Here is a 47,896-nt window from a genome sequence, read left to right on the forward strand (position 1 = left end):
CACGCGTACCCCGCCGCACTGGCCATGCTGAGCCAACTGTGCTCCGCCCCCGAGGTATGCGCCAACGGACTGCTGACGCGAAACGTACTGGCGCTGCTGCAATTGGGCATGTCTGAGACCGGTACGTCCGACGCTGGCCAATATCTGACCGGCACGGAGAGCGAGCAGCGCGCGGCAACCGATCGGGCAGCCCAACTTCGAGCAGCGTTGCACTGGCCGTCTTGACGGCGAAGCGCCGGATGGGCGGTGGGCGTCCGACCGGGTCAGGCGCTTGTCTACCGAAGCCCCGATTGCCTTTCCGGCTTTCGGGGCTTCCTCTTTATTGAGGCGTCGACCTGAGTGTCCTGCGCTGCGCCGCCATTACCCTCAAGAACTGCCGCGCGTTGCCGATATTGCGTGAAGAGCGCGTTCGGATTGAATGTCCCGCTGTCCCGGCCGGGCAGGGGTAGGGCTGGCCAGTCCGTAAAAGATGGCATCTTGTCAGCCGCATTCAAAGTGTCCAGATGGCGGGATGCGCCATCCTTGTCATGGCTGGGAAGACTGGTTGTGATATTCAAGTCACCTTCGTACGACGGGGGGTACCGTGATTCGACATGGCCTTGCGGGGTTGCTGCTAATCCTATGCTGTATTGGCGGTGCTATGGCCGCTGGTCCCGAATGTTCGCGTTCGTTTACCCTGGCTTTGCACGATCACGGTCTGCTCTATTCCGTCGACACGGACACCGGGATCGACAAAGACTTCGCTGACGAGTTGATCCGCCGCAGCGGTTGTCAGGTCAGAGTCAGCCTTATGTCGCGGGCCCGGATCTGGAAGCTGATCGAATCCGGCGGACTCGATTTCAGCCTGTCGGGCATTGCTAACAGTGAGCGTAACCAGTACGCGGATTTCGCCTGGTACTTCAGCGACAAATACTATTTGCTGGTGCGCAAGGATGCCGGAATCCATCGCCTGGCCGATTTCGAGCACAACGACCAGTTTCAGCTCGGCGTCATCCGCAGCTTTCGCTACAGCGAGTCCGCCAACCGGCTGGTCGACTCGCTCGCCGCCGACAACCGGGTTACCCAGGCCGGCGGTCTGGATCCGCTGTATCAGGCGCTGCTTGTCGGGCGCATTCAGGGCATGATCATCGAGCCATTCGATTACCCGGCAATCGATGAAAAGAAAATCCGCGACGTGACTAACATCGTGGAGTTCGACGACCCTGCCGTACCTCACGGCCTCATCATGTCAAAGAAGGCGCTGCCGCCATCCGAGCGGGAAAAGTGGCGCGCCTTGGTGAATGAGATGCGCGCGGATGGCACCGTGCGGCGAATCTTCGAGAAGTATTTCAAACCCGACCTCGCCGATTCGATGGTCGATTTCCAGACGCAGCCGTGAACTGGTCGCGTCTTGTTCTGATCCCGCTGCTGGTTTTGTCCGCTTCGCTCAGCGTGACCTGGATCCTCTGGGACCATGAGCGGCAAGCCGCCCGTCATGAACTCCTGTCCCAGTTCGACTTTTCGCTGGGAGACGCTGTCAGCCGGATCGAGCAGCGCATGGGTACGTACGAACTGCTGCTGCGCGGCGTGCAGAGCCTGTTCGCCGCTGACGGTGCGATTGACCGCGGCCGGTTCCGCGACTACGTCGACACGCTCAATCTCGACGCCAACTTCTCCGGTATCCAGGCTATCGGCATCGTCGCGTGGGTACCGGGGACACAAATGGCCGGGCATATCGCCACCATGCGCCGGCAGGGGCTGCCCGACTACACGATCCAGCCCGAAGGCGCGCGCGAAAACTACGCGCCCATCATCCAGCGCGAGCCGTATATCGGCATCAATCGTGCGCCGCCCGGTTTCGATGTATGGAGTGACCCTGTGCGGCGGCGCGCCATGGAACGGGCGCGTGACTCCGGCATGGCGACCATTTCCGGAAAGGTCCACCTGGCGGTGGACGCCCGGGGCAATGCTCGCCCTGGGTTCGTCATGTACCTGCCGATCTACGCACGAGGCCAGTCGCAAGACAGCGTCGCCGAGCGCCGCGCGCACCTGGTCGGTTGGGTTTACGCCTCGTTCCATATGCACGATGTCATTGCCAGCTTGTACGGCGCGCAACCGCCCGGCCTTACCATCGCCATTTACGATGGCGTCGAACAGTCGTCCGCTGCACTTTTGCACAAGACGCCTGAGGCGCCTGGTCATCATCTGGCTGCGGACATGTCGGGCAACGAATATCTGGTCGTCGGCGGACATGACTGGACCCTGTCGATGAGTGCGCAGGACGACTTCAAGGCTCGCTTCGGCCGTAACGCGGCGCTGCCGATCGCCAGCACCGGCACGGGCCTGAGCCTGCTCCTCGCGCTGCTCACCTGGCTCATGATGACCGGTCGCGGCCGCGCCATGCGGCTTGCCTCGGCAATGACAAGAGAATTGCGCGAGAACGAAGAGAAATTCCGCGCGATTGCAGACTGTACGGTCAACTGGGAGATCTGGTGGGGACCCGACGGCAAGCCACGCTGGATCAACTCAGCCGTGGAGAAATACATCGGATATACGGTCGAGGAGTGCATGGCCCTGACCGACTTTGCGCGGACGGTGATTTATCCGGAGGACATCCCCCGCGTTGCCCCTGAGTTTCAGAAGGCGCGACAGGGCCTGCGGGGAGACGACCTCGAATTTCGCTGCATTCGCAAGGACGGCTCGCTCATGTGGCTTTCCGCGTCCTGGGTGCCGATTAGCGATTCGAGGGGAGCGTTCATCGGTTTTCGCACGAGCAGTCACGACATTACCGAACGCAAGATCGCGGAAGAGCGGATCAAGGAATTGGCCTTCTTCGATGCACTGACCCGGTTGCCCAACCGCACCCTGTTGCTGGATCGCCTGAAGCAGGCGATCACGGCCAGCGCTCAGAGCGAGGCCTGTGGCGCGTTGCTGTTCATCGATCTGGACCGCTTCAAGACCTTGAACGATACGTTGGGCCACGACAAAGGCGATCTGCTGCTGCAGCAAGTCGCGCAGCGCCTGGCAGAGAGCGTATTCGAGGGCGACACAGTGGCCAGGGTGGGAGGCGACGAGTTCGTGGTGGTACTGGGGAATTTGCACAAAAGCTGGCAGGAGGCGGCTAACCAGACGAAGGCCGTGGGTGAAAAAATCCTCGCCGTTCTTGGCAGTCCGTACCAGCTTGGCCAGATCGAATACCGCAGCAGCGCGAGCATCGGCGCCACCGTGTTCAAAGGGCATCAGGCATCGATGGATGAGCTCCTGAAGCAGGCCGATCTCGCGATGTACAAATCCAAGGAAAGAGGCCGCAATGCCGTGCGCTTCTTCGATCCGGACATGCAGACAGTCGTGGTGCAGCGCGCTGCGCTGGAGGCGGGGTTGCGCGATGCAATCGCCGGCAGGCAGTTCTTGCTGCACTACCAGGCGCAGGTCGACGGCGCCCGCATAACAGGCGCTGAAGCGCTGGTGCGCTGGCAGCATCCCAGGCGCGGTATCGTGCCTCCCGCAGAGTTCATTCCGCTGGCTGAAGAGACCGGACTCATCCTTGCGCTAGGAAGCTGGGTCCTGGAGGCTGCCTGCGCACAACTGGCGCAATGGGCAAAGCGGCCCGACATGGCGCATCTGACGATTGCGGTCAATGTCAGCGTCCAGCAGTTCCGCGAAGCTGATTTCGTGGACCGGGTATTGAGCGTCATCGGTCGAACCGGCGCGCGCCCCGACAGGTTAAAGCTCGAGCTGACGGAAAGTGTGCTGGTAGACAATGTGCAGGACATCATCCAGAAGATGGGGGCACTGAAAGCCAAAGGTATCGTCTTTGCGCTCGACGATTTTGGTATCGGATATTCGTCGCTCTCCTATTTGAAGCGCCTGCCGTTGGACCAGTTGAAAATCGACCGCTCATTCGTGCGGGATGTCCTCGTAGATCCCAACGACGCCGTGATTGCCAAAACCATCGTGGCACTCGCGCAGAGCCTCGGCTTGGGCGTGATCGCCGAAGGGGTGGAAACCGAGGCTCAGCGTGATTTCCTCGCTGCAGTGGGATGCTACGCGTATCAGGGCTACTATTTCTGCCGCCCGCTTGCCGTCGAGGATTTTGAAGCGGTGTTGAGCGAACACGAAGCACGCCAGTGTGTAGACGAGTGACCATCCGGAAAACGATATGGCGCCGAGGAGCGCTAAATGAAAACCTACGCCGGTCGCGAGGCGTAGGCTTTAGCGTAAGCTCAGAAACGAAGTCTTTCGTATAGCGATTCAAACTCCGCCGATGCACAGGTACTTGATGACGACATAGTCGTCGATACCGTAGTGCGAGCCTTCGCGACCAAGCCCGGACTGCTTGACGCCGCCGAACGGCGCGACTTCATTGGAGATCAGCCCGGTGTTGATCCCCACCATGCCGTATTCGAGTGCTTCGGCAACGCGCCAAACGCGGCTGATATCGCGGCTATAAAAATATGACGCGAGTCCGAACTCGGTATCGTTGGCGAGGCTGACCACTTCCTCATCCGAGGAAAAGCGGAACAATGGTGCGAGCGGACCGAACGTTTCGTCGCGCGCGACTTTCATGGCCGGGGTGACGTCGGCGAGCACGGTCGGTTCGAAGAAGCCGTGACCGAGCGCGTGACGCTTGCCGCCCGTAACGATGCGAGCGCCCTTGGCGAGCGCGTCTTCGATATGCGACTCGACCTTGAGCACGGCCGCCTCATTGATGAGCGGGCCTTGCGTGACGCCGTCATCGGTGCCACGACCGACCTTTAGTTGTTCGACTGCCTCGCGCAGCTTGGCGGCAAACGCGTCATAGACCTTGTCATGCACATAGAAGCGGTTGGTGCAGACGCAGGTTTGACCGCTGTTGCGGTATTTGGAGGCGATGGCGCCGGCGACGGCCGCATCGAGATCGGCGTCTTCGAAGACGATGAAGGGCGCGTTGCCACCGAGTTCGAGCGAGACCTTCTTGACGGTGGGAGCGCATTGCGCCATCAACAGACGGCCGATGGCGGTGGAGCCCGTGAAGGACAGCTTGCGCACGATCGGATTGCCGGTCATTTCGGCGCCGATGGCCTTGGGGTCGCCGGTGACGACGCTGAAGATACCGGGCGGCACGCCGGCACGTTCGGCGAGCACGGCGAGTGCGAGCGCGGAGAACGGCGTCGCCTCGGCGGGCTTGACGATGATGGGGCAGCCGGCGGCGAGCGCGGGACCGACCTTGCGGGTGATCATGGCCGCGGGAAAATTCCACGGGGTGATGGCGGCGCAGACGCCGATGGGTTCTTTGGTGACGACGATGCGTTTATCCGTTGCCGGAGTGGGGATGGTGTCGCCGTACACGCGTTTGGCTTCTTCCGCGAACCATTCGAGGAAGGAGGCGGCGTAGAGGATTTCGCCTTTGGACTCGGCTAGGGGTTTGCCTTGTTCGGTGGTGAGGATTAGGGCTAGGTCGTCGGCGTTCGCCAGCATCAGGTCGTGCCAGGCACGGAGGATTGTTGAGCGTTGCTTGGCTGTTTTGTTTCGCCATGCTGGCCAGGCTTTGTTAGCCGCCTCTATCGCGCGGCGGGTTTCGGAGTGGCCCATTCGGGGGATTTTGCCGATTAGCTCGCCTGTGGCTGGGTTTTTTACGTCCAGCGTGGTGTCGTCGTCTGCTTGTGTCCATTCGCCGGCTATGTAGGACTTTGTTCTCAACAGAGTTGGGTCTTTTAGGGTTATCTGCGATGTGTTGGTGGGCATTTTTTTGCTCCGGTGAGTTAAAGGGTTTTGCTGCGCAGGCTTTTGTTGTCGCTGTTCTTGCGGTGTTGGACTTGCCTTGCATTCTTCGTAGTCTGTTTGCCTGCGGCGCCTTGCTCTTGGCTGTTGTTCTTGTGGTGTTGGCCTTTCCTTGTATTCTTATCGGTCTATTAGCTTCGCCCCTGTGCGGGGCGGCACCTACTTTCTTTGCCGCCGCAAAGAAAGTAGGCAAAGAAAGCGGGCTTCCAACCGCTAGCGGGTAGTGAGCCATCTACGTCTGCTACGGGGAACGGCCCAAGACGAGACCTGTTCTCGCACCACAGACGTTCGTGACAAGGCAGTCATCCGTTCCAGCGTCGCGCTGCGCGCCCCGCCGTCGGGTATAACCCACTCTGAAAAGTCTGTAGGTATTCTAACTATGTGGATTGGCTTCATCTGCAATATATGATCGCCTGCGTGGCCGGTCGCACTCGTAGTGCTAGACTCCGTTGCCGTTGCTAGTGCCTTTGGTTTCCCTTGCAAGCCGATCCGCGACGCACGCGGTGCGGAGTGGGGTGGATGAGCCCTTTGTCACTAATGTTAGTGGCGCGAGGGAAGGTCTTGTCTTGGGCCGTTCCCGGTGGTGTGCCGAGATGGCTCACTACGAGCTAGCGGTGTGAAGCCCGCTTTCTTTGCCTACTTTCTTTGCGGCGGCAAAGAAAGTAGGTGCCGCCCCGCACAGGGGCGAAGCTAATAGACCAATAAGAATACAAGGAAAGGCCAACACCACAAGAACAACAACCAAGGGCAAGGCGCCGCAGGCAACAGAGGCCAACGCCATAGGACCACCGCCAAGCGCCGCGCAGGCAAACCCAAAAAACCAAACCCAAAAAACCAAACCCAAAAAACCAAACCCAAAAAACCAAACCCAAAAAACCAAACCCCAAACCAGCGACCCCAAACAACCCGACCAAGAGCCGCCAGCAGGGCAAAAAAAACCTAAGCGCTCACACCAACAGTCTCCCTCAACACATCTTCGAGCACACCGAGAGCCTCCTCAAAGACACTCTCCTGCACAGTAAGCGGAAACAAGAACCGAACGACGTTCGAGTAGACGCCACATACGAGCAACAACAACCCGCGCTCCAGCGCCCGAGCCTGCACCCGCTTAGTAAACTCAGCATCCGGCTCATGCGTCCCAGCCTTGCAAAACTCAACCGCCACCATTGCCCCAGGCCCACGCACATCGGCAATCTGCGCAACCTCACCCTGCAACGAAACCAGCTTGGCCTTGAGCCGATCCCCAAGCACAACAGCCCGCTCGCAGAGCTTCTCCTCATCGATGATGTCCAAAACGGCATGCGCGGAAGCGACAGCGAGCGGATTCCCCGCATACGTCCCGCCTAATCCTCCAGGCGCCGCCGCATCCATAATCTCCGCACGTCCCACCACCCCCGACAACGGCATGCCGCCCGCCAGGCTCTTGGCAATCGTCATCAAATCCGGCACCACATCGTAGTGATGCATTGCGAACAACTTGCCGGTCCGTGCAAACCCAGTCTGCACTTCATCCGCAATCAGCAAAATGCCATGCTCGTTGCACAACTTGCGCAGCGCCCGCACGAACTCCACCGGCGCCGGGTAGAAGCCGCCTTCGCCCTGCACCGGTTCGAAGATGATCGCGGCAACCCGCTTCGGATCGATGTCGGCCTTGAACAAATACTCGATCGCCTTCAACGAATCCGCCGTCGTCACGCCGTGCAGCGGATTCGGGAACGGCGCGTGGAAGACGTCCGATGGGAACGGTCCAAAGCCAATCTTGTACGGCGCCACTTTGCCCGTCAGCGCCATGCCCATCATCGTGCGACCGTGGAAGCCGCCCGTGAAGGCAATCACGCCCGGCCGGCCCGTCGCGGCGCGGGCAATCTTGATCGCGTTCTCAACCGCTTCCGCCCCCGTCGTGAAGAAAGCCGTCTTCTTCGGGTGGTCGCCCGGCGCGCGTTCGTTGATCTTCTCTGCTAGTGAAACGTACGACTCGTAAGGCACGATCTGATAAGCCGTGTGCGTGAACTGATCGAGTTGCGCGCGGATTGCCTCGACAATCTTCGGATGACGGTGGCCCGTGTTGCACACCGCAATCCCCGCCGCAAAGTCAATGAAGCGCCGGCCTTCGACGTCCCACAACTCCGCGTTCTCGGCACGCGCCGCGTAGAAATCGCACATCACGCCCACGCCGCGCGGCGTAGCGGCATCCTTGCGGCTCTTCAGATCAGCATTCTTCACAGTCATCTCCTTCACTCCCGTCTTGGCAGAAGCCGCCCACCCGGCACGGCACATGCAGCGACTATAATGAGATTTGGCTCTGGTGTTCAGAGCCATTTTGATAAAAATGTAGGAGCCACTTATGCGTGCAAGCGTTTTATCAGACTGGCTGGCGCAGCGCCTCGACCGCGGCAACGGCCAGCCGGTCTACCGCCAGCTACATCGCTTGCTGCAGCAGGCCATCCTGTCGCGCGAACTGCCGGCTGGCAGCAAGGTGCCGTCCTCGCGGCTGCTCGCCAATGAACTCGGGATCGCCCGCAATACCGTGACCCAGGTCTACGAGCAGCTCGCGCTCGAGGGCTACGTCACGTCCACCACCGGACGCGGCACCTTCGTGGCCGATAGCGCACCTGATGAAATCGTCGGCGCGCCCGACGCGGTTGCACCCGCCGCGGCGCCGCAGCCGCTGTCCGCGCGGCGGGCGTTGTCCACCCGCGGCGCGCGTCTGATTGCTGGGGCGGGGGTGTCGAAGCGGCAGTGGGGCGCTTTCATGCCGGGCGTGCCGGACGTCTCGAAGTTTCCGGCCCGAGTCTGGAGCCGCTTGCAGGCCAAGTACTGGCGCAGACTGCGCCCGGACCTGCTGACCTATGCGCCGGGCGGCGGCCTCGCATTGCTGCGGCATGCGCTTGCCGACTATCTGCGCACCTCACGTTCGGTACGCTGTACGCCTGAGCAGATCATCATCACGACCGGCATTCACCAATCGGTCGATCTGGCCGTGCGCCTGCTATCCGATCCGGGCGACGTGATCTGGACTGAAGACCCGTGCTACTGGGGCGTGCGCAGCGTGCTGCATGTCTCGGGGCTGCAATCGCGGCCGATCGCCGTCGACACCGAAGGGATCAACCCCTCGGCGGACGACCTCGCCCAGCCGCCGAAGCTGATGCTGGTCACGCCGTCGCATCAGTATCCGCTCGGCATGGTGATGAGCCTGGCGCGGCGGCGCATGTTGCTGGAATACGCGCGGCAGCATCAGTGCTGGATCATCGAAGACGATTACGACAGCGAGTTCCGCTACGGTAGCCGCCCGCTGGCATCGTTGCAGGGGCTGGATACGGCTGGGCAGGTGATCTATGTCGGCAGTTTCGGCAAGACGCTCTTTCCAGGGTTGCGGATCGGCTACCTGGTGGTGCCGGAAGCGCTGGCAGAGAGTTTCGCCACCGCCAGCGCCGAGTTGTATCGTGAGGGACAACTGTTGCAACAGGCCGTGCTCGCAGAGTTCATCGCGGAAGGGCATTTCACCTCGCACATTCGCAAGATGCGTACGCTCTACGGCCAACGACGTCAGACGGTACTCGACGCGGCCGCACGCCGCTATGGTGACGCGATGCCGGCTGTGGGCGGCGATGCGGGGTTGCATCTGGTGATGCAACTGCCCGAAGGCGCGGACGACCGCGCAGTCGCGGCGGCGGCGCTGGAGCGCAATATCGTGGTGCGGGCGCTGTCGGGCTACTACGCGCAACCGGAGCAATCGCCGTCGGGTTTGTTGATCGGCTATGCCTGCGTGCCCGACGAGGAGATTGCGCCAGCGTTCAATACGCTTGCTGATGCGATAGATGCGACGTTGGTGCAGTTTGCATGAGGAAGTGGCAAAGCGCTTATCCAAACCACTACGTACGTCGCAGACGGGTTTGCTAGCGAGGCGCTGCGTGGCGAATTGAAGACGAAATTCGGCATGCAGCCAACGTCGCCATCGCCAACGCCGTCATCGCATGAGCCGCCGGCGCGATGACACCGGCGGCTTCAGCTCAATATCAGATCACCTTCTCGCGCAGCCACGCAGAGACAAGATCAATCGCTGTGACCACGACAATCACCATGATCAGCACCGCCGCGGTCGACGCATAATCGAACGAACGGATCGCCTCGTACAGCACCACGCCGATACCGCCTGCGCCGACCATGCCCACCACCATCGCCGAGCGCACGTTCGATTCGAAGCGATACAGCGCATACCAGATCCACAACGGCAACACTTGCGGCAACACGGCGTAGATGATCTCGTCGAGACTGGTGGCGCCGGTCGCTCGAACGCCTTCCGCAGGACGCGGGTCGATCGCTTCGACCGCTTCGGCGAACAGCTTGGCGAGCACGCCGGTGGTATGCACCCATAACGCCAGCACGCCGGCGAATGGGCCAAGGCCGACCGCGACGATGAACAGCATCGCGAAGACCATTTCATTGATCGCGCGGCACGCGTCCATCAAGCGGCGCACCGGTTGCACGACCCATTGCGGCGCCATGTTCCTTGCGCACATCAGCCCGCACGGCACGGCGCACACCAGCGACAGGGCCGTGCCCCACACCGCGACCGACAAGGTCACATACATTTCATGCAGGTACGTGCGCCATTCGGTGAAGTCCGGCGGGAAAAAATCCCTGGCGAACTGACCCATGTTGCCGGCGTCCGACCACAGGTCGAACGGCCGCATATCCGCGCCGTGCCAGCCGACGCCGAGCACGGCAAAGACGGCGACCCAGCCGAGTAGCGACAGCCAGCTCCGTTTGGCGACGCCGCTATCCGCCAACGCGCTGGGTGCGAGCGTCGTGCTTTGCGGGCTCAGGTCGGCGGCGTTCATGGCTTGGCGGTGGCGGTGTTCAAGGCGCTCAGCTTCGCGTCGAGTGCGGCGAGCTGGGTCTTGCGATCGTCGTCGGACAGATGCGTATCCGCCGCGATCTTCTGCTTTTGCTGGAACAGCGCGATCTGTCGGATCGGCAACAACTGTGCGTCCGATGATGCGGTGAAGCCGTTGTACTCGGTGATCGCCGCCATTACGGCCTTTTCGTGCGGGTCGCTCTTGCCGTAGTTGAGGAAGAACGTGCGTACCTTGTCCTTGGTTGCCTGCGGCAGATCCTTGCGCCACACGAGCGGGTCCGACGCGATCAGCGGCGAGGTCCACAACACGCGCACCTGGGCGAACTTGTCCGGATGGTCCTTCTTCAGCGTGTCGAGCATCTCGGTGTTGTTGGTGGCGATGTCGATCTTGTTGTTCACCACCGCCAGCAGGTTCGCTTCATGGCTCGACGGCAGCACCGCCTTGAACGAGGTGTTCACCGGCGCATTGTGCTTCGCGAACAGGTAATAGCCGGGAATCAGCGTGCCCGAGGTGGAGTTCGGGTCGCCGAAGCCGAGCGTGACATCCTTAGTATTCTTGAAGACGTCGTCGAGCGTCTTGAAGCGGCTGTTCACGTTGGTGATCAGCACCGACTTGTAGCCGGAGTCGCCGTTCGCATAGGTGATCTTGGCGAACACTTCGCCGTTGGCGCGGTCCACCGCTTCCATCGCCGAGGCATTGCCGAAGTAGCCTACCTGGACCTTGTTGAAGCGCATGGCTTCGATAATGCCCGCGTAGTCGGTCGCAAAGAAGGCTTTCACATGCAGGCCGGTTTGCTTGCTCATGTCGTCAATCAGCGGTTGCCAGCGTTGCGAGAGCACTGCGGACGAATCGGTCGAAATGATGCCGAGATTGAGGTCTTCGGCATGGGCGGCGACGCACACAAGTGCAGCCGCGCCGGCGATCAGTGAGCGCAGGAGTTTCATCGAACTAATCCAGTTTACTAAAGAGAGAGCGGAAGGGGAACGGCAAGTGATCGGGTGTCAGGCGGCGAGTGCGGCTTCAACTTCGACGCCGTCCGCGAGCAGTTCGCGGACATCGTCGCCATAGAGCTGTTTCAACAGCGGCGCGGTGAGCGCAGCGGACGGGCCGTCGTAGACGATCCTGCCGCGGCGCAGCGCGATGGTGCGCGGGCAGTACTGCATTGCCATCTCCACCTGATGCAGCGAGACCAGCACGGTCAGGCCATGGTCGCGGTTGAGCGCGCGCAGCATCTCCATCACGCGGCGCGACGATTCCGGGTCGAGCGAGGCGATCGGTTCATCGGCGAGGACGATGCGGGCGCGCTGCACCAGTGCGCGGGCCAGTGCCGCGCGTTGCTGCTGTCCGCCGGAGAGCGTCGCAGCGCGCTCGCGCGCGTGTTCGGCAATGCCGACTTCGCCCAGCGCCGCTAGTGAGAGCGCGCGTTCGCTGCGCGGAAAGCGGCCGGTCAGGCGCCGCCACAACGGTAGCCGCGCCAGCGCGCCGATCAGCACGTTGGCCTCCACCGAGAGCCGGTTGACCAGATTGAACTGCTGGAACACGAAGCCGATATCGCGGCGAATCCGCCGTACTTCCCGCGCGAGCCGCCCATTCTGCTGGATCGGCCGGCCGAGAATCGCGATCTGCGACGGCTGTGGGTCGGAGACCGCGAAGCCTGCGATGTGGCGCAGCAGCGTCGATTTACCCGAGCCGGAAGCGCCGATCAGGGCGACCATCTCGCCTTGCCCGACGCGCAGATCGATTTCGTCGAGTGCCTTGCGGCCGTTAGCGAAGGTCTTGCTCAGGCGTTCGATGCGGATTGCTTCCATACGTATCCCGTCCATGCCTCCGGCACGCGCCGGAATGTGGGAGCCATTCTAGGAACGCTCTGTGACGGTTGAGTGAAGATATCTAAACGTCTATACGACTATATCTGTGCGGCAAATCGTCCCGGAACGAAAGGCCTTGTTCGAGCAGCGATATGTCAGCCATGTGACACTAGCTGCAGGGCGCGCACGGTGTCATCTAATATTGGCCGCGAACAGGCTATATTGCTGAAAACAGCGCGTGTGCCGTCCCCAATAACCTTGCAATTCACATTCGGCGTCGCCATGCAGGCTCTCAGCTTTCTACCCGACAGCTTCGCGGAATACGAGGATCTCAAAACGATCCTCGACGCCGGCAGTGCAAGCTTCGAAGTCAACACGCTCTGCGAGGCGCACGTCCATGGCCGAACCTTTCCTGTCCTGACGGCGAGCATCGGGTCGAGCGATCCGCAGGCGCCGGCCATCGGGTTTTTCGGCGGCATTCACGGCCTCGAGCGCATCGGCACTCAACTCGTGCTCGACTACATGCGCTCGCTGCTGTCGCGCCTCGAATGGGACGAACTGCTGGTGCGGCAGTTGCAATCGATTCGTCTGATCTTTATGCCCATCTGCAATCCGGGGGGGATGTGGGCCGCCACACGTGCCAATCCGAACGGCGTGGACCTGATGCGCAACGCGCCGCAGGACGCCGACGAACGGGTGCCTTTGCTGGCGGGCGGCCAGCGCCTCGGCGCCTGGCTGCCGTGGTATCGCGGACGGCGCGGCGCACCGATGGAGGTCGAAGCCGCCGCGCTTCTGAAGCTGGTGGAAACCGAACTGGCCTCGCGGCCGCTCAGCTTCGCGCTCGATTGTCACTCTGGTTACGGCTGGCGCGACAGCATCTGGTTTCCCTATGCCCGCACGCGCAAGCTGATGCCGCATCTGCCGGAGATGTTCGTGCTGAAGTCGATGTTCGAGCGCGCCCATCCGCATCACGGCTACGCCTTCGAACCGCAGAGCCATCAATATCTGCTACACGGCGATCTATGGGACTGCGCGTACGACCGCGCGCCGTCTGAGCATGTGTTTCTGCCGATGACGCTCGAACTCGGCTCGTGGTTATGGATCAAGAAGAACCCGCGGCAACTGTTCTCGCGCCAGGGCATGTTCAATCCGGTCAAGGCGCACCGCACGGCGCGGGTGCTGCGGCGCCACGCGAACCTGCTCGATTTCCTGACCCGCGCAGCGTTCGCCTCGCAGCGATGGTTGCCGCAGGGCAGCCGGCGCCAGCAATTGCTGCATAGCGCGATTCAACACTGGTATCGGACGGCTGGCGCATGAGTACGTGGATCCTGTTGCGTGGACTCACGCGCGAAACGCGTCACTGGGGCCGCTTCCCGGCCATCCTGCATGACGCTGTCAAGACCGACAGCCTGCTGCAGCTCGACCTGCCGGGCAACGGCGCGCTGATCGAGCAGCGTGCGCCGGGCGAGGTGGCCGCGATGGTCGGCTTCGTGCGGCTGGCGGTGGCGCAAAGCAGCGTGCCGGGGCCGTACCGGGTGCTGGCGATGTCGCTCGGTGGGATGGTGGCGACCGCGTGGGCGCAACAGTATCCCGACGAGATCGAACGGCTCGTGCTGATCAATACGAGCATGCGGCCGTTTAGCCGCATGACGGAGCGCCTGCGTCCCCAGGCGTGGCCGGGGCTGCTGCAGGTGGCGGCTGACTGGCGTAACGGCCGCGAAGCCGAGACGATCATCCACCGGCTGACCTGCAACAATCGCGAGGCGCTGGCGGACGATCTCGCGGTATGGAGTGCGATTCGCGAGAGTGCGCCGGTGAGCCGCGCCAATGCGCTGCGTCAGTTGTGGGCGGCGGCGCGTTTCAGTGCCGGCGCGGTGGTGCCGCGCTGCGCCACCTTGATTCTGTCGTCGGCGCATGACCGGTTGGTGAACCCGGTGTGTTCGGCGAAACTGGCGGCGGCGTGGGGCGCGGCGCATATGCAGCATCCCTGGGCCGGCCATGACTTGCCGCACGACGATCCGGTCTGGACCAGCGAGGCAGTCGGGGCATGGTTGCCGGAGGCTGCGGATGCGACGGGGAAGACGTTTTAATATCAGGAGATCATCGCATGTCGTTACGTTTTGCTTTGCACCTTACGCCGCGACGTCGGCTGGCCCGCGCTTTCACCAGCGTCTCACTCGTGCTTGCTTGCAGCGCCGTTTGCAGGAGTGCCGCGCTTGCACAAGCCGAGGTTCCCGCCGCACTCACACCAGGCGAAGCGACCCACGTGATCGCCGCGCTCAAGGCGAGCGGCACGCAGATCTACGTCTGCAAACGCGATTCGAACAATCAGTTGGCGTGGGTCTTCAAGGCGCCGAGCGCCGAACTGTATGACGCGTCGGGTCAACTGGTGGTCAGGCACGGTGCCGGACCTTCATGGGAGGCCAGCGACGGCAGCAAGATCACCGGCAAGGTGTTGCAGCAAGCGCCGAATACCGATCAGCCTGGCAGCATCCCGCTTCTGTTGCTGCAGGCAAGCAATGCCGGCGGCCCCGGCTTGCTCTCAGCGGTGCGCTACGTACAGCGGCTCGATACGCGCGGCGGCGTAGCGCCGAGCGGACCCTGTACTCAGGAAGGCCAGGAAGGGCGCAGCCCCTATCTGGCCGAGTATGTGTTTCTGGGCTGAGGCACGGCGTCCGGCTCAACACTTAGGCGTAAACCTCATCTGAAATTCGATGTGCGCACGCACATTGAATTTGAGCTATCAGGTGCATAATTCGTTCTCACGATGCAGTCGATTGCCGCCCTTTGTGGAGGACATCATGCAAGCGAAGAACGAAGAATCCGTTGCGCATCTGCTGAACGACGTCGTCGAATTCGCGCGTGGGCGATTGCCGGAACCGACATTCGCCATCGTCGAACCTTTCCTGCGCCACTACTACGATTTCGTCGATTCCGACGATCTGCAAAGCCGCGCAATTGCCGACCTGTATGGCGCCGCGCTGGCGCACTGGCAAACGGCACAGCGTTTCGTGCCCGGCAGCGAACGGTTGCGCGTCTATAACCCCATTCTCGAACAGCACGGCTGGCATTCCGATCATACGGTGATCGAGATCGTCAACGACGACATGCCGTTCCTGGTCGATTCGGTTTCGATGGCCGTCAACCGGCTCGGGCTTGCGCTCCATTCGGTCGTGCATCCGGTGTTTCGCATCTGGCGCGGCGCAGACGGCGGTATCGTGCGGGTCGGCCAGGGCGCTGAAGATGCGTCGGATACCCAGTCGCAACTAGCCTCCTTCATTCACTTCGAAGTGGACCGCTGCGGCGACGCCGCAAAGCTCGATGCGTTGAGGGACGATATCGCCAGAGTGTTAGGCGACGTGCGCGCCGCTGTGGAAGACTGGCCGAAGATCGTCGAGATTGCGCGCAGCACCATCAAGGATATGAAGCTGCGCGAGACCAGCGTCGAAGGCACTGAGGCGCGTGCGTTCCTCGAATGGATGGTGGACAACCACTTCACCTTTCTCGGCCAACGCGACTATGAACTCATCTCGCATGACGTCGGCTTCGGTTTGCGGGCGTTGCCGGATTCAGGCCTCGGCATTTTGCGCGAGACGCTGCGGCCAGTGGGCGCTGCCGATGTCACGCCGTTGCCGGCCGCTGCTGCGCAGATCATCCACGGCGCCTCGCCGATCTTCCTGACCAAGGCGAACTCGCGCGCCACGGTGCACCGCCCCGGTTATCTCGACTATGTGGGCATCAAGCTGACTAGTGCCGACGGCAAGACCATCGGCGAGCGGCGGTTTATCGGCCTGTATACGTCGACCGCGTATTTCGTCTCGGCAGCGGAGATTCCGATTGTGCGGCGTAAATGCGCCAACATCGTGCGACGGGCCGGTTTTCTGCCGAAGGGGCATCTGGCGAAATCGCTGGTGACGGTGCTCGAAACCTATCCGCGCGACGAACTGTTTCAGGCTGAAGAAGACCAGCTCTACGATATCGCGCTCGGCGTGCTGCGACTGCAGGAGCATCAGCGCACGCGCCTGTTCGTGCGGCGCGACCGCTTCGACCGCTTTGTCTCGTGCCTCGTATTCGTGCCGCGCGACAAGTACAACACCGATCTGCGGCGCCGCATTGCCAACCTGCTGACCGACGTGTTCAACGGCGCGAGCGTCGAGTTTACGCCCTTGTTGTCGGAGTCGACCCTCGCGCGGATTCATTTCGTCGTGCACGCCGAGCCGGGCGCGATGCCCGATGTGGACACCCGCGAACTCGAAGCGCGCCTCGTGCAGGTAACGCGCCGCTGGCAGGACGATCTGGCCGATGCGCTGATCGACGCGTTCGGCGAGGAGCAGGGCAATCGCCTGCTCCAGCATTACGCCGATTCGTTTCCGGCCGGCTACCGTGACGATTATCCGGCCCGCACGGCGGTGCGTGACATTGAGTTGATTGAGCGCTTGCAAGGTGGCGAGCGGATCGCGATGAACCTGTATCGCCCGATCGAATCCGGCCCGCGTGCGTTTCGCTTCAAGGTATACCGCGCTGGGCAGCCGATCGCCTTGTCGCGCAGCCTGCCGATGCTCGAACATCTCGGCGTGCGCGTCGACGAAGAGCGGCCCTATCTGATCGAGGCGCTCGACGCGAGTGCTGCGTGGGTCCACGACTTCGGACTCGAACTCGCTGACGACACCGAGTTCGATATCGAGCGCGTCAAGAACCTCTTCGAAGATGCGTTCGAGCAGGTCTGGACTGGCGAGATCGAAAGCGACGACTTCAATCGCCTGGTGCTGCGCGCCCAGCTTGCAGCGCGCGAGGTGACGATCTTGCGGGCCTACGCGAAGTATCTGCGGCAAGTCGGCTCGACCTTCAGCGACGCGTATATCGAGCGCGCGCTGACCGGCAATCCCACGATTGCCCGCAAGCTCGTCGAACTGTTCGTGGCGCGCTTCGATCCGCTACTGGGCGACACGCGCGAGCCGCGCGTGGAATTGCTGCTCAAATGGATCGACACCGCCCTCGATCAAGTGCCGAACCTCGATGAGGACCGCATCCTGCGGCAGTTCCTCGGCGTCATCAAGGCGACCGAGCGCACCAATTATTACCGGCTCGATCACGAGGGCCGTCCCAAGCCCTACCTGTCGTTCAAGTTCAATCCGGCGCGCGTGCCGGGCTTGCCCGAGCCCAAGCCGATGTTCGAGATCTGGGTGTACTCGCCGCGCGTCGAAGGCGTGCACCTGCGGGGCGGGCGCGTGGCGCGCGGCGGCCTGCGCTGGTCGGACCGGCGCGAGGACTTCCGCACGGAAGTGCTTGGCCTGATGAAAGCGCAGATGGTCAAGAACGTGGTGATCGTGCCGGTCGGCTCGAAGGGCGGCTTCGTCGTGAAGAACCCGCCGCCCCCCGGCGACCGCGAAACGTGGATGCGCGAGGGCATTGCCTGCTATCAGACCTTCCTGCGCGGCCTGCTCGATCTGACCGACAATCTTGCCGGCAGCGAGATCGTGCCGCCGCCCGACGTGGTGCGGCACGACCCTGACGACCCGTATCTGGTGGTGGCAGCGGACAAGGGTACGGCGACGTTTTCCGACTACGCAAATGCGATTTCGCAGGAGTACGGTTTCTGGCTTGACGATGCGTTCGCATCGGGCGGTTCGGTCGGCTACGACCACAAGAAGATGGCGATCACGGCGCGCGGCGCCTGGGAATCGGTGAAGCGGCATTTCCGCGAGATGGGTGTCGACACCCAGGCGACGGATTTCACGGTGGTGGGCATCGGCGATATGTCGGGTGACGTGTTCGGCAATGGCATGCTGCTCTCGCCGCATATCAAGCTGGTGGCCGCGTTCGATCACCGGCATATCTTCCTCGACCCGAATCCCGATCCGGCCGCGAGCCTGGCGGAGCGCGGACGCATCTTTATCCTCGAACGCTCCAGTTGGGCCGACTACGATCCGGCCTTGATCTCGGCGGGCGGCGGTGTGTTTCCGCGTACTGCCAAGACGATCCCCGTATCGTCCGCCATGCAGACGGTGCTCGGTATCAACGCAGCCGCGCTGCCGCCGAACGAATTGATCCACGCCATCCTGCAGGCGCCGGTGGATCTGCTCTACAACGGCGGTATCGGAACCTACGTGAAGGCGGCGCATGAGACGCACGCGCAGGTCGGCGATCGCGCCAACGATGCGGTGCGCGTGAACGGCGCGGACTTGCGCTGCAAGGTGGTGGCGGAGGGCGGCAATCTCGGACTCACGCAGCTTGGACGCATTGAGTTCGCGTTGCGCGGCGGCCGCATCAATACCGATGCGATCGACAATTCCGCAGGGGTGGATTGTTCGGACCACGAAGTCAACATCAAGATTCTGCTTGGTCTGGTGGTGGCGGACGGCGAGATGACCGAGAAGCAGCGTAATGCGTTGCTGGCCGATATGACCAATGAGGTCGGTCTGCTGGTGCTGCAGGACAACTATTACCAGACCCAGGCGCTATCGATTGCAGGCCGTTACAGCCTCGAATTGTTTGACGCGGAGACCCGCTTCATGCGCTGGCTCGAGCGGGCAGGGCGCCTGAACCGGGTGATCGAATTCCTGCCGACCGATGAGGAAATTGCCGAACGGCAGGCCGCGAAGCAAGGGCTGACCTCGCCGGAGCGTGCGGTGTTGCTCGCCTACAGCAAGATGTGGCTGTACGACGCGCTGCTCGAATCGGATATGCCGGAAGACCCATTGGTCAGCGGCATGCTGATCGACTATTTCCCGAAGCCGTTGCGGCATCGCTTCAGCGACCCGATGCATCACCATCCGCTGCGGCGCGAGATTCTCGCTACGTATCTGACTAACGCGCTGGTCAACCGGGTGGGCTGCGAGTTCGTGCACCGGTTGATGGAGGAGACCGACGCAAAGCCGGGCGAGATCGTGCGGGCCTGCATCATGGCGCGCGACGTGTTCGATCTGGACGAGGTGTGGCACAACATCGACGCGCTCGATAACCGTGTGGCCGATGATGTGCAGGCACGCATGTTCGTCGAAGTGGCGCGGCTGGTGGAACGAGCGGCGTTGTGGTTCTTGCGGCAATTGCAGTCCGGCGCGGTCAGCGACGTGCCGGCTCTGCTGGCACGGTGCCGCGACGCCGCGCAGCGGCTAGCTTCGCAATGGCCGGCGCTGTTGCCGGCTGCGGATCTGGACGCCTTGTCGGAACGGCAGCGGATTCTGGTGGACGCGGGCGTCGATAGCGAACTGGCGGTGCGAGTGGCGAGCGGCGAGATCTCCGCGGCGCTGCTCGATATTGCCGAGGTCGCGGCCACCTGCAACCAGCGTCTGGAACTGGTCGCGGGGGTCTATTTCGCGCTTGGCACGCAACTCAACTACGGCTGGATCGGCGAGCGCGCCAATTCGCTGCCCACGCCAACGCATTGGGATATGCTTGCGCGGGCCGCTGCGCTCGCCGAACTGGCGCGCCTCAAGCGCGCCTTGACGACCAGCGCGCTGACCGGGGCGACGGAAGCGTCGACGCCGGAGGAGCGGGTCGAAAAATGGCAGGAGCAGCGCGCGGCGCCGCTCGATCGCTATGCGCGCCTGCTTGCCGATCTGCGGGCTTCGGGTGGATCGAGCCTCTCGGTGCTGCTGGTCATCGTGCGTGAAATGGCGGTGCTGGAACGGGCCTGACAGCGAAGCGCCATTAAGCGGCACCGGCTCCCGTGACGGGGTGGCAGGGAGCGAGTTGGACGCAGGCCCCCCGGATTGCCCATAATAGGCACTCTTGCCATTCCCTCTTTGGCGCCTTCAACTCGCGCCTCGAACCCGCCATGACCGATCCCGTTGCAACGAACCCTGCTGTACCGCGCCTCACCAGCCTCTCGCACGGCGGCGGCTGTGGCTGCAAGATCGCGCCCGGCGTGCTGGCCGATCTGCTCAAGCGCAGCGTGCCGCTGCCGGCCTTTCCCGACCTGCTGGTCGGCACCGAGACCGCCGACGATGCGGCCGTGTACCGTCTGAACGACGAGCAGGCGATCATCGCCACCACCGATTTCTTCATGCCGATCGTCGACGATCCGTACGACTTCGGCCGCATTGCGGCAACCAATGCGCTCTCCGACGTCTACGCAATGGGCGGCAAACCGATCCTCGCGCTGGCGCTGGTCGGCATGCCGATCAACGTGCTGCCGCACGACGTGATCGCGGCGGTGCTGCGTGGCGGTGAAGATATCTGTACCCAGGCAGGCATTCCCGTGGCGGGCGGTCATTCGATCGACTCCGTCGAACCGATCTACGGTCTCGCCGCGCTTGGCGTGATTCATCCGCAACGCATCAAACGCAATGCGTCGGCACGCGCCGGCGATGTGCTGGTGCTCGGCAAGCCGCTAGGCGTAGGCGTGCTATCCGCGGCTCTGAAAAAGAACCAGCTCGATGACGCGGGCTACGCCGCGATGATCGCGAACACTACCAAGCTCAATCGCCCGGGGACCGAACTGGCCGCCTTGCCCGGCGTGCATGCGCTAACCGATGTGACGGGCTTTGGCCTGCTAGGGCATACGCTGGAACTGGCGCGCGGCGCGGGTCTCGCCGCCCATCTGCGTTATGCGGACCTGCCGTGGCTCGCCGGTGTCGAGGCGTTTGCCGATGCCGGGGTGGTGACCGGTGCGTCTGGGCGCAACTGGGCGTCGTACGGCGAGAGTATCGGCCTTGGCGCGGGGCTGCCCGAGCGGGCCCGTGCGCTGCTGACCGACCCGCAGACCTCAGGCGGCCTGTTGGTCTCCTGCGCGCCCGATAGCGTGGATGACGTATTGGCAATCTTCCGTGCGGATGGTTTCGATCGTGCCACGGTGATCGGCGAGATGCGCGACGGCGCCCCGCGTGTAGAGGTGGCGTAATCAAACGATGAAAGAAGAATCGCCGAAGGCCATCTTTTACGCGCTTGCTGCCAACATCGGAATTGCCGTATTCAAGTTTGCCGCTGCTATCTTCACGCAGTCCGGTTCGATGTTTGCCGAAGCCATTCACTCAACCGCCGACTGCGGCAATCAACTGCTGCTGTTATTCGGCCTGCGCGAGGCGCGCCGGCCGCCGAGCCCGCTTCATCCGATGGGCGCTGGGCGCGAAATCAACTTCTATTCGCTGCTGGTGGCGTTGTTGCTGTTCTTCGTCGGCGGGGCGTTTTCTGTCTACGAGGGCGTGCATCGGCTGTTTGAGCACGAGCCCTTGTCGCATGCCTATGTGGCGCTGGTCGTGCTGGGCGTCTCGGTGGTCCTCGAAACGCTGTCGCTGATGGGCGCAGTCAGGGAAATTCGCAAGACCCATCCCGACAAGTCGATGTGGCGCTGGTTTCGCGAAACGCGCGAATCGGATCTGCTGGTGGTGGCCGGCGAGGACATCGCGGCGTTGGCGGGCCTTGCCATCGCGTTTGTCGCGGTGCTGCTGACGATGATCACCGGCAATCCGATGTTCGACGCGCTCGGCTCGATCGGTGTTGGGCTCTTGTTGATGGTGATTGCCTGGCTGGTGGCGCGCGAAGTGAAATCGATGATCGTCGGCGAATCGGCTAGTCCCGAGGTGCGCAGCGCCATTGAAGCGCATCTGCGCTCGCGTGCCGAGATACGCGGCATCATCAATATGATTACCCTGCAGTGGGGCCGCGATGTGGTGGTCGCCGTGCAGGCGGAGATGATCGACTATCCGAGCGGCCGCGCGATGGTCGACGCGATCAATGTGGTCGAGGCCGACTTGCAGGCCGCTTTTCCGCAGGTGCGCTGGGTTTTCTTCGAGCCTGATGTGCCGCGTTCGCAGCGGGGCTGAGCGCCGTGCCGCGCCGCGCGGTTAGCGGCGATCATGTTCGTGTCTGGGCTAGATCGGCGCCGCGAGGCGCCATGTCGTACCGTGCGGCGCTTACTTGAACCCCGTTACCGCGTGCAGTACATACAGTTCTTCACGCTGCTGCACTTCCTCTGCGCTCAGCTTTAGCGAAAGCGCCGCAACCGCATCGTCGAGATGATGCGCTTTGGTGGCGCCGACAATCGGTGCAGCAATCACGCTTTTTTGCAGCACCCACGCCAGCGCAACCTGGGCACGCGGCACGCCGCGGGTTGCCGCAATCTGGCCGACCCGTTCGACGATGCGGCGGTCTGCATCTTCGGTCTGCGCGTAGAGCGAGCGGTGGATCTGATACAGGTCGACATAGTCGGTGGAGAGACGCTGCAGGCTCGCGTCGATCTGCGCCATGATCGCCTTGCGCGACAGGCCCATGTCATTGGGACCGGGATGCATGCGGCCGTGAACCTTGGTAGCGATTGCGCAAAACGGACCTTCGAGTAGACGAGGCGATGCAAGGGCATCGCTTATCCATTCCGCATGTCATGTTGAAGCCCATTTGATAATCGCGCAGACTTCACGGTCCGAGTGGCCGAAGCAGATTCACCCAGCTATGATCTGAGCCTGGCCCGCAGTATTAAAACCCTCCCAATCCGCATAACAGAATAAAGGAAGGACACCGATGTTGACTCGTATTATCGCGGCAAGCGCTGCGCTCACCTTTGCGGCGTGTGCGGCTGTCTCGACCGCGCCCGCGTACGCCGACGACAATACCGTGGCGCAAAGCAGCGATGCTTCGCACGGACGCCCCGTCAAGGTGATGATCATTTCCATGTTCGGCCCGGAAGGCCAGGTGTGGCTCGATCACCTCGGACCTTGGCAAGACATCGCGGTTGACGGCCTGTCGCCCGATTATCCAACCGTTCACTGCAACAAGCAGGACGTCTGCGTGATGACCACCGGCATGGGCCACGCCAATGCGGCCGCCTCAATCATGGCGCTCACGTTCTCACCGCGTTTCGATCTGCGGCATACGTACTTCATGGTGGCTGGTATTGCGGGTATCGATCCGCAGCGTGGTACGGTTGGCTCGGCGGCATGGGCCAAATATCTGGTCGACTTCGGCATCCAGTGGGAACTCGATGCGCGCGAAATTCCGTCCAACTGGAACACGGGCTATCTTGGCATCAACACCAAGAGCCCGTCCGACAAGCCACCGCTCGACTACCGCACCGAAGTGTTCCAGCTCAACCCGCAGCTTGCCGATGCTGCGTTTGCGCTGTCGCGCAACGTCACGCTTGCCGACAACGCCCAGGCACAAGCAGCGCGTGCGCACTTCAACTACGCACCCGCCAATTTGCCGCCGTCAGTGATCCAGTGCGATACGCTCGGTGGCGACACGTGGTGGTCGGGCACGCTCATCGGCGAGCGCGCACGCGATTGGACCAAGCTGCTGACCGACGGCAACGGTACCTACTGCACGACGCAGCAGGAAGACAACGCTACGTATGAAGCGCTCAAGCGCGCCGCCAGCACGCATCGGGTCGACCTGAATCGCGTCGCCGTGCTGCGCACCGGTTCGGATTTCGACCGGCCGTATGCGGGCCAGACGAGCGTCGACAATCTGCTCAACTACGCCGCGCAGGGCGGCTTCACGATTGCCGTCGACAACCTGTTTATCGCCGGCAATCCACTGGTCCAGCAGATCGCGACCCACTGGAGCCAGTGGCGCGACGGCGTGCCACAGCGTTAAGAAGCCGTCTCGCTTACGCGTGCTGCGGCTGCGAACGGAACGGTGTCCACACGGGAGTATCGGTATCCCAGTGGTCGAGTTCTGATGGGCTCATGATTGACTCCTTTATTCGCCGCGTGCCACACGCGTGATGCTGTCGTCGCCTTGACCTTGTGCTGCCAGACGAGCTGCCTGGGTTTGACCTTCGAGGCTCAGATTCGGGTAGCTGGTCTTGTTCAGCGACGGCAGCGAGCCGTCGCGATAGGCCGTCACGATCTGCGCTTTTACGTCGGCGCGGCTGACCGTGCTCGCACCTACCGGCGTGTTGCCGTAGCTGCCGGCATGGCCGATTCCACCGCCACCGGCTGCAAATGCCGGGGCGCTGATAGCGAGAGAAACAACCAGTGCTGCGAAGAGATTGCGCTTCATGATTCACTCCTGTCGATTCATTTGCAGCACGCTGCGGCGCTGCGACAGGGTGAAATGTAGGCTTCGGCGAGGGGCGGATAAACCGCCAATTGGCGAAATGAATTGTCGTGAATTCAGAACAATCGCGGCACAGGGGCCGCGATTGCCGTCATGCGTAATGCGGGGCGGATCAGGCGACCCACTCCGTCAGCACCGGTGTATCGAGCGCCGGCGCGGATTCGCGCTCCTCCAGGGTGCGCTTCGTGCAAGGCGTGTCGAGACTGCAACGGCCGCTCAGCAGCGGGCAGCGGTCGAATAACTCCGCAATCCAGTCGACGAATACGCGCACTTTTGGCGACAGATGCCGGCTGTGCGGATAAACCGCCGAAATCGGCATCGGCAGCGGCTTGATGTCGGGCAGCACCTCGACCAACTGGCCCGATTGCAGGTGCGGCAGCACCATGAAAAGCGCCGGCTGGATCAGCCCGAAACCCTCGAGACCGCAGGTGACATAGGCATCCGCGTCGTTCACCGACACCGTGCCCTTCATTTTCACCTCGAGTTCCTTGCCGTCTACCTTGAAGGCCCAGTCGAGCACGCGCCCGGTGCGGCTCGAAAAATAATTCACCGCGCTGTGCGACTCCAGATCCTCGAGCGTGTGCGGCATGCCGTGCTTCTGCAGATAATCTGGCGAGGCACACGTCACCCCTTCGAAGATCCCGATACGGCGTGCCACCAGCGACGAATCCTGCAGCGCGCCGACCCGTACCACGCAATCGACGCCCTCTTGCAGCAGATCGACGGGGCGGTCGGTCAGGCCGAGCTGCAGGTCGATATCCGGGTAGCGAGTGTGGAATTCACACAGAGAAGGGATCACCAGCAGCCGGCCGATCGAGCCCGGCATGTCGATGCGCAGCTTGCCGTGCGGCTTCTTGTTGCCGCTCTGGAAACTGGCTTCGGTCTCTTCGACGTCCGCAAGAATGCGCACGCAGCGTTCGTAGTACGCGGCGCCGTCCGGCGTAAGCGAGAGACGGCGCGTCGTGCGATGCATGAGGCGCGTGCCGAGAAACGATTCCAGATTCTGGATGATGGTCGTGACCGACGCGCGCGGCAGATCGAGCGTTTCCGCCGCTCGGGTGAAGCTATTGGTGTCGACGACACGGGTGAACACTTGCATGGCCTGAAGACGGTCCATGGCTAACCTCCAAAGGGGCTGGGCGGCCCGCACTGCCAATCGACGAGGTACGGATTAGTCCGGTTTTGCCGGGCCGTGAATTCGATTGTTTGGGCATGCCGAATTGTGTTGCCGGATTATAGGCATTTATTTAGGAGTCTGCTGAACCCACAATTCGCCTCATTCCAGTTCAGAGCGTATTGCGCCGTTCGATATGAATGCATTCAAACCGCCGTACTCCTTTGTGCCGCCTGACCTTGCTCGGGTGGCAGATGTACCGTCGGCACGCAAGGCACTCGACGTGACCAACGTGACGATCGAGGGGCACGCGCAGGACATCACGTTGCGTCTGTATCGCCCGGCCGGCAAAAGTGCACTACCTGTACTCCTTTATTTTCATGGTGGCGGCTTCGTGCGCGGTTCGCTGGACCACGCCGAGTTCGCAGCACGCTATTTCGCAGAACACTTACCGGCGCTGGTCGTTTCGGTGGGTTATTCGCTGGCGCCGCAGTTTCCGTTTCCCGCCGCGCCCGAAGACGCGCACCGTGCGGCCCTGTGGGTGCAGACCCGCGCCCGGGCGTTCGGCGGCAACACGAAATACATCGGCGTGAGCGGCCACGACGCCGGCGGCCAACTGGCCAATTGCCTCGCGTTCATCGCCCGCGATCGCGGCGACGTGCGGATTGCCGCTCAGGCGCTGTTCGGCCCGATGCTGGATCCGAGTCTCACGCGCCTTGGCGACGAACAGCGCCTCGGCTCCGACATCACCGCGAAGGAATGCGCCGCCTGCTACCGCGCGTATCTGCCGCAAGCCTCGCAGCGCATGCACCCGTATGCGGCGCCGCTCGAATCGTCGCGCCTCGCGGGCTTGCCGGCCACGCTGATTGCGACGGCGCAGAACGACGTGCTGCATGTCGAGGCCGAAAAGTATGCGAGCAACCTGATCGATGCCGGCGTGCCGACTCAGGTCGTGCGTTATCCGAGCGTCTCCCATGCCGCGCTGGCCGACCATCCGGCCGCGCTGCAGGAGGCCGTGCGCTTTTTCCAGTGCCGCTTCGATGTGCGCACCCCCCGATAACCCCATTTCAATCCAACTAACTAAAGCCGGGAGCCATTCATGTCTATCTTTTCTACCAAGCGCCATCGTCTGGCGCTAGCCGTTCTGACTGTTGTCGTGATCGCCGGGCTCGGCACGTTCGGCGCGATTCGCGTCGACGCGAGCGCGCCCGCCCAGTCCGCGCCGGCCATCGTGCCGGAAGTGGACGTGGCGGCGGTGATCGAGAAGACCATCACCGACTGGCAAACCTATTCGGGGCGCCTCCAGGCCGTCGAGAAGGTCGAGGTGCGTCCGCAGGTGTCGGGCACGATCGTGTCGGTGAATTTCAAGGACGGTGCGCTCGTGAAGAAGGGCGACACGCTGTTCGTGATCGATCCGCGCCCGTATCAGGCGGAAGTCGACCGTGCGGCCGCGCAACTGGCTGCTGCGCAAGCGCAAGCGGGCTATACGCAAAGCGACTGGGAGCGCGCGCAACGCCTGATCGGCGATAACGCGATCGCCAGGCGCGACTACGACGAGAAGCAGAACGCCGCGCGCGGCGCGAGCGCCAACGTCAAGGCCGCCCAGGCTGCGCTCGAAACGGCGCAGATTAACCTTGGCTATACCAAGGTTATTGCGCCGGTCTCGGGCCGCGTCTCGCGCGCCGAAATCACCGTGGGCAACGTCGTTAGCGCTGGCGCAAGCTCGCCGCCGCTGACGACGCTGGTGTCGGTCTCACCGATCTACGCCTCGTTCGATGCCGATGAGCAGACCTACCTGCAATACATCGGCCGCGAAAAGGACGGCACCAAGGTGCCGGTGCAACTGGGGCTCGCCGATGAGTCGGGCTACTCGCGCACCGGGGTGATCGATTCGGTCGACAACCAGCTCGATACCTCGTCCGGCACGATCCGCGTGCGGGCACGCTTCGACAACCAGGACGGCACGCTGATTCCGGGCCTGTACGCCCGCATCAAGGTGAGCGGCAGCGCGCCGCATCCGGCGCTGCTGATCGACGACGCCGCAGTGGGTACCGATCAGGACAAGAAGTTCGTCTTCGTTGTCGACAAGAGCGATCACGTCGCTTACCGCGAAGTGTCGCTTGGCGCGATGCAAGGCAACCTGCGCGTGGTCAAGTCGGGCCTGCAAAGCGGCGACCGGATCGTCGTCAACGGTACGCAGCGAGTGCGTCCGGGCGAGACGGTGCGCGCTCATGCGGTGCCGATGAACGGCGACGACGCTGCGGACAACGCGTCGGTAGCACAGACGCAGGGGCGTGCGAAAACGCAGAACAACTCGTGAGCCCAGTGCTTAACGGTTGCTTCTTGCGCGCCGCGACCCAGCGCTTCAATTTCAAGAGCCTCTCATGAACATATCCAAATTCTTCATCGACCGGCCGATCTTCGCGGGCGTGCTATCGGTCCTGATCCTGCTGGCGGGCATTATTTCGCTCTTCAAGCTGCCGATCTCCGAGTACCCGGAAGTGGTGCCGCCCTCGGTGGTGGTGCACGCGCAGTATCCGGGCGCCAACCCGAAGGTGATCGCCGAAGCGGTGGCTTCGCCGCTCGAAGAGCAGATCAACGGCGTCGAAAACATGCTGTATATGCAGTCGCAAGCCAATAGCGACGGCAACCTGACGCTGACGGTGACCTTCAAGCTCGGCACCAATCCGGATCTCGCGACGCAACTGGTGCAGAACCGCGTCAACCAGGCGTTGCCGCGCCTGCCGGAAGACGTGCAGCGTCTCGGCGTGACGACCATCAAGAGCTCACCGACGCTGACGATGGTGGTCCACCTGATCTCGCCGAACAACCAGTACGACATGACGTATCTGCGCAACTATGCGCTGTTGAACGTCAAGGACCGGCTGGAACGCATCCAGGGCGTGGGTGAAGTGCAATTGTGGGGCGCGGGCGACTACGCCATGCGCGTGTGGCTCGATCCGCAGAAGGTGGCGCAACGTGGCCTCACCGCTACCGACGTGGTCAATGCGATTCGCGAGCAGAACATCCAGGTGGCAGCCGGTGTAATCGGCGCTTCGCCTTCGGTGCCGGGCACGCAGTTGCAGCTGTCCGTGAATGCGCGCGGCCGTCTGCAGACCACCGGCGAGTTTGGCGATATCGTCGTCAAGACCGCACCGGATGGCGCCGTGACGTATCTGCGCGATATCGCGCGCATCGAACTGGCAGCCTCGGAGTATGGCCTGCGTTCGCTGCTGGACAACAAGCCGGCGGTGGCGCTCGCTATCAACCAGGCGCCGGGTGCGAATTCGCTCGCGATCTCGGACCAGGTACGCGAGCAGATGAAGGAACTGAAGGAAGACATGCCGGCGGGTGTCGACTACAAGATCGTCTATGACCCGACGCAGTTCGTGCGCTCCAGTATCGAGGCCGTGATCCACACGCTGCTCGAAGCGATTGCGCTGGTGGTGATCGTCGTGATCGTGTTCCTGCAGACGTGGCGTGCGTCGATCATTCCGTTGATCGCCGTGCCGGTGTCGATCGTCGGGACCTTCTCGCTGCTGCTCGCCTTCGGCTTCTCGATCAATGCGTTGTCGCTGTTCGGCATGGTGCTGGCGATCGGGATTGTGGTCGACGATGCGATCGTGGTGGTGGAAAACGTCGAACGGAATATCGAAAGCGGGCTCAGTGCGCGTGATGCGACGTATAAGGCCATGCAGGAAGTGAGCGGGCCGATTATCGCCATTGCGCTGACGCTGGTTGCCGTGTTCGTGCCGCTCGCCTTCATGACGGGCCTGACCGGTCAGTTCTACAAGCAGTTCGCGATGACCATCGCGATCTCGACGGTGATCTCGGCGTTCAATTCGCTGACCTTGTCGCCGGCCCTGTCGGCCATGCTGTTGCGCGGCCACGGCGCGAAGGAAGACTTGCTGACGCGTGTAATGAACCGTGTGCTGGGCCGCTTTTTCAAGGGCTTCAACAAGGTGTTCCGCAGCGGTTCGACTGCCTATGGCCGTGGTGTGACTGGCGTCTTGCGGCGCAAGGGCGGCATGCTGGCGGTGTACGCCATCCTGCTCGGCGCGACGGCGTTTATCACCCATATCGTGCCGGGCGGCTTTGTGCCGGCGCAGGACAAGGAATACCTGATAGCGTTTGCGCAGTTGCCGAACGGCGCCTCGCTCGACCGCACCGAAAGCGTGATCCGCGATATGAGCGCGATTGCGCTGAAGCAGCCGGGTGTCGAAAGCGCAGTGGCCTTCCCGGGTCTGTCGGTGAACGGCTTCACCAATAGCTCGAGCGCGGGCATCGTGTTCGTCACGCTCAAGCCGTTCAAGGAGCGTGGCAACAAGGCGCTCTCCGCCGGGGCGATTGCCGGTGCGCTGAACCAGCAGTACGGCGCCATCAAGGATTCGTTCGTCGCCGTGTTCCCGCCGCCGCCGGTGTTGGGTCTCGGTACGCTGGGCGGGTTCAAGATGCAGTTGGAGGACCACGGCGCCCTTGGTTACGCCGCGCTGAATGACGCAGCGCAAGCGTTCATCAAGAAGGCTGCCACCACGCCTGAATTGGGACCGACGTTCTCCAGCTATCAGATCAACGTGCCGCAACTGAATGTCGATCTGGACCGCGTCAAGGCCAAGCAGCTCGGTGTGCCGGTGACGGACGTGTTCGACACGATGCAGATCTATCTGGGCTCGCTGTACGTGAACGACTTCAACCGCTTTGGCCGTGTGTATCAGGTGCGGGTGCAGGCCGACGCGCCGTACCGTCAGCATGCCGACGATATCGGGCAACTGAAGACGCGTAATGCCGCAGGTGACATGGTGCCGCTGTCGTCGCTGGTGACGGTGACGCCGACCTTCGGTCCGGAAATGGTGGTGCGCTACAACGGCTACACGGCTGCCGACATCAACGGCGGACCCGCGCCGGGTTACTCGTCGGGCCAGGCGCAGGCCGCGGCTGAACGCGTTGCTGCGGAAACGCTGCCGCGTGGCGTGAAGCTCGAATGGACCGACCTGACGTATCAGCAGATCATCGCTGGCAATGCGGGCATGTGGGTGTTCCCGATCAGCGTGCTGCTGGTGTTCCTCGTGCTGGCCGCGCTGTACGAAAGCCTGACGCTGCCGCTTGCGGTGATCCTGATCGTGCCGATGAGCCTGTTGTCCGCGTTGACCGGCGTTTGGCTGACGCACGGCGACAACAACATCTTCACGCAGATCGGCTTGATGGTGCTGGTGGGGCTGGCCTCGAAGAATGCGATTCTGATCGTCGAGTTCGCTCGCGAACTCGAACACGATGGTCATACGCCGCTGTCGGCGGCGATCGAAGCGAGCCGCATGCGGCTGCGCCCGATCCTGATGACCTCGATCGCTTTCATCATGGGTGTAGTGCCGCTGGTGCTGTCGAGCGGGGCCGGTTCGGAGATGCGTCATGCGATGGGCATTGCGGTGTTCTTCGGCATGCTCGGCGTCACGCTGTTCGGCCTGATGCTGACCCCCGTGTTCTATGTGGTGCTGCGTACACTTGCTGGCGGCAAGATTCACGTCGCGCAAAAGGACTCGCCGCACTACGCGTTGCCGGTAACGGACGCCTGAAGAGGAAAACAATAATGAAGCACTATCAATCTCTGAGCGGTTGGGGCCGCGCCGCAGTGAGCGGTCTGCTGCTGGCGCTGCTCGCGGCCTGCTCGGTCGAGCCGACCTACAAGCGTCCCGACGTCGACACATCGGCGGCGTTCAAGGAAGCGCCCGTGATCGCGCCGCAAGACGCGGGCACGTGGAAACCGGCCCAGCCGGCGGACGATGCGCATCGCGGCGAATGGTGGCGGGTTTTTGGCGACCCGACGCTCAACGACCTGGAACAGCAGGCTGCGGCGGCTAACCAGGACCTGAAGGCGGCGGCGGCGCGGGTCCAGCAGTCGCGGGCGTCGTTGCAGGCAGCGCGCTCCGACTGGTTCCCGAAGCTCGATGCGGGCTTCGGCCCGACGCGCGAGACCTTGTCGCCGGCTTCGCAGTTCCTGCCGCAGAGCAATGGTCCTGAAACCACCACGCTATGGCGCGCGCAAGGCACGGTGTCGTACGAGACGGATCTGTTCGGCCGGGTGGGTTCCAACGTGAATGCGACGCAAGCTGATGCGCAGCAGAGCGAAGCGCTGTTCCGTTCGGTGCAGCTCGCGCTGCAGGCCGATGTGGCGCAAAACTACTTCCAGTTGCGCGAGCTCGATACGGACCAGAACCTGTACCGCCAGACGGTGGCGTTGCGCGAGGATACGCTCAAGCTGATCCAGCGCCGCTTCAACGAAGGCGATATCAGCGAACTGGATCTGGCGCAGGCTCGCAATGAACTGGCGAGCGCCCGCGCGGATGCAGTTGGCGTGGCGCGGCAACGTGCTGCATCCGAGCATAGCCTCGCAATCCTGCTCGGCAAGGCGCCGGCGAACTTCTCGTTCCCGGAAACGCCGCTCGTACCGGTGACGGCACGCGTGCCGCCGGGGCTGCCTTCGGCGCTGCTCGAACGCCGCCCGGACGTGGCGGCCGCCGAACGTGCGATGGCTGCGGCAAATGCCCGGGTTGGTCTGGCGAAGTCGGCGTTCTTCCCGAAGCTCGATATCACGGGTGCGGCCGGGTTTGAATCGGCTACGCTCGGCGACCTGTTCATGTGGTCGAGCCGTACCTTCCTGCTGGGGCCGTTCGCCGGCACGGCGTTGACGCTGCCGCTGTTCGACGGCGGCCGACGCAAGGCGAACCTCGCCCAGGCGCGCGGCAAGTATGACGAAGACGTGGCGCAGTATCGTCAGCAGGTGCTGGTGGCGTTCAAGGAAGTCGAAGACAACCTCTCCGATCTGCGCTTGCTCGACGATCAGATTCAGGCGCAGAACGATGCGGTGAACGCCTCGCAACGCGCTGAGCATCTGTCGAAGACGCAGTATCAGGAAGGGCAGGTGAGCTACCTGGATGTGATCGACAGCCAGCGCCAGGTGCTGCAGTCGCAGTTGCAGGCGAGCCATCTGGAAGGCACGCAGGCGGTCTCGACGGTCAATCTGATTCGCGCGTTGGGTGGCGGGTGGGGGAATATGCCTGCTTCGGATGCGCCTGTCGCGGCTGTGCCGGCTTCGGGTAGCGCTGCTGTGCAGCAGGTGGCGAAGCAGTAACTTTCCAGGTGGTTCGTATGGCAAGGTGCGCAGCGAGTGGGATGCTGAGCACCTTGTCTACAAGCCAAGGATAACTAATCTATTCACTCACGCACTCCACCATCGGAGTGCAGGCCGTGCCTTCTCGCGTCTCGATGGCCCAGGTCTTTATCTCCCGCCTTTGCGTTGTGCGATCTGCCAACGGCACCACATTCCCCTCACAATCCTGTCTAGACAAGAAATAGAGCGAACGTGCTTTATTCATGTCTACTTTCTTCATATTCCTTACATTTCGCTTGAAAATGGCGCTATTTAAGATTTTGTGCGCACAAACCCTAGTTGTCCGTGTGGAAATTGGACGACTATGATGTCTATACAACTTGTCGACCGAATCGACAGGGCTGTGAGGCAGTTCGCTTTTACCCGCATTCAGCGCCATCAATCAAGTCAGTGTCTGGAGATCTCATGAAGAAGCTTGTCCTGTGCCTCGCCCTTGCCGCAATTGCAACCGGTGCTTACGCAAAAGACTGGTCAACGGTCCGCTTTGGCGTAGACGCCAGCTATCCCCCGTTTGAATCGAAGGGCTCGGACGGCAAGCTCGTTGGTTTCGACATCGACCTCGGCAATGAAATCTGCAAGCGTCTGGCTGCGAAGTGCGTGTGGGTCGAAAACGACTTCGACGGCATGATCCCGGCACTGAAGGCGAAGAAGTTCGATGGCGTGCTGTCGTCCATGTCGATGACGCCGCAACGTGCGGAACAGGTTGCCTTCTCGGACAAGCTGTTCAATACGCCGACGCGCCTCGTCGCCAAGAAGGGCTCGACGATCCTGCCGACGCCGGAATCGATGGCTGGCAAGACGATCGGCGTCGAGCAAGGCACGATCCAGGAAACCTATGCGAAGACCTACTGGGAGCCGAAGGGCGCCAAGGTGGTGTCATACCAGAACCAGGACCAGGTCTACACCGATCTGCTGTCGGGCCGTCTGGATGCGTCGCTGCAAGACGCGGTTGAAGCGAATCTCGGCTTCCTGAAGACGCCGCGCGGCACTGGCTTTGCCTTCGCCGGCAACGACATCATCGACGAGAAGGTGCTCGGCAACGGCGCAGGCATCGGTATGCGCAAGGAAGACGCTGATCTGAAGGTCAAGGTCGACAAGGCGATTACCGACATGATCAAGGACGGCACGTACAAGAAGATCGAGCAGAAGTACTTCGACTTCGACGTGTACGGCAGCTAAGCGTTTCTCTTCGATACCCGCGATCTACCAGCGGCACGGCGCAGCGCGTCGTCATCCGGTCGGCACCGTTTCTGAACCCTCGGTGCCGGACGGGTGCGCTCGCAGTCAAGCGCCGCGCCATCAAGGATACGTAGACATGTTCTTTCACGGCTTTGGCCCGCTTCTTCTGGCGGGTACATGGGAAACGGTCAAGCTGGCGGTGCTGTCTCTGGCGGCCTCGTTTGTACTCGGGCTGGCAGGCGCGGCGGCCAAGCTCTCGCCGAACCGGGTGCTGTCCCGCATCGGCACGCTCTATACGACGCTGATCCGCTCGGTTCCCGACCTCGTGCTGATGCTGCTGCTGTTCTACGGCATTCAGATCGCGCTCAACAATCTGACCGACTCGCTCGACCTCGCTCAGATAGACATCGACCCATTTGTGGCCGGGGTCATTACGCTCGGCTTTATCTACGGCGCCTACTTTACCGAGACGTTCCGCGGCGCTTTTCTTGCGGTTCCGCGCGGGCAACTCGAGGCAGGCTTCGCCTACGGCATGAGTTCATGGCGCGTATTTAGCCGGATCATGTTTCCGCAAATGATGCGTTTCGCATTGCCTGGAATCGGCAACAACTGGCAGGTGCTGGTCAAAGCCACCGCCCTCGTGTCGATCATTGGCCTCGCCGATGTCGTCAAGGCGTCGCAGGATGCGGGCAAGAGCACGCTGCAGTTCTTCTTTTTCACGTTGATCGCCGGCGCGATTTATCTTGTGATCACGACGGTGTCGAACCTCGTATTGCTCAAACTGGAAAAGCGCTATTCAACGGGCGTGCGGAGGGCAGCACTGTGATTGAGATTCTCCGGCAATACTGGAAAAACTATCTGTATACCGACGGGTATCACTACAGCGGCCTCGTTGTCACATTGTGGCTCCTCGTCGCATCGATCGTGCTGGGTTTCTGTCTTGCTGTGCCACTGGCGGTGGCGCGCTCGTCGAGCAACCGCGCCATCTCCGGGCCGGTCTGGCTCTATACGTATGTGTTCCGCGGCACACCGCTGTATGTGCAGTTGCTGCTCTGCTATACGGGCCTGTACAGCCTGCAGTTCGTACACTCCCACGAACTGCTCGATTCGTTCTTTCGTAACGCAATGAACTGCACGCTGCTGGCGTTTGCGCTGAACGAATGCGCCTATGCGACGGAAATCTTCGCCGGCTCCATCAAGGCAACACCTTACGGCGAGATCGAGGCAGCGCAGGCTTTCGGCATGTCCAGGTTCAAGCTGTACACCCGCATCATTCTGCCGTCCGCGTTGCGGCGCGCGTTGCCCAACTACAGCAATGAAGTGATCCTGATGCTGCATGCAACCACGCTCGCTTTCACCGCTACCGTACCGGACATCCTGAAGGTGACGCGCGATGTCAACTCCGCCACCTACGCATCGTTCCATGCGTATGGCATTGCAGCGGTCCTCTATGCATCGATCGTTTTTACTCTGGTATGGGCGTTTCGTCGCATGGAAACACGGATGCTGGCATTTCTGAAACCTCAAGGGCATTGAATCGAACTGCCAAATGTCACCTGCGGCCAACTACGGCCACAGCGGCCGACCGCGAAGATGGAGTGTATCAAGCATGTATAAGTTGACTGTCGACGATCTGCACAAGAAATTCGGTGACAACGAGGTCCTCAAGGGCGTATCGCTCAAGGCGAAGGCCGGCGATGTCATCAGCATCATCGGGTCCAGTGGTTCAGGGAAGAGTACTTTCTTGCGCTGCATGAATTTTCTTGAGCAACCTTGCTCCGGCCGCATCACGGTCAACGCGGACGAGATCCAGACTACGCCGGACAGGAACGGCTCGTTGCGGGTCCGCGATCCCAGGCAACTGCAGAAAATACGCACCAGACTATCGATGGTGTTTCAGCACTTCAACTTATGGGCACACATGACCGTGCTCGAAAATATCGTTGAAGCGCCTATCAGTGTGCTGGGGCTGAGCCGTGCTGAGGCTGAGGCGCGAGCCCGCAAGTACCTGGCCAAGGTCGGGCTCACGACCGCCATGGAAGGAAAATATCCGTCCCATCTGTCCGGCGGACAGCAACAGCGCGTGGCCATTGCACGAGCGCTGGCGATGGAACCCGACGTGATGCTGTTTGACGAGCCCACTTCCGCGCTCGACCCGGAACTGGTCGGTGAGGTATTGAAAGTCATGCAGGCTCTCGCTGAAGAGGGGCGTACGATGATCGTGGTCACGCACGAGATGGGCTTTGCTCGCAACGTGTCGAATCACGTGATCTTCCTGCATAAGGGAAAGATCGAGGAGGAAGGTCATCCGCAGGACATTCTTGTCAATCCCAAGAGCGAACGACTGGGGCAATTTCTCTCCGGCCATCTGAAGTAAGCGGGCTTGCCGTTCCCGCCACGGGAGCGAGCAAAGTTCGTCCACGAAAATCGCGAGACGCCGCGCCGCGGCGTCTCGCGTGCATGCCGCAAGCAGGTTCGCGATCCCATATCGCTTTGCGCGATTTCCTTTCCAAAATCCCTTCGTAGACCGCCGCCTGACCTGCGTCTATCATGATTCGCGCCCATGCCCGGCGCACTCGTCAACGCATTCCGTTCGACGCCTTTCCTTATCCTGCTGGTCGCATTGCTGCCGCTCACGCGTTGACTGACTGTTCTGGAGATTTCATGACCGAGCCGGGCCGTCCCCCAGCCCTCGACCCGTCGCTACCCGCGACCTCCGCCGCGCCACGCGATCTGCCGGGGCTGCTGGAAGCGTTGCGCGCGAGCGCCGCACAGCGCGACCGCGAAGGTGGCCACGCCGCGCAGGAAAAACAGTGGATTGCCGAGGCGGGACTGCTGACGCTCGCCGTGCCGCGCGAATTCGGTGGCGCAGGGGCGCCCTGGCCCCAGGTCTACGAAACGATCCGTGCGCTGGCGCGGGTCGACAGCGCGCTCGCTCACCTGCTGGGCTTTCAGTGCCTGCAGGTGGTGAGCGTCAATGTATGGGGCAATCCGGCACAACGGGCGCGCTATCTGCGCGGCACCGTCGAAGGGCGCTGGTGGTGGGGCAACGCGGTCAACCCGCTCGACACCCGGCTGATTGCGAGCGCGACGGCTGACGGCGGGTTCCGCCTGAACGGGCAGAAGGGTTTTTGCTCGGGGACGCGCGGCTCGCAGATGATGACCGTATCGGCGCACGATCCGCAGACGGGCAAGCCGATTTTCGCGGTTGTGCCGACCACGCGCGACGGCATCACGGTGCATGAAGACTGGGATCCGATCGGCCAGCGGCAAACCGATAGCGGCAGCGTGTCGTTTGCGCACGTCAAGATCGAGCCGGGCGAGGTGCTGCACCGCTCGGAAACGCAGCCCGCACCGCATGCCACGTTGCGCACGCTGGTCTCGCAACTGGTGCTCACCAATCTGTTCGTCGGAATCGCACAAGGTGCGCTCGAAGAGGCGCGTCAATACGTAACCCGGAACGGCCGGCCGTGGATTACCTCCGGGGTCGACAAGGCCACTGACGATCCGTACCTGATCGCCCGCTTCGGCGAGATGCGCTTGCAGACGGTGGGCGCGCAAGCGCTGGCCGAGCGCGCCGCGCGCCTGCTCGAGGACGCCTGGCAAGAGGGCGCAGCACTCAGCGCCGAGGCGCGCGGCGAGGTGGCGCTGGCGACTTCGGAGGCGAAGATTCTTGCGCATCGGGCAGCGCTCGAAGTCAGCCAGAACCTGTTCGACGCCTGCGGGGCACGCTCAACGCACGCGCCGCTGGCGCTCGACCGCTTCTGGCGCAACGCCCGCGTCCATACGCTGCACGACCCGCTGGACTACCGGGTGCGCGACGTGGGCCGCTATGCACTCAGCGGGATATTGCCGGAGGTTTCTTTGTACACCTGAGGCCAGCCGAGGTGTTGCTGGCTGGCGGTGCAGACGGTGGTGGGGTGGGTGAGCTGAGCGAGCCGGCCCGCCCAATAGAAAAGCCGGCTGCGCTGAGCCGGCCGAACGGCAGTCGGCTCAGGCGGCTTGCGCGATTTGCGCTGCTTCAAGCGCTTCTTGCGCTTCCAGCTTGGCTGCGGCGGCGGCCTTCTTGGTCTTGCCGGCGCGCGACGGCGGCTGGCAGGCGCCACATACGACGTTGTGCTGCAAGTCGTGCTTGTGCGCGACGAACTTGCCCGTGCAACGGCAGCACGGCGTCAGTTGCAGGATATCGGCGTCGAAGAAACGCACCAGCGTCCACGCCCGCGTCAGATCCAGCACAGGCTCGGTGTCGCTGTGCTTGCAATGTTCCAGATACAGCCGGTAACCCTTGGTCAGCGCGTCCAGATGCGAGCAGCGCGCTTCGTTCTTCAGGAACAGGTACGTGTTGTAGAACAACGATGCGTGGATGTTGGCCAGCCACGTCATGTACCAGTCCGCCGAGAACGGCAACATTCCCTTGGGCGGCGAAACGCCCTTCACCTCACGATAGAGGCGAATCATGCGGTCGCGCGACAGCGTCAGTTCGCTCTCGAGCACTTGCATGCGTGCGCCGAGTTCGATCAGCGCAATGGCGCGGAACACTTCCTGTGCGTCTTCCGTCAGGCTTCGCTTGAGCATCGCAGTCACCTCGTTAAGCGAATTGCTCTGCTGGCTGGCCTGCAAGCAGGATAGCCGCATGGGTCGGCGACACTTCTGCGTGCTTGGTCGTTTGCGTCAACGCCGACAACATGGCGTGGTCGTTGAAGCGGAAAAAGCACAGAAGCTGGTCGGAAGAGGCCAGTTTGACGATCTGCGCGAGCGACAGCCCGGCAAGCAAATCGGCCAGTTCCGACGACAGACCCAAACGGAACATCCCGATGGGTTTGTCCTCACGCAACATACGTTGCGCAAGCATGATGTAAGACAAGTTGATCTCGCGGATAGATTCCCGCGTCTCGCTGCTACGGTCCATTTTTGCTGTTTCCGAAGCCCCGAATTGCTATGTCGGCTTTTTGCGCCGTTATGCTTTTGTGCCCTCGCCGGACTCGAAGACCTCCGGCGACATGTCACTACTTAATTCCGATCCCGCTGCTTTGATACAAGGTGTTACAACTCGTAACACCTTGGAAGCAATTGTATGAAGGGGGGTTGAGGAAATCAATACCCTCTCAAAAAAATATCTCACAAAAATACAACATTTCCCGGTAATTCTTTCACGTCGCCGTAATAGTCGGCTGCGGGCCTGGAATGGGATCTGCAGGAGCGTCCGCCAATGCCCCGTGGGGCTTGCGTCACAGGGGGGCTCAGAAATGGTCTGAGGAAACTTGTTTGATTGCCAGTGATAACACTAATAGGCGATTCAAACAGAAAGCTAAAAGAAAGGGCTGGAAATTTTCAGTAATAACTACTGCTTTCTGGGAGGCTCTTGGGGACGAATCGGAATGTTACACATTGTTGTGGCCCCAGTTACAAACTCGGGCGCAAATGTAACGTGTGGCAGGATGTGGCATTGCTTGGCCAGACTCGTTGGAAGGCGAAGCTGGATACGGGTGTTGGCGAGAGTCGGGAAAGGGTCCGGATGAGGTTGCCGGAGACGCGTGCCGCCGTTAAAAGCTGCCTGACACGAAGCGGGCATTATACGGACCAATATGACAACTCCATGCTAAATGGATAATTGGCTGCGACATGTTGTCAGGACACGTCAGTTCGCTCACTTTAGGCATTGCGCTGATGTGTAACCGTGCTGCGGCGAGAGGAGAGCAACCATGTTGCATGGGACCCGATGCGCTGCAATAGCGCCCGGCCGGCGCAAGTTTTATATAAGCCGGGCCATCAGGTCGGCATCGTAAAAGACTCCGCCGACGCATAGACCTCCGATTTCGCGGCCGTAGCGCCGAAAACCGAGCGATTCATAGAGGTGGCCAGCCGCTTCGTTCTGACTGGTAACCACAAGCTGGATTTGCCGCAGACCCTCGACCCGTTCGGCCCGCGCCAGCAGTTCGGTGAGCAGCGCGCGTCCCACGCCGCGTCCGGCGGCTTCCGGTGCGACGTACATGCCAACCACCGCTGCCTTATGCCGTTCCTTTTCCCGCTGGGAGCGCAGGAGCGCGACCGTGCCGATCAACTGCTGCTCCGGGGCGCAGAACGCGCCCAGCACGAAATCCCCATCAGCCGCGCGTGCGCCTTGCAGAATCGCGTCGTAGTGACCGGGACCTCTTTCGACTGCCTCCTGGTGGCTCTGACCGAAGGCCTCGGGGTGGGCCAGCAGGCCGCGCAGGCGCAACTGGAAGAAGGCGTCACGATCGGCAGGTTCGAGTTGGCGGATCAGCGGGCTGCGCTCCATGCAGGGGTCTCCGTGTGGGATGACTTTGCATGGTAGCCGAGCGGCGGGGGGCTGCGGGTCGGCGTTGGGCTCTATTCGGTGCTGCCTGGCGTTTGTGACGCTTGCTGTTCCGCGTAATTGCGCAGGGCGGCGGCCGTCTGTTGGTCCGCGGGGAAAAACGCTTCGATGGCAAGCTCGGAGAGCGTGACGTCGACGGGGGTACCGAATACCGTGGTCGTACTGAAGAACGACAGTACGCCGAGCGAAGTGCGCAGGCGCAGCGGGACGGCGATCTGGTTGAGCGCGGCGCTGCTGTCTTCGTCGCGATCCGGCGTGCCGGGCGGAGCCGGATAAGCGGCCAGTTCGTCGCGCAGCGCGGCCAGCGTGTCGTCGGCGCTGACCTCGATTTGCCGTTGCAACCGCGCCAGCACATGGTCGCGCCAGGCATGCCAGTTGACGATGGACGACGCGATGCCCTGTGGATGCAGGCTCAGGCGCAGCGCATTGACGGGCGGTTCCAGCAGGGACGCGCTCGCCGCGCCGACGAGCGGCGCGAGCGCGCGGTTGGCGGCGACGATGGTCCAGTGGCGGTCGATCGCCAGCGCGGGGTATGGCTCGTGACCTTTCAGCACCAGTTCTACTGCTTCGCGGGCGGCCGCGAGCTGCGGATCGCTCAAGGGCCGTTCGCGGAATAGCGGTGCGTAGCCGGCGGCAACCAGCAGGGCGTTGCGGGCGCGCAGCGGGACGTCGAGACGCTCGGCCAGGTGCATCACCATTTCGCGGCTCGGTAGCGCCCGGCCCGATTCGACGAAGCTGAGGTGGCGGGTGGAGATCTCGGCCTCCGCGGCGAGCAGCAACTGGCTCATCCGGCGCCGCTGGCGCCAGTCGCGCAGCAACTCGCCGACCGTGCGGCTGGCCGACGGGTGAGCCGCCGGGACGGATGGGGGGAGGGAGAGGGTGCTCATGGAGGGATCATAGCGAAGGCTGGTGGGGATTCCATTACCTCGGGGGTAATCGACCCGCGTCGCCCCATCGCCGATCCTTCAGTCCGAGCCCGCAGCAAGCACATCGTTTGCGGAGCGTCGAGCTCAGCCACTGAAGGAATCTGTGATGAACGCCAATACCGATCTGATCGACCGTTATTTCGCCGCGTGGAACGAAGCCGACCCGGCCAGCCGCCGCGAGCTGATTGCTGCGACGTGGAGCACGACCGGCACCTATCTCGATCCGCTTCTCTCGGGCGACGGTCACGCTGGCATCGACGCGATGATTCGCGCGGTTCACGAACGCTTCCCGCGCCATACCTTTCGCCGCACCACGGATGTCGACGGCTTTGCTAACCGTCTGCGTTTTTCCTGGGAACTGGTAACGCCCGATGGTACGCCGATCGTGAAGGGTTCCGATTTCGGCGTTGTCGATACCGCCGGGCGACTGCAGGCGGTGACCGGCTTTCTCGACGCCGCACCGGGCGCCGCCTGACGATGTCCGAAGCCGGTTAAGCCTGCCGGCCTTCCCGTTTTCAAGGAGACGATCATGTATGACGAGCCACGTGCCGCGGGTTTCACGCTAACGCTCGCTTTCCCGCGGGTACTCGCCGTCTTCGACGCGCTCAGCACGGCGATCGCCGGTTTCGCGTTACTGGCCGGGGCGCGGGCGTTCACCTTCATTGCTTTGCTCGCGTGGCGTGAGCCGGTATTGGGCGGCGCGGGGCTTGCCGTGCTGGGGTTGATTGGCTGGCTACGCTGGTCTTTGCATAGCCGCAGCCGTAACTTCACCCCCCTTAACCTGCGCCAACACCCAGCGCCGAAACTCTACCAGCGCCGGCCGCAGTTCCAGCTGCTCCGGGCAATAGCAGAGATAGTGCCCATGATCGACCTCGATCGGCGCCGTCAACGGCTCGATCAAGGTGCCCGCAGCGAGGTTGTCGGCCACCAGAAACGCCGGCACCAGAGCGAGCCCGAGGCCAGCCTGAGCCGCCTGGATCAGCACCGAGTACTGCTCGAAGCGCGGGCCGCCGAGCGCATGCATCTCGCGCACGCCATAAAAGTCCGCCCATTGCGCCCAGACCTGTTCCGCCTGCCCATGCAGCAGCCGGGGCGCATTCGCTGTGTCCTGCAAGCTGCGCAGCGAATGCTGGCGCTGATACTCAGGTGAGCAAACCAGCACGAATTGGCGCCCATCGATGTAGTCGCACTCCACGCCCGCCCAGTTGCCGTCGCCGTAACGGATCGCCGCATCCAGATCGAGCGGGAACGGGTCGCCGTGTGCGAGGTGCCGGGAAAAGCTGATCGTCACACCCGGCGTGCTCGCGAGGAAATCCGGCAGGCGCGGAATCAGCCACTTGGTGGTGAAGGTCGGCACGCTGGCGATCGTCAACAGGTCACTCTGTCCGGCAGCACTCATCAATTCAAGCGACGCGTTGCCGATATCGCGCAACGGCCCGGCCACGCGCGACAGATACAGCGTGCCGGCTCGCGTCAACACCAGGTTGCGGCCGTCGCGAATGAAAAGCTGCACGCCGAATGTCGTTTCGAGGCTGGCAATCTGCCGGCTCACCGCGCTCGGCGTGAGACCGAGCGCTCGCGCCGCCCGCGAAAAGCTCAGATGCCTGGCAGAACTCGTGAAGGCGAGCAGTTCCGCGACGTTGGGATAGTGGTGTTTCATGGGCAGCGCGACATCGAAGTTTTTGCAAGGGATTGCGCGAGGTGTTCCTGATCTGCACAGCGCAATGCGTGTTTTTTACGTTTTTTTCATGACGACGCCATGTCGCATCCGCACACTTGCAAGCAATTCGAAACCCCGCACCGTCGCTTGACGACGGGCGCACTTCAGTTTGCTCCCGAGGAACGCTTGCATGCTCCCCCCCGTTGCACCGGCTCTTCAGCCACGTCTGCCTGTTAGTCGCGGCGCCCGGCGCAGCGTGCCGGTTGGACGCATCGCGCTGCAGATTGTGGTCGTGCTGTTTGCCATTTACCTGTTGCTGCCGATCGCGCTGCTCCTGATTGGTGCATTCGGCAAGACGTGGACCAATACCACGCTGCCAGTCGGCATCACCGGTCACTGGTTTGCGGATCTCGCCGCCAATACGAGCCTGCGCCGCGCCTTCGGCGTGAGTCTGCTGGTCGCGCTCGCCTGCTGCTGCGCCAGCGCGGCGATCGGCTTGCCGCTCGCGTATGCGCTGCACTACCGCTCGCGTTCGGGCGGCGGCGCGGTTGCGCGCCTGATTGCGTTGTTACCAGTGGGCGTGCCCGCGCTCACGCTCGGCTTCGGCTATATCGCGATCTTTAGCGGCGACACCTTGCCGTGGCTCGGTTCGCTGCCGCTCCTGATCGCCGCGCATACGGTATTGACGCTGCCGTATCTGACGCAAACGCTGCTGAGCGATCTGCGCCACCTCGACATCGAACGGCTCGAAGCCTGCGCCGCCACGCTCGGCGCGACGCCGCTGCAGCAGTTCCTCACGGTCGTCTTGCCCAATCTCAGGCAGAGCCTGTTCTCGGGACTCGTGATGGTGGCGGCGCTCTCGATCGGCGAGTTCCAGGTCTCTAATCTGATTGCCGGGTTTCGCTACCGCAACTATCCGGTGGTGCTGCTGCAGGCGTTCTACGGCGCGACCGGCATGGCATGCGCCGCCACCGTGGTGCTGCTGTGCCTCGCTGTGATCGCCACGCTGGTCTCGGTCAACACGGTTCAACGACTGAAGTAAAACGATGAGTCTCCATTTCGACAACGTGAGTTTCACTTATCCCGGCGCGCAGCACGGTATCGACGCCGTCACGCTGACGGTCGCGCCCGGCGAGTTGCTGGCCGTGATGGGGCGCAGCGGTTCGGGCAAGTCGACCATCCTGCGCCTCACAGCAGGACTGCTAAACGGTTATCGCGGCAGGATCGCGATTGGCGGTAACGACGTCGCCGGGGTTCCCGTATGGCGCCGCGAGACCGGCATGGTGTTCCAGCAATACGCGCTGTTTCCCCATCTGAGCGTCGCGGACAACGTGGCCTACGGCTTGCGCATGCGCGGCGTCGACAAGCAGACACGCCGTGCTCGCGCGCTCGAGATGCTCGAGCGGGTCGGGCTGACCGAACATGCGCAACGCCGCCCGGCGCTCCTGTCCGGCGGCCAGCAACAACGCGTGGCACTGGCCCGCGCGCTCGCCATCGAACCCAGGGTCCTGTTGCTCGACGAACCGTTGGCCGCGCTCGATGCCGGGATTCGTCAGCAACTGCGCGACGAAATACGCTCGCTGCAGCGCGCCTGTGGCGCCACCACGCTGCTGGTCACGCACGATCAGGACGAGGCATTGAGCCTTGCCGACCGCGTTGCCGTGGTCGACGGCGGCCGGGTCTTGCAGGTGGATACGCCAGAGCGCCTCTACTCAAAGCCCATCTCGACGCAGGTGGCGCGCTTCGTGGGCCATTCGAGCGTGATGCCGGGGCGGGTGATCGGGGTGGGCGCCGTGGATGTGTCGTTCGCGGTGCTGTACGCCGATACCCAAACGTTCCGGGCGGGCGCGCGCGTCAGCGTCCTGGTGCGCCCCGAGCACGTGCAGCCCGATCCACCTGCCGATGCGATCAACCGGCTGGCTGGCCGGCGCACCGAGGTGCGCTACTTCGGCGCGACCTGCCGCTACGACTTCGTGCCCGATTCGGCGCAGGCGCCGCTGTTGTGCGAAGGGCGGCGTCTCGCCGAGCAGGCCATTGCGATCGCCCCGGAAGATCTACGCGTTCTGGCCGCCTAGCTAAAAAAACTTGTCCATTCATCTTGTTTGACGGAGTACCACCATGTTTGCAGGGTTTAGTCTTTTGTCGCGCGCGCGCCGTGCGGCCGGATTCGTTTGCGCGATGACGCTGCTGGCCGGCGCGTGCAGCGCGCAGGCCGCACCGCTTTATCCGGGCGAAGATGCGCTGTACGAGAAAGCGGCGGACGAAGGTCTGGTGGTGTCGTTCGATACCGGCCCGGAGTGGGCCAACTGGAAGTCGCTCTTCGCCGAATTCAGGAAGCGCTATCCCAAGGTCGAGATCACCTATAACGATATCGGCTCGGCCGCGACTGTCGTCGCGCTCGACAAGGCCCGCCGCCGTCCGCAGGCCGACACGGCGTACTACTTTGCGGCTTCCGCGCTCGATGCGGTCAACAAGGATGTGGTCGCTCCGTTCAAGCCGTTGAACTTCGACAAGTTGCCGCCGGTCTTCCGCGACCCCGAAGGCCGCTGGTTCACGGTCCATTCGCTGAACATTGCGTTCCTCGTCAACCGCAAGCTGGTCAAGAACGTCCCGACCGGCTGGGCCGACCTGCTCAAGCCCGAGTACCGCAATTCGCTGGTGTATCTCGACCCGCGCTCGACCGGCCAGGGACAGGTGGACGTGTTCGCCGCCGCCTACGCATTCGGCGGCAGCGTCGACAATCCGAAACCGGGCGCCGACTTCTTCGGCAAGCTGCGCGAAGCGGGCAACGTGATGCGCGTCGAAGGCACCACGCCTTACGCCAAATTCGTCAAGGGCGAAATTCCGATCCTGATCGGCTACGAGAACGATGGGCTGAAGGCCAAATACACCGACGGCATGGGCGACGCCGCCGAGGTGGTGATTCCGAAGGAAGCCAGCGTCTCGGCACCGTATGCCATCAGCCTCGTGAAGAACGGGCCGAATCCGGACGCCGCGCAACTCTGGCTGAATCTGGTCATGAGCGACGTCGGCCAGGCGCTGTTCGCGCAAGGTTATGTACGTCCCGCCGTGCCGGGCGTGCAGTTGTCGCCGGAGATCCGCGCGAAGATGCCCGACGCGCCGCAAGTGCATCCGCTCGACGTGGTCAAGGCTGCCGCGAAGAAGGCCGAGGTCGACCAGTTGTGGGCGCAGGCTGCGCTCGCGAAGTAAGGCTTAAAAAAGGGCTACGGCAAGATGGATGCGTCTTCAACCAACCCGGCCGGCGGCGCAGGCCTCGTGCGGCGCTTCGGCGCCGTACCGGCAGGGCTGCTGCTCGCGGTGTTCTTCGCCTTACCGCTCGGGGCATTGCTTGTCTCGTCGGCCGACGACCACGGTTCCGCGTTCGTGCGGCTCGTGCAGGATCCGCTGGTATTGAGCGCCTTGCTGAACTCGCTTGGGCTTGCTCTCAGCGCTGGGACGGTGTCGCTGGTGGTGGGCGTGCCGCTTGCGATGGCGCTTGCTGGCCAGTCGCCGCAACGGCGCCGCTGGTTACTCGCCTTGCTCGGCGTGCCCTTAGCGTTCTCTGGCTTGGTGATCGCCTACGGCTTCATCCTTGCGTTCGGCCGCGCCGGCTTCGTGACGAGCCTGCTCGCCCACATGGGCGCCGACCCGGCGAGCGTGGGTTCGTTGATCTACACGAGCGCAGGGCTGGTGGTGGCTTACGCCTACTACCTGATTCCGCGGGTCGCGTTGATGCTTTATCCGGCCATCGCGAACCTGGACCGCCGGCCACTCGAAGCCGCGCTGACCCTGGGCGCTACGCCGCTGCGGGCCATGTTCGATGTCGCGCTGCGCGAGTTGTGGCCTTCAATCGCTTCGGCCTGGTGCCTCGTGACTTCGATTGCGCTCGGTACATACGGCACGGCGCTCGCGCTTGCCGGCACGCAGATCAATATTCTGCCGCTCCTGATGTATCTGAAGCTGTCCGACGGACAGACCGATTTTCCGCTGGCCGCCGTGCTTTCGCTGCTGCTGATGGCCGGTTGTACCTGTGTTCTTGCACTGGGGGAATGCCTTGCACGGCAACGTAGAGATTGACTGGTCACACCACGCTTATCTGGCGCTGCAAAAACTGGCCGCTCGGCAAACGGGGCCCAGGCGCCATGCCATGCCGGTGGGTCTGATCGGCCCACGCGAGGCGAGCGCGGAGCAGTTGTCGTCGGCGAGAAATCTGGCCTACGCATTGGCTGGTGCCGGCATGGCGCTGCTGTGCGGTGGCAAGGGCGGCGTGATGGAAGCGGCCGCGTGCGGCGCGAGAGCGGCGGGCGGCGTGGTGATCGGCTTGCTGCCTGAAGAAGATGCGGCGCAGGCGAACCCCTATCTCACCGTTGCTTTGCCGACCGGGTTGGGCATTACCCGCAATGCGCTGATCGCACGCGCGTCGATCTGTCTGGTTGCAGTGGGCGGTGGACTCGGCACGCTCTCCGAGATGGCCTTGGGTCTGCAGTGGGGCAAGCCGGTGTTTACCGCCTGCGGCGCGCCCCATGTACACGGCGCCGAAGGGTTCGACGATCTCGACCAGTTGGTCGTGACGGTGGCGAACTGGCTGGCGGCGGAGGGCTCGGCTGTATTGGCAGCAGATTGAATCTGGCCGCGTAGGCCTGCGCCGCGGTGTAGGGCTTCAATGCAGCACTCTGAATCAGCAAGGAAGTGTGCTTGAACGAGGCAGTCGAGGTTGGGTTAACATATAGGAATCCTAAAATGATGAAAAAATCACTTTTCGCTCTGGTAGCCCTTAACGGGTTTTGTGCAGCAGCCCACGCTCAGGGGAGCGTGACGCTGTACGGTATCGTCGACGCCGGTCTGGGTTACACCAGCAATCAGGCCGTCGTGCAGACGGCGGGCAAGGCCGGCACGCCCGCGGTGCTGGTCGGCCGGTCGAACTACACCTTCACGAGCGGCACCTGGTCGGGCAGCCGCTGGGGCCTGAAGGGCAAGGAAGATCTGGGCGACGGCCTGGCCGCGATCTTCCAGCTCGAGAACGGCTTTAACGTCGGCACGGGTCAGTTGGGGCAGAACAGCCGCGAGTTCGGCCGCCAGGCGTTCATGGGCCTCTCGAGCACGAAGTTCGGTACG

Annotated in this window: 39 protein-coding genes and 3 pseudogenes (1 of these 42 running past the window's edge); 29 read left to right on the top strand and 13 right to left on the bottom strand. The window is 62.6% G+C overall.

What is annotated here, in order from left to right:
- The 3 genes from BLQ92_RS31385 to BLQ92_RS31395 all read left to right on the top strand — a co-directional run.
- Positions 1–225: the final stretch of a hypothetical protein gene (locus BLQ92_RS31385; protein WP_143016710.1), read on the top strand. 654 nt of this gene lie to the left of the window's left edge; 225 of the gene's 879 nt are visible here — the last part of the coding sequence; the start codon falls outside the window, past its left edge; its stop codon occupies positions 223–225.
- A 358-nt stretch (positions 226–583) separates the two neighbouring features.
- On the top strand, positions 584–1,378 hold the full coding sequence (locus tag BLQ92_RS31390) for a substrate-binding periplasmic protein (protein WP_090691503.1): 795 nt from the start codon (positions 584–586) through the stop codon (positions 1,376–1,378).
- Positions 1,375–4,122, top strand: coding sequence for a bifunctional diguanylate cyclase/phosphodiesterase (locus BLQ92_RS31395; protein WP_090691505.1), 2,748 nt, complete (start codon positions 1,375–1,377; stop codon positions 4,120–4,122). Before BLQ92_RS31390 ends, BLQ92_RS31395 begins: the two co-directional genes overlap by 4 nt.
- Positions 4,123–4,230: 108 nt before the next feature.
- Here BLQ92_RS31395 and BLQ92_RS31400 read toward each other — a convergent pair whose 3' ends face one another.
- Together BLQ92_RS31400 and BLQ92_RS31410 are read right to left on the bottom strand one after the other, a co-directional pair.
- Entirely contained in the window at positions 4,231–5,703 is a 1,473-nt protein-coding gene (locus BLQ92_RS31400; RefSeq protein ID WP_090691526.1) for an NAD-dependent succinate-semialdehyde dehydrogenase, read from the bottom strand.
- Positions 5,704–6,678: 975 nt separating this feature from the next.
- Positions 6,679–7,968 (bottom strand): 4-aminobutyrate--2-oxoglutarate transaminase, encoded by a 1,290-nt coding sequence (locus BLQ92_RS31410; RefSeq protein ID WP_090691544.1) that lies wholly within the window; start codon positions 7,966–7,968, stop codon positions 6,679–6,681.
- Between the two features lie 115 nt (positions 7,969–8,083).
- Here BLQ92_RS31410 and pdxR point away from each other — a divergent pair, with 115 nt between their 5' ends.
- Positions 8,084–9,583 (top strand): MocR-like pyridoxine biosynthesis transcription factor PdxR, encoded by a 1,500-nt coding sequence (pdxR, locus tag BLQ92_RS31415; protein WP_090691559.1) that lies wholly within the window; start codon positions 8,084–8,086, stop codon positions 9,581–9,583.
- Between the two features lie 172 nt (positions 9,584–9,755).
- On the opposite strand, the gene phnE is transcribed toward pdxR, so the two are convergent.
- Genes phnE through phnC form a run of 3 tightly spaced genes read right to left on the bottom strand, consistent with a single transcriptional unit; the run spans position 9,756 to position 12,421 of the window.
- A complete protein-coding gene (phnE, locus tag BLQ92_RS31420; protein WP_090691560.1) occupies positions 9,756–10,580 on the bottom strand; it encodes a phosphonate ABC transporter, permease protein PhnE in 825 nt (274 codons plus the stop codon).
- Positions 10,577–11,542: a phosphonate ABC transporter substrate-binding protein gene (phnD, locus tag BLQ92_RS31425; protein ID WP_090691561.1), complete on the bottom strand. Its 966-nt coding sequence runs from the start codon at positions 11,540–11,542 to the stop codon at positions 10,577–10,579. Before phnD ends, phnE begins: the two co-directional genes overlap by 4 nt.
- A 57-nt stretch (positions 11,543–11,599) precedes the next feature.
- A complete protein-coding gene (phnC, locus tag BLQ92_RS31430; protein ID WP_175772401.1) occupies positions 11,600–12,421 on the bottom strand; it encodes a phosphonate ABC transporter ATP-binding protein in 822 nt (273 codons plus the stop codon).
- Between the two features lie 267 nt (positions 12,422–12,688).
- Here phnC and BLQ92_RS31435 point away from each other — a divergent pair, with 267 nt between their 5' ends.
- The 6 genes from BLQ92_RS31435 to BLQ92_RS31460 all read left to right on the top strand — a co-directional run bounded on the left by BLQ92_RS31435 (position 12,689) and on the right by BLQ92_RS31460 (position 22,170).
- Positions 12,689–13,723, top strand: coding sequence for a M14 family zinc carboxypeptidase (locus BLQ92_RS31435; RefSeq protein WP_090691571.1), 1,035 nt, complete (start codon positions 12,689–12,691; stop codon positions 13,721–13,723).
- A complete protein-coding gene (locus BLQ92_RS31440) occupies positions 13,720–14,496 on the top strand; it encodes an alpha/beta fold hydrolase (RefSeq protein WP_090691590.1) in 777 nt (258 codons plus the stop codon). Before BLQ92_RS31435 ends, BLQ92_RS31440 begins: the two co-directional genes overlap by 4 nt.
- Before the next feature lie 17 nt (positions 14,497–14,513).
- On the top strand, positions 14,514–15,071 hold the full coding sequence (locus BLQ92_RS31445) for a DUF3455 domain-containing protein (RefSeq protein WP_090691593.1): 558 nt from the start codon (positions 14,514–14,516) through the stop codon (positions 15,069–15,071).
- A 136-nt stretch (positions 15,072–15,207) separates the two neighbouring features.
- Positions 15,208–20,043 (top strand): NAD-glutamate dehydrogenase, encoded by a 4,836-nt coding sequence (locus tag BLQ92_RS31450; RefSeq protein WP_090691595.1) that lies wholly within the window; start codon positions 15,208–15,210, stop codon positions 20,041–20,043.
- A gap of 140 nt (positions 20,044–20,183) precedes the next feature.
- Entirely contained in the window at positions 20,184–21,248 is a 1,065-nt protein-coding gene (gene selD, locus BLQ92_RS31455; protein WP_090691602.1) for a selenide, water dikinase SelD, read from the top strand.
- A gap of 7 nt (positions 21,249–21,255) precedes the next feature.
- On the top strand, positions 21,256–22,170 hold the full coding sequence (locus BLQ92_RS31460) for a cation diffusion facilitator family transporter (protein WP_090691610.1): 915 nt from the start codon (positions 21,256–21,258) through the stop codon (positions 22,168–22,170).
- 90 nt (positions 22,171–22,260) lie between these two features.
- Here the strand turns inward: BLQ92_RS31460 and BLQ92_RS31465 are convergent.
- Positions 22,261–22,662, bottom strand: a pseudogene (locus tag BLQ92_RS31465) (aldo/keto reductase); the annotation flags it as partial.
- Between the two features lie 202 nt (positions 22,663–22,864).
- Here BLQ92_RS31465 and BLQ92_RS31470 point away from each other — a divergent pair.
- Positions 22,865–23,935: a purine-nucleoside phosphorylase gene (locus BLQ92_RS31470; protein ID WP_090691611.1), complete on the top strand. Its 1,071-nt coding sequence runs from the start codon at positions 22,865–22,867 to the stop codon at positions 23,933–23,935.
- Positions 23,936–24,040: 105 nt separating this feature from the next.
- Here the strand turns inward: BLQ92_RS31470 and BLQ92_RS31475 are convergent, their stop codons facing one another.
- Positions 24,041–24,343, bottom strand: coding sequence for a DUF4148 domain-containing protein (locus tag BLQ92_RS31475; RefSeq protein ID WP_090691614.1), 303 nt, complete (start codon positions 24,341–24,343; stop codon positions 24,041–24,043).
- Between the two features lie 169 nt (positions 24,344–24,512).
- Positions 24,513–25,517 (bottom strand): LysR family transcriptional regulator, encoded by a 1,005-nt coding sequence (locus BLQ92_RS31480; protein WP_090691618.1) that lies wholly within the window; start codon positions 25,515–25,517, stop codon positions 24,513–24,515.
- Positions 25,518–25,710: 193 nt separating this feature from the next.
- On the opposite strand from BLQ92_RS31480, the gene BLQ92_RS31485 reads away from it, so the two are divergent.
- The 10 genes and pseudogenes from BLQ92_RS31485 (at position 25,711) to BLQ92_RS31525 (ending at position 37,734) form a co-directional block, all read left to right on the top strand.
- A complete protein-coding gene (locus tag BLQ92_RS31485; RefSeq protein ID WP_090691621.1) occupies positions 25,711–26,574 on the top strand; it encodes an alpha/beta hydrolase in 864 nt (287 codons plus the stop codon).
- A gap of 39 nt (positions 26,575–26,613) precedes the next feature.
- On the top strand, positions 26,614–27,834 hold the full coding sequence (locus BLQ92_RS31490) for an efflux RND transporter periplasmic adaptor subunit (protein ID WP_090691625.1): 1,221 nt from the start codon (positions 26,614–26,616) through the stop codon (positions 27,832–27,834).
- A 64-nt stretch (positions 27,835–27,898) separates the two neighbouring features.
- Positions 27,899–31,084: an efflux RND transporter permease subunit gene (locus BLQ92_RS31495; protein ID WP_090691628.1), complete on the top strand. Its 3,186-nt coding sequence runs from the start codon at positions 27,899–27,901 to the stop codon at positions 31,082–31,084.
- A gap of 14 nt (positions 31,085–31,098) precedes the next feature.
- Complete coding sequence (locus tag BLQ92_RS31500) at positions 31,099–32,640, top strand: efflux transporter outer membrane subunit (RefSeq protein WP_090691631.1); 1,542 nt, start codon at positions 31,099–31,101, stop codon at positions 32,638–32,640.
- 444 nt (positions 32,641–33,084) lie between these two features.
- A complete protein-coding gene (locus BLQ92_RS31505) occupies positions 33,085–33,858 on the top strand; it encodes an ABC transporter substrate-binding protein (protein ID WP_090691634.1) in 774 nt (257 codons plus the stop codon).
- Between the two features lie 136 nt (positions 33,859–33,994).
- The gene (locus tag BLQ92_RS31510) at positions 33,995–34,684 is read left to right on the top strand and encodes an ABC transporter permease (protein WP_090691636.1); all 690 of its coding nucleotides are present in this window, start codon (positions 33,995–33,997) and stop codon (positions 34,682–34,684) included.
- Complete coding sequence (locus BLQ92_RS31515) at positions 34,681–35,394, top strand: ABC transporter permease (protein WP_090691638.1); 714 nt, start codon at positions 34,681–34,683, stop codon at positions 35,392–35,394. The genes BLQ92_RS31510 and BLQ92_RS31515 overlap by 4 nt, the downstream gene beginning before the upstream one ends.
- A gap of 73 nt (positions 35,395–35,467) precedes the next feature.
- Complete coding sequence (locus BLQ92_RS31520; RefSeq protein ID WP_090691642.1) at positions 35,468–36,235, top strand: ABC transporter ATP-binding protein; 768 nt, start codon at positions 35,468–35,470, stop codon at positions 36,233–36,235.
- A 192-nt stretch (positions 36,236–36,427) separates the two neighbouring features.
- Positions 36,428–36,499 (top strand): annotated as a pseudogene (locus BLQ92_RS39665) (ABC transporter permease); the annotation flags it as partial.
- A gap of 23 nt (positions 36,500–36,522) precedes the next feature.
- Positions 36,523–37,734, top strand: coding sequence for an acyl-CoA dehydrogenase family protein (locus BLQ92_RS31525; RefSeq protein WP_090691644.1), 1,212 nt, complete (start codon positions 36,523–36,525; stop codon positions 37,732–37,734).
- Between the two features lie 117 nt (positions 37,735–37,851).
- On the opposite strand, the gene flhC is transcribed toward BLQ92_RS31525, so the two are convergent.
- The 4 genes from flhC to BLQ92_RS31545 all read right to left on the bottom strand — a co-directional run bounded on the left by flhC (position 37,852) and on the right by BLQ92_RS31545 (position 41,082).
- A complete protein-coding gene (gene flhC, locus BLQ92_RS31530) occupies positions 37,852–38,433 on the bottom strand; it encodes a flagellar transcriptional regulator FlhC (protein WP_090691647.1) in 582 nt (193 codons plus the stop codon).
- Positions 38,434–38,446: 13 nt separating this feature from the next.
- Entirely contained in the window at positions 38,447–38,767 is a 321-nt protein-coding gene (gene flhD / locus BLQ92_RS31535; protein WP_090691650.1) for a flagellar transcriptional regulator FlhD, read from the bottom strand.
- An 843-nt stretch (positions 38,768–39,610) separates the two neighbouring features.
- On the bottom strand, positions 39,611–40,138 hold the full coding sequence (locus BLQ92_RS31540; RefSeq protein WP_090691654.1) for a GNAT family N-acetyltransferase: 528 nt from the start codon (positions 40,136–40,138) through the stop codon (positions 39,611–39,613).
- Between the two features lie 71 nt (positions 40,139–40,209).
- On the bottom strand, positions 40,210–41,082 hold the full coding sequence (locus BLQ92_RS31545; RefSeq protein WP_090691657.1) for a helix-turn-helix domain-containing protein: 873 nt from the start codon (positions 41,080–41,082) through the stop codon (positions 40,210–40,212).
- A 145-nt stretch (positions 41,083–41,227) separates the two neighbouring features.
- Here BLQ92_RS31545 and BLQ92_RS31550 point away from each other — a divergent pair, with 145 nt between their 5' ends.
- Together BLQ92_RS31550 and BLQ92_RS40865 are read left to right on the top strand one after the other, a co-directional pair.
- Positions 41,228–41,596, top strand: coding sequence for a nuclear transport factor 2 family protein (locus tag BLQ92_RS31550; RefSeq protein WP_090691660.1), 369 nt, complete (start codon positions 41,228–41,230; stop codon positions 41,594–41,596).
- A gap of 54 nt (positions 41,597–41,650) precedes the next feature.
- A pseudogene (locus BLQ92_RS40865) lies at positions 41,651–41,869 on the top strand (hypothetical protein); the annotation flags it as partial.
- Here BLQ92_RS40865 and BLQ92_RS31560 read toward each other — a convergent pair.
- Complete coding sequence (locus BLQ92_RS31560; RefSeq protein WP_090691663.1) at positions 41,855–42,781, bottom strand: LysR substrate-binding domain-containing protein; 927 nt, start codon at positions 42,779–42,781, stop codon at positions 41,855–41,857. The pseudogene BLQ92_RS40865 and the gene BLQ92_RS31560 overlap by 15 nt on opposite strands.
- A gap of 190 nt (positions 42,782–42,971) precedes the next feature.
- Here BLQ92_RS31560 and BLQ92_RS31565 point away from each other — a divergent pair, with 190 nt between their 5' ends.
- The 6 genes from BLQ92_RS31565 to BLQ92_RS31590 all read left to right on the top strand — a co-directional run.
- Positions 42,972–43,823 (top strand): ABC transporter permease, encoded by an 852-nt coding sequence (locus BLQ92_RS31565; protein WP_090691666.1) that lies wholly within the window; start codon positions 42,972–42,974, stop codon positions 43,821–43,823.
- Positions 43,824–43,827: 4 nt separating this feature from the next.
- On the top strand, positions 43,828–44,856 hold the full coding sequence (locus BLQ92_RS31570) for an ABC transporter ATP-binding protein (protein ID WP_090691669.1): 1,029 nt from the start codon (positions 43,828–43,830) through the stop codon (positions 44,854–44,856).
- Between the two features lie 43 nt (positions 44,857–44,899).
- Positions 44,900–45,991 carry an extracellular solute-binding protein gene (locus BLQ92_RS31575; protein WP_090691674.1) on the top strand — a complete coding sequence of 364 codons (1,092 nt, stop codon included), beginning with the start codon at positions 44,900–44,902 and terminating at the stop codon, positions 45,989–45,991.
- Positions 45,992–46,015: 24 nt separating this feature from the next.
- Positions 46,016–46,858 carry an ABC transporter permease gene (locus tag BLQ92_RS31580; protein WP_090691677.1) on the top strand — a complete coding sequence of 281 codons (843 nt, stop codon included), beginning with the start codon at positions 46,016–46,018 and terminating at the stop codon, positions 46,856–46,858.
- 70 nt (positions 46,859–46,928) lie between these two features.
- The gene (locus BLQ92_RS31585) at positions 46,929–47,405 is read left to right on the top strand and encodes a TIGR00725 family protein (protein ID WP_090691680.1); all 477 of its coding nucleotides are present in this window, start codon (positions 46,929–46,931) and stop codon (positions 47,403–47,405) included.
- Between the two features lie 119 nt (positions 47,406–47,524).
- A partial coding sequence (locus BLQ92_RS31590) for a porin (protein WP_143016711.1) occupies positions 47,525–47,896 on the top strand: 372 nt, incomplete at its 3' end.

Origin of the sequence: Paraburkholderia phenazinium (assembly GCF_900100735.1) — a bacterium.
Taxonomy (GTDB): domain Bacteria; phylum Pseudomonadota; class Gammaproteobacteria; order Burkholderiales; family Burkholderiaceae; genus Paraburkholderia; species Paraburkholderia phenazinia.

Excerpts from the sequence above, each read along its gene's own strand:
- flhC (WP_090691647.1), bottom strand. The coding sequence starts at position 38,433 with ATGCTCAAGCGAAGCCTGACGGAAGACGCACAGGAAGTGTTCCGCGCC.
- BLQ92_RS31445 (WP_090691593.1), top strand. The coding sequence starts at position 14,514 with ATGTCGTTACGTTTTGCTTTGCACCTTACGCCGCGACGTCGGCTGGCC.
- BLQ92_RS31520 (WP_090691642.1), top strand. The coding sequence starts at position 35,468 with ATGTATAAGTTGACTGTCGACGATCTGCACAAGAAATTCGGTGACAAC.
- flhD (WP_090691650.1), bottom strand. The coding sequence starts at position 38,767 with ATGGACCGTAGCAGCGAGACGCGGGAATCTATCCGCGAGATCAACTTG.
- BLQ92_RS31480 (WP_090691618.1), bottom strand. The coding sequence starts at position 25,517 with ATGGACCGTCTTCAGGCCATGCAAGTGTTCACCCGTGTCGTCGACACC.
- BLQ92_RS31460 (WP_090691610.1), top strand. The coding sequence starts at position 21,256 with ATGAAAGAAGAATCGCCGAAGGCCATCTTTTACGCGCTTGCTGCCAAC.
- BLQ92_RS31440 (WP_090691590.1), top strand. The coding sequence starts at position 13,720 with ATGAGTACGTGGATCCTGTTGCGTGGACTCACGCGCGAAACGCGTCAC.
- BLQ92_RS31580 (WP_090691677.1), top strand. The coding sequence starts at position 46,016 with ATGGATGCGTCTTCAACCAACCCGGCCGGCGGCGCAGGCCTCGTGCGG.
- BLQ92_RS31410 (WP_090691544.1), bottom strand. The coding sequence starts at position 7,968 with ATGACTGTGAAGAATGCTGATCTGAAGAGCCGCAAGGATGCCGCTACG.
- BLQ92_RS31475 (WP_090691614.1), bottom strand. The coding sequence starts at position 24,343 with ATGAAGCGCAATCTCTTCGCAGCACTGGTTGTTTCTCTCGCTATCAGC.
- phnC (WP_175772401.1), bottom strand. The coding sequence starts at position 12,421 with ATGGACGGGATACGTATGGAAGCAATCCGCATCGAACGCCTGAGCAAG.
- BLQ92_RS31550 (WP_090691660.1), top strand. The coding sequence starts at position 41,228 with ATGAACGCCAATACCGATCTGATCGACCGTTATTTCGCCGCGTGGAAC.
- BLQ92_RS31510 (WP_090691636.1), top strand. The coding sequence starts at position 33,995 with ATGTTCTTTCACGGCTTTGGCCCGCTTCTTCTGGCGGGTACATGGGAA.
- selD (WP_090691602.1), top strand. The coding sequence starts at position 20,184 with ATGACCGATCCCGTTGCAACGAACCCTGCTGTACCGCGCCTCACCAGC.
- BLQ92_RS31565 (WP_090691666.1), top strand. The coding sequence starts at position 42,972 with ATGCTCCCCCCCGTTGCACCGGCTCTTCAGCCACGTCTGCCTGTTAGT.
- BLQ92_RS31525 (WP_090691644.1), top strand. The coding sequence starts at position 36,523 with ATGACCGAGCCGGGCCGTCCCCCAGCCCTCGACCCGTCGCTACCCGCG.
- BLQ92_RS31560 (WP_090691663.1), bottom strand. The coding sequence starts at position 42,781 with ATGAAACACCACTATCCCAACGTCGCGGAACTGCTCGCCTTCACGAGT.
- BLQ92_RS31585 (WP_090691680.1), top strand. The coding sequence starts at position 46,929 with ATGCCGGTGGGTCTGATCGGCCCACGCGAGGCGAGCGCGGAGCAGTTG.
- BLQ92_RS31540 (WP_090691654.1), bottom strand. The coding sequence starts at position 40,138 with ATGGAGCGCAGCCCGCTGATCCGCCAACTCGAACCTGCCGATCGTGAC.
- phnE (WP_090691560.1), bottom strand. The coding sequence starts at position 10,580 with ATGAACGCCGCCGACCTGAGCCCGCAAAGCACGACGCTCGCACCCAGC.
- BLQ92_RS31490 (WP_090691625.1), top strand. The coding sequence starts at position 26,614 with ATGTCTATCTTTTCTACCAAGCGCCATCGTCTGGCGCTAGCCGTTCTG.
- BLQ92_RS31575 (WP_090691674.1), top strand. The coding sequence starts at position 44,900 with ATGTTTGCAGGGTTTAGTCTTTTGTCGCGCGCGCGCCGTGCGGCCGGA.
- BLQ92_RS31450 (WP_090691595.1), top strand. The coding sequence starts at position 15,208 with ATGCAAGCGAAGAACGAAGAATCCGTTGCGCATCTGCTGAACGACGTC.
- BLQ92_RS31400 (WP_090691526.1), bottom strand. The coding sequence starts at position 5,703 with ATGCCCACCAACACATCGCAGATAACCCTAAAAGACCCAACTCTGTTG.
- BLQ92_RS31435 (WP_090691571.1), top strand. The coding sequence starts at position 12,689 with ATGCAGGCTCTCAGCTTTCTACCCGACAGCTTCGCGGAATACGAGGAT.
- BLQ92_RS31545 (WP_090691657.1), bottom strand. The coding sequence starts at position 41,082 with ATGAGCACCCTCTCCCTCCCCCCATCCGTCCCGGCGGCTCACCCGTCG.
- BLQ92_RS31505 (WP_090691634.1), top strand. The coding sequence starts at position 33,085 with ATGAAGAAGCTTGTCCTGTGCCTCGCCCTTGCCGCAATTGCAACCGGT.
- BLQ92_RS31570 (WP_090691669.1), top strand. The coding sequence starts at position 43,828 with ATGAGTCTCCATTTCGACAACGTGAGTTTCACTTATCCCGGCGCGCAG.
- BLQ92_RS31500 (WP_090691631.1), top strand. The coding sequence starts at position 31,099 with ATGAAGCACTATCAATCTCTGAGCGGTTGGGGCCGCGCCGCAGTGAGC.
- pdxR (WP_090691559.1), top strand. The coding sequence starts at position 8,084 with ATGCGTGCAAGCGTTTTATCAGACTGGCTGGCGCAGCGCCTCGACCGC.
- phnD (WP_090691561.1), bottom strand. The coding sequence starts at position 11,542 with ATGAAACTCCTGCGCTCACTGATCGCCGGCGCGGCTGCACTTGTGTGC.
- BLQ92_RS31470 (WP_090691611.1), top strand. The coding sequence starts at position 22,865 with ATGTTGACTCGTATTATCGCGGCAAGCGCTGCGCTCACCTTTGCGGCG.
- BLQ92_RS31485 (WP_090691621.1), top strand. The coding sequence starts at position 25,711 with ATGAATGCATTCAAACCGCCGTACTCCTTTGTGCCGCCTGACCTTGCT.
- BLQ92_RS31495 (WP_090691628.1), top strand. The coding sequence starts at position 27,899 with ATGAACATATCCAAATTCTTCATCGACCGGCCGATCTTCGCGGGCGTG.